The organism is Priestia sp. J2 (assembly GCF_020790095.1).
In the GTDB taxonomy this organism is placed as follows: Bacteria; Bacillota; Bacilli; order Bacillales; family Bacillaceae_H; genus Priestia; species Priestia zanthoxyli.
This window is the reverse complement of sequence record NZ_CP086208.1, coordinates 35,001-92,500: the sequence shown is the minus strand read 5'-3', so window position 1 is coordinate 92,500 and position 57,500 is coordinate 35,001. Positions and strand designations below refer to the sequence as shown.

Genomic DNA, 57,500 nt, shown 5'->3' with positions numbered 1-57,500 from the left:
TGGTTTCGGGTCTACAACCACATACTAAACGCCCTATTCAGACTCGCTTTCGCTACGGCTCCGCCTTATCAGCTTAACCTTGCATGGGATCGTAACTCGCCGGTTCATTCTACAAAAGGCACGCCATCACCCGTTAACGGGCTCTGACTACTTGTAGGCACACGGTTTCAGGATCTCTTTCACTCCCCTTCCGGGGTGCTTTTCACCTTTCCCTCACGGTACTGGTTCACTATCGGTCACTAGGTAGTATTTAGCCTTGGGAGATGGTCCTCCCAGCTTCCGACGGAATTTCACGTGTTCCGCCGTACTCAGGATCCACTCAAGAGGGAACGAAGTTTCAACTACAGGGTTGTTACCTTCTTCGACGGACCTTTCCAGGTCGCTTCATTTACTTCGTTCCTTTGTAACTCCGTATAGAGTGTCCTACAACCCCAAGAGGCAAGCCTCTTGGTTTGGGCTAATTCCGTTTCGCTCGCCGCTACTCAGGAAATCGCATTTGCTTTCTCTTCCTCCGGGTACTTAGATGTTTCAGTTCCCCGGGTCTGCCTTCAATATCCTATGTATTCAGATAAAGATACTGTTCCATTACGAACAGTGGGTTTCCCCATTCGGAAATCTCCGGATCAAAGCTCACTTACAGCTCCCCGAAGCATATCGGTGTTAGTCCCGTCCTTCATCGGCTCCTAGTGCCAAGGCATTCACCGTGCGCCCTTTCTAACTTAACCATTAGCGAATAAATGGTACAACATAAAGTTGTGTTATTTATTGGTTTGATTAAAGAAAAGTTTCACTTTTCCTCAGCAATTACTGTTATCTAGTTTTCAAAGAACAATCGCAACCAAAATTCTTCTTATCTAATAAGAAGAAAGTAGTGTGCTTTCTATAATTGAGAGATTGAACTCTCAAAACTGAACAAAGTGTCAAAACGTACGTCATGTAAAAATCCTTAGAAAGGAGGTGATCCAGCCGCACCTTCCGATACGGCTACCTTGTTACGACTTCACCCCAATCATCTGTCCCACCTTAGGCGGCTAGCTCCTTACGGTTACTCCACCGACTTCGGGTGTTACAAACTCTCGTGGTGTGACGGGCGGTGTGTACAAGGCCCGGGAACGTATTCACCGCGGCATGCTGATCCGCGATTACTAGCGATTCCAGCTTCATGTAGGCGAGTTGCAGCCTACAATCCGAACTGAGAATGGTTTTATGGGATTGGCTTGACCTCGCGGTCTTGCAGCCCTTTGTACCATCCATTGTAGCACGTGTGTAGCCCAGGTCATAAGGGGCATGATGATTTGACGTCATCCCCACCTTCCTCCGGTTTGTCACCGGCAGTCACCTTAGAGTGCCCAACTAAATGCTGGCAACTAAGATCAAGGGTTGCGCTCGTTGCGGGACTTAACCCAACATCTCACGACACGAGCTGACGACAACCATGCACCACCTGTCACTCTGTCCCCCGAAGGGGAACGCTCTATCTCTAGAGTTGTCAGAGGATGTCAAGACCTGGTAAGGTTCTTCGCGTTGCTTCGAATTAAACCACATGCTCCACCGCTTGTGCGGGCCCCCGTCAATTCCTTTGAGTTTCAGTCTTGCGACCGTACTCCCCAGGCGGAGTGCTTAATGCGTTAGCTGCAGCACTAAAGGGCGGAAACCCTCTAACACTTAGCACTCATCGTTTACGGCGTGGACTACCAGGGTATCTAATCCTGTTTGCTCCCCACGCTTTCGCGCCTCAGCGTCAGTTACAGACCAAAAAGCCGCCTTCGCCACTGGTGTTCCTCCACATCTCTACGCATTTCACCGCTACACGTGGAATTCCGCTTTTCTCTTCTGCACTCAAGTTCCCCAGTTTCCAATGACCCTCCACGGTTGAGCCGTGGGCTTTCACATCAGACTTAAGAAACCGCCTGCGCGCGCTTTACGCCCAATAATTCCGGATAACGCTTGCCACCTACGTATTACCGCGGCTGCTGGCACGTAGTTAGCCGTGGCTTTCTGGTTAGGTACCGTCAAGGTACGAGCAGTTACTCTCGTACTTGTTCTTCCCTAACAACAGAGTTTTACGACCCGAAAGCCTTCATCACTCACGCGGCGTTGCTCCGTCAGACTTTCGTCCATTGCGGAAGATTCCCTACTGCTGCCTCCCGTAGGAGTCTGGGCCGTGTCTCAGTCCCAGTGTGGCCGATCACCCTCTCAGGTCGGCTATGCATCGTTGCCTTGGTGAGCCGTTACCTCACCAACTAGCTAATGCACCGCGGGCCCATCTGTAAGTGATAGCCGAAACCATCTTTCAATCATCTCCCATGAAGGAGAAGATCCTATCCGGTATTAGCTTCGGTTTCCCGAAGTTATCCCAGTCTTACAGGCAGGTTGCCCACGTGTTACTCACCCGTCCGCCGCTAACGTCATAGAAGCAAGCTTCTAATCAGTTCGCTCGACTTGCATGTATTAGGCACGCCGCCAGCGTTCATCCTGAGCCAGGATCAAACTCTCCGAAGAAATGTTTGACTTGCTCAATTTAAAAAATAAAAATTAACGTTGACGTTTGTCGCTTTGTTCAGTTTTCAAAGTTCAACCGCCGCTCTTAAGCGACTTTACTATCTTATCAGGTTATCAACGTAATGTCAACAACTTTTTTTATTTCTTTTTGTTGTTTTCGCTTATCTGCGTTAGCAACAGATATAAATATACCAAATCGTTTTCATAAAAACAAGAGGTAAATTAAAAGTTTAAATTTTCTAATATTAATACCTAAAAAAAGATGGCCGTAGCCATCTCTTTTTTTAGCGTTGACGCATATGTGGGAATAATAGTACATCACGGATTGACGGTGCATTTGTTAGTAACATAACAAGGCGGTCAATACCGATTCCTAGACCACCTGTAGGTGGCATACCGTATTCTAATGCCTCAATGAAGTCATCATCCATCTCATGTGCTTCATCGTTTCCTTGTTCTTTCTCTTTCAACTGAGCTTCAAAGCGCTCACGTTGGTCAATTGGATCATTTAGCTCTGTAAATGCGTTCGCGTGTTCACGCGCAACGATAAACAGCTCAAAACGGTCAGTAAAACGCGGATCTTCCGCATTTTTCTTAGCAAGTGGAGAGATTTCTACAGGATGTCCGTAAATGAACGTCGGTTGAATTAACTGCTCTTCTACTTTTTGTTCAAAGAATTCATTTACAATATGTCCATATTGCATATGTTCAGTGATTTCTACCCCGTGTTCTTTTGCTAAAGCACGAGCTTCTTCAACAGATGTTTCTCCCCAGAAGTCTACGCCCGTATATTGTTTAATAGCATCGACCATATGAAGTCTTGTCCATTCTGGCGTTAGGTCTACCTCTTGATCACCATACTGAATCTTTGTTGTGCCAAGTACTTCTTGCGCAATGTGTGCAATTAAGTTCTCTGTTAAAGCCATGATATCTTTGTAGTCCGCATACGCTTCGTACAATTCAATCATTGTAAATTCAGGATTGTGACGTGTAGATACACCTTCATTACGGAATACACGGCCAATTTCATATACTTTTTCTAATCCACCTACGATTAAACGTTTTAAATGAAGTTCAATCGCAATACGCATATAAAGTTCCATATCAAGCGCATTGTGGTGTGTCACAAACGGACGAGCTGCTGCTCCACCTGCGATTGAATGCATCATCGGTGTTTCAACTTCTAAGTATCCATGATTATCTAAGTAACGGCGCATCGATTGAATAATGCGGCTTCTTGAGATAAATGTTTGTTTACTTTCTGGGTTTGTAATTAAATCTAAGTAACGTTGACGGTAGCGCTGTTCAATATCTTTTAAACCATGATATTTATCTGGAAGTGGACGAAGCGCTTTTGTTAGTAACGTGAAATCTTTTACTTTAATAGAAAGTTCGCCAACTTTTGTTTTGAATAAAACACCTTCAACCCCTACCAAGTCACCGATATCTACGCTGCTGAAGATTTCGTACTGTTCTTCGCCAATTGCATCTTTACGTACATAAAGCTGAATTTGTCCTGTTAAATCTTGAACGTGAGCGAAACCTGCTTTTCCTTTTCCACGCTTTGTCATAATACGACCAGCTAGTGACACAGGCACTTCATTTTCTTCTAACTGTTCTTTTGTTAACTCGTCATACTCACTAATTAATTGCTGTGATGTATGTGTACGTTCAAAACGTTGACCAAACGGATCAATACCCTGATCTCGTAGGTTGCTCATTTTTTCGCGACGAACGAGAAATTGATCATTTAATTCTTCATGACTCATCGTTTACTCATCTCCATCGTATAATTAAGTTTTCCGAAACAGAAAAAAGGCCAGCATGTTTACTGGCAACTACTACGTTTCTTTAAAATTATTATAGGTTCAGTCGTTTCTCTATGTCAAATCGCTTTATTCTTGCTTCGCTTCTCTTTTTCTTCGATTTCTCTAACAAGCTACCGAATAAACCAACAACCTGCGAACCCAAACCTTAAAGTTTTCACTGTGAACTCTACTTTACGCCAATATAAAAATGAATCAACTAATAAGATTCATTTTTACTTATGTAAATCATTCCTATTATTTTCGAACATATCTAGTATATCAGTTGTTTGCTCTCGAAATAATTTTACATCTTTTAAATCCGATAACCGTTTTGTGATGGTTTCAACTTTTTCTTCTGCTACAGGGAGAATAAGAGATGAAGCTAGTTCGTTCAGAGGAACCATCACAAACGCCCGTTCAAACATTCGGGGATGAGGGACGTTCAGCCTATCCGTATGAATGATTTCATTACTATAAAGTAAGATATCCAAATCAAGGGTTCTAGGTCCCCATACAATCTCTCTTTTTCGACCTGCCGCTTGTTCAATAGCTTGCAAACAATCTAAAAGTTGCTCTGACGAATACGTTGTTTGTATTTTTACTACCATGTTTAAAAAGCTTGCTTGATTCGTATACCCGACCGGGGCCGTTTCATAAACAGATGAAACAGCCACTACCTTAACCTCAGAATGTTTCATCAAGCCAGTAACTCCCGACTTCAAATGTTCCATTCGATTTTCAATATTTGATCCTAATGCAATATATGCTTCTGTTGTCATTCAACGGCTCCTTTTAATTTCAATAGCTACCGATTGATAATAACCGGGAATTGGCGGATCAGGCTTATATACCTTTACTGTACAAGCCTGCACGAGTTCGTAATTAGCAAGCAATTCAGATGCAATCGTTTCGGCCACCGTTTCAACTAACTTGAACGTGCGCTTCTCTACAACTTCCTGGCATGTTTGGTATAAATCTGCATAGCTCACCGAGTATTCTAAATTGTCCGTAGTACCAGCTTGTTTTAAATCTAGTTCTACAGTTAAATCCACGTGAAAACGCTGCCCTAATTTATTTTCTTCTGGAAATACACCATGATATCCATAGAAACGCATATCATTCACATAAATTTTATCCATCTTTAGCCTCTCCTTTCGCTTTTATACATGTAGCTCGCGTCGACTCATTAGCGACATCGTGTAAGAGCGATACTCTTTTTGCAACTGAGCTGTTAACGTATGGTCTCCTACTGAAAACTTCTTATCCTTTATACTTCGAAGAGGTACGATTTCTTGAATGGAATTTGTAACGAAAGCTTCATCACTCTCCAAAAGCTGTTCCGCCGTAAATAAACCTTCTACAACTTCTATGTTTTTCTTTTTTAAAAGCGTAAAGATAAACTGTCTCGTAATTCCATTTAAGATACCTGTTTCAAGAGACGGTGTATATACACAATCATCTTTTACAAAAAATAAATTGGACACAATACCTTCGGCTAAGAACCCTTCTTTTGTTAAAAAAATACCCTCTTTATTTAAGTCTGAACCAACTTCTCGCTTAGCCAGTACATTGTTTAAATAATGATGAGACTTCAACCTCACGGTTCCTTCGGGCGTATTTCGCTTTGTCTCAAGAATAAGCCCCTCTTTTACAAGGGGGCTCGATGGATGAGGCATTGATTTCATGTATACAATTGTAGATGGATTGTCATATTCTTCCACTTGCAGTCCAATTCCGCCATTTCCTGCTGAAACATTTAATCGAACATACGCATTTCTCTCATTGTTTTTCATTAACAGACTATTAATAATTGCCAACACGTCCTGTGTGGAGTAGTCCCATACAATATTTAATTCACGTAAGCTGCTACGCAGTCGATCCAGATGGTCTTCCACTAAAAATGGATGACCATCATAAACTCGTAGCGTTTCAAATAGCCCTAGACCATACATATATCCGTGATCAAACGGAGAAATAGTGGCTTCAGACGCAGGCTTTACTTCACCATTTACGTATATATACATATCATTACACTCGCTTTTTTTCGTAAGTTTCAATAAAATTCTTCAGCATTTCTTTACCGTAAGAAGTCATGATAGATTCAGGGTGGAACTGTACCCCTTCAATAGGTAATGATTTATGGCGAATCGCCATAATTTCATCTTCTGCTGTCCACGCTGAAATCTCAAAGCAATCCGGCAGTGAACTTTTTTCTACAATCAAAGAATGATATCGAGTTGCCGTGAACGGATTATCAAGATCTTTAAAGATAGTACGGCCATCATGATGCATTTCAGATGTTTTACCGTGCATTAATTTATCCGCACGAATCACATTCCCTCCAAAAGCTTGCCCAATCGACTGATGCCCTAAGCATACGCCGAATATTGGAATCTTACCTGCAAAATACTCGATGGCTTCTAAACTGATTCCCGCTTCGTTAGGACTACAAGGTCCCGGGGAGATCATCAAGAAATCTGGATTTAGCACTTCAATTTCAGAAAGTGTAATTTCATCATTTCTTTTTACAAGAAGCTCATGCCCTAGCTCACCTAAATACTGTACTAAATTAAACGTAAAAGAATCATAATTATCAATCATTAATATCATCTTTACTCACCCTCACTCAGCTCATTTTCGCTCTGCTCTTTTGCTTTCCATAGTGCAATTGCTTTTTTCAGTGATTCTTTGTATTCGTGTTTCGGATTTGAATCAATTACAACACCCGCACCAGCCTGCACATAAGCTTGGCCGTCTTGAATAATCATAGTGCGAATCGCAATATTTAATTCCATATCTCCATTAAACCCAATCCAACCAATCGATCCTGTATAAATTCCTCGCCTTACAGGTTCAAGTTCTTCAATGATTTCCATTGTACGAACTTTAGGCGCTCCAGTAATCGTTCCTCCAGGAAAAACCGCATCTACAATATCTACAAAATCTTTATTGCGCGCGAGCTTGCCTTTTACATTAGACACAATATGCATCACATGTGAATACTTTTCAATAACCATAAACTCGTCAACATGAACGGTACCATAGTCGCTTACTCTACCAAGGTCATTACGCTCCAAATCAACAAGCATCACATGCTCTGCACGCTCTTTTTCGTTATGAATAAGCTCATCCGCTAACTGTTGGTCTTCTTGATCATCCTTACCGCGAGAGCGCGTTCCCGCAATTGGTCTCGTACTGATTTCGTCACCGGCTTTTTTCACTAATAGTTCTGGTGAACAGCTCACAATGTGAAATTCTTCTGTCTGCATATAAGACATATAAGGAGACGGGTTGATTTTTCGTACCTGTTCGTAGATATGCATAGGATGAGTTTGAAGCTGTTGAGACTGTCGAACAGATAAGTTCACTTGAAACACATCGCCTTGCCCGATGTACTCATGTACGCGAGTTGTGGCATCTGAAAAAGCAGCTTCAGACATTGAAACCTCACTCTTTTCGGCAACACGATGAATACGCTCATATGAGAGCCCTTCAGCACTTGCCTCCATCCAGTCCTTTTTGTATTGATCAATACGCTTATGTGCCTGCTCTTTACAATCTGCTTCATCGTTAACGATAATCCAGAGCTTTTCCTTTTCTTGATCATATACAAATACGTCATCGAAAATAAGGAAATAAACGTCCGGCGTTTTCAATGAATCTTCAGCAAGATCAGGTATGGTTTCTACATAGCGGATATAATCATAGCTAATAAAGCCAATTGCTCCACCTTGAAAAGGAGGAAGATCTGGATTCACCTCTGCTTCAAACTTCTTCATCCAGTCTCGCATAAGATGAAGCGGATTACCTTTTTGAACAGTAGCTTGGCCATCCGTTTTGATATGAAGCTCGTTTTGTTCGCCTCGCAAAATGGCTACAGGTTTTAATCCCATCATTTGAAACTTTCCGCCTCGACCGCTTTCAAGCAGGATATGATTCGGTTCCTCTTTTGACAACTCTTGATATTTTTTGAACCATTGGTTTTTAGAGATAGAAATAGATTCGCCCCAAGTCATTCTTTGCTGCATTTGTTCACTCTCCTAAAAATAAATCACCTGCTTTCATTTTACATGATTCTCAGATGAAAAAAAACAGCTTCATATAGAAGCTGTTCTTTTATGGTTTTTATGCTTGTGTTTGTTCCTCGAATTGGAACAATGGAGTACTTAAGTAACGCTCACCGTTACTTGGAATAATCGCTAACACTTTTTTACCTTTTCCTAGCTGTTTTGCAGCTTTTAACGCAGCATAAATCGCAGCCCCAGAAGAGATACCTACTAGTACGCCTTCTGTTTTTGCTACTTTACGTGCATATTCAAAAGCTTGGTCGTTTTGAACAGCGACAACTTCGTCATATACTTCCGTGTTAAGCGTATCCGGAACAAAGTTTGCACCGATTCCTTGAATTTTATGAGGTCCTGGTTGACCACCACTTAAGATCGGAGAATCAGCTGGCTCTACCGCATAAATTTTGATGTTTGGATACTTTTCTTTTAATACTTCGCCAGCACCTGTAATAGTACCGCCAGTACCAATACCTGCCACAAATCCATCTAGCTGATCGCCAAACTGCTCGATGATCTCTTTAGCCGTTGTTTGACGGTGCACTTCTGGGTTAGCTTCATTTTGGAACTGCTGAGGAATAAAGTAGCCGTGCTCTTTTGCAAGCTCAGTTGCTTTATTAACCGCACCTTTCATTCCTTCTGGACCTGGTGTTAACACTAACTCTGCACCGTACGCACGAAGCAGATTACGACGCTCAATACTCATCGTTTCAGGCATTGTTAAAATAGCACGGTATCCTTTTGCTGCAGCTACCATTGCTAAGCCAATTCCTGTGTTACCGCTTGTTGGTTCAATGATGGTGTCTCCAGGCTTTAATACACCTTTTGCTTCAGCATCTTCGATCATTGCTAATGCGATACGATCTTTTACGCTGCTTCCTGGGTTCATAAATTCTAATTTTAAATATACATCCGCCATATCTTCTTCAACTAGACGGTTTAGTTTTACGATTGGTGTTTGACCAATTAACTCTGTAATTGAATTTGCAATACGTGCCATATGACCACTCCTAATACCAACTAATTTTATTGATTTTGTATACAATTTATCAGATGTTTTCTAAATTGTCAATCATTTTGTCTTTCCATTTACCTATTTTTGTTATATTTTTAGATCAATATATACATAAATAGGACTTAACACTTATAAAAAAAGGCGTTCATTTATAAAATGACGCCTTTAAAGAATCTTTTATTTCATTTAAATTGCTTGTTCTTTCATTTCTTCTAGCTGCTTTTTATCAAAACGATAGGTTTCATTACAAAAATGACACTGTGCTTCAGCTTGGCCGTCTTCCTCAATCATCGATTGAATCTCTTCTTTTCCTAAGCTGATAATGGCATTAGCAATTCTTTCTTCTGAGCACTGACATTTGAACTCTACAGGCATTGTCTCTAGAAACTTTACGTTTTCTTTTCCAAGAACTTCTTCTAAGATTTCCTCAGGAGAAAGACCTTTTTGGATCAGTTTTGAAATGGGTTCAATCGTTTGTAAACGTTGTTCAATAGCTGTAATCGTTTGATCATCTGTTCCTGGCATAAGCTGAATGATAAATCCACCCGCAGCTAAGATTGTGTTATCAGGGTTAACAAGTACACCTACACCTACTGAAGATGGAACTTGCTCAGATGTCACGAAATAATACGTGAAATCCTCTCCTAATTCTCCCGATACGATAGGTACTTGTCCATTAAATTGATCACGCATCCCGATATCTTTTACAACACTCAGCGTACCATCTGTACCTACAGCACGTGCTACATCTAATTTTCCATGCTGATTTAAATCGAAGTGCGTTTGCGGGTTCGTTACATATCCACGCACTTCACCCTTGGCATTGCTGTCTACTAAGATAACACCAATTGGGCCGCGGCCTTCAATTTTAATTGTTAGCTTTTGCTCACCTTTTAGCATAGCCCCCATCATAACTCCCGCAGTCATTGAACGTCCCAATGCTGCAGAGGCTGTAGGCCATGTATAGTGACGGCGCTGCGCTTCTCCAACTGTATCCGTTGTTTTTACCGCATAAGCGCGAACTTGACTATTGTAAGCTAGTGCTTTTACTAAATAGTCGCCCATAATATACACCTCTTACTCCATATTTTTTGTATAGATTATTTGTAATCCTTTTAAAGTCAAAAATGGATCCACAATATCAATAATATCCGACTCTTTAGCAATCAATGTTGCGAGTCCTCCAGTAGCAATAACTTTAGGATTTACTGTTGCTTGCTCTTTCATTCTTGCTACAATTCCTTCTACTTGTCCAACGTATCCATATAAAATACCTGCTTGCATCGCAGATACTGTATTTTTCCCAACAATGCTATTTGGTCGCGCAATTTCAATACGCGGAAGCTTAGATGCTCTTGAATAAAGAGCTTCTGTCGAAATATTAATACCAGGGGCAATTGCACCACCCATATATTGCTTATTTTCATCAATGTAGCAATATGTGGTTGCGGTACCAAAATCAACGATAATTAAAGGGCTTCCGTACAGCTGAATTCCAGCAACAGCATTGACAATACGGTCTGCTCCCACTTCACGTGGATTTTCATATTTAATATTTAAACCCGTCTTAATTCCAGGACCAACAACAAGCGGCTTTAAATGAAAATACTTTTGACACATTCTCTCCAATGCAAACATAATAGGAGGAACAACAGAGGAAATAATAATACCATGAATATCTTTAAAAGATAAACTAACGTGCTCAAGCAAGGCTTTGATTGTCATGCCATACTCGTCTTCTGTTTTATTACGGCTTGTTTCTACACGCCAATGGTACTTTAATTCATCTCCATCGTATACACCTAATACCGTATTGGTATTTCCAACATCTAATACAAAAATCATTTCAATCACCACTTTATTTAAATTCAGTATTCACACTGAAACCATCATACCATAACTGGTAAATAGACGTGTATATTCTAGATAAAATAGGAATATAATGACACAATTCTCTAGTGGATATCCTACTTATCCACTATATATATGAAAAACTTTTTGCCAAACCTAACTTCTACCAAATAAAAAAGATCAGTGGAGATTGTCTCCACTGATCTTTTTTGATCTTATGCTTTTGGCTCTTCATCGTCTGTCTTTGTTTGGATGTTTACTTTAACATCTTCATCTGTTACGTGACTAGAACGGTCTGGAAGAGTTCCATGATCTACTAAGTGGTTGATCTGCTCAGCGTCTAACGTTTCTACTTCTAACAATGTTTGAGCTACAAGCTCTAACTTGTCACGGTTTTCCGTTAAGATCTGCTTCGCACGCTCATAGCTTTCTTTAATGAAACGTTGGATTTCATTATCAATTTCATGAGCAATCGCATCACTGTAGTTTTGTTCACTGTGTAAATCACGACCTAAGAATACTTGGCCTTGTTGTGATTGACCGAATTGCATTGGTCCTAACTTTTCACTCATACCGTATTCTGTTACCATTTTACGAGCGATGCTTGTTGCACGCTGGAAGTCATTGTGAGCACCTGTACTCACTTCGCCGAAAATAATTTCCTCAGCTACGCGACCACCAAGCAATCCAACAATTTTATCCAGCAGCTCTGGCTTCGTCATAAAGTAGCGATCTTCTTTTGGTAACATAACAGCATATCCACCAGCTTGCCCACGTGGAACAATGGTTACTTTATGTACCATATCAGCTTCGTCTAATACGACACCGATAATTGTATGTCCTGCTTCATGATAAGCAACAATATTGCGTTCTTTTTTAGAAATAACTCGACTTTTCTTAGCTGGACCTGCAATTACGCGGTCTGTTGCTTCGTCAATATCGACCATTTCAATTTTCTTTTTGTCCTGTCTAGCAGCTACTAAGGCAGCTTCGTTTAACAAGTTTTCTAAATCTGCACCTGAGAAACCTGGCGTACGCATAGCAATTGCTTTTAAGTTTACTGATTCATCTAAAGGCTTATTGCGAGCATGTACTTTAAGCACTGCTTCACGGCCATTTACATCTGGACGATCTACCGTAATTTGACGGTCGAAGCGGCCTGGACGTAATAACGCTGGATCTAAAATATCCGGGCGGTTTGTTGCTGCAATAATAATGATACCTTCGTTAGCACCAAAACCATCCATCTCAACAAGCAACTGGTTCAATGTTTGTTCACGCTCATCGTGTCCACCACCAAGACCTGCGCCACGTTGACGACCTACAGCATCGATTTCATCAATAAAGATAATACATGGAGCATTCTTCTTCGCATTTTCGAATAAATCACGAACACGAGAAGCACCGACCCCAACAAACATTTCAACAAAGTCCGAACCACTGATAGAGAAGAAAGGAACGCCTGCTTCACCAGCAACAGCTCTTGCTAATAATGTTTTACCAGTACCAGGAGGTCCCACAAGTAAGACACCCTTCGGAATTCTTGCACCTAGCTCTGCGAATTTACGAGGATCTTTTAAGAACTCAACAACTTCCACAAGTTCTTGCTTTTCTTCGTCTGCACCAGCTACGTCTTTAAATTTAACCTTTTTCTTTTCTTCGCTGTAAAGCTTAGCCTTACTCTTACCGAAGTTCATAACACGACTTCCGCCGCCCTGAGCTTGGTTCAGTAAGAAGAAGAATAGGATGAAAATAATAACAAACGGAATGATTGACGTAAAGAACGTTACCCAGCCGCTTGTTTCATCAGCAGGTTTAAAATCAACTTCTACTTGATTATTTTCTGAAGCAGCGTCAATACGATCAAGTGCTTTGTCACCATCTACGATGTAAGTTTGGAACGTTTGATCCTTTTTATAAGAATCTAACTTTCCTTGCACAACATACACGCCTCTTTCAGGCTTCATAGAGAGTGATTTCACATCACCTTTGTCTAAGTGTTGAACAAATGTATCGTATCTCATTGGTTCTGCTTTTTGATTAGAGCCACTAAAGAAGCTTACCACGCCAATAATGACTAAAAATATAAGTAAATAAAAGATGGTATTACGGAAGATCCGATTCATTTCTTACCTCCTCCCACGATAAACAAATACTGTATTCAATACTAACATAGAACATTTATCCTATCCAATAAATTGCACTTGGATATGTGCTTCTTAATTGCTGTATACTTGCGGTTTAAGAACCCCAATATACGGCAGGTTACGATATTTTTCTTGATAATCCAATCCATACCCTACTACGAACGCATCAGGTACTTCAAATCCAACGTAATCTGCTTTAATAGCTGCTTTACGACCTGTTGGTTTGTCTAAGAGTGTGACAATCTTAATTGACTTAGCTTTACGGTACTTGAATAACTCTACAAGATAGCTAAGTGTTAAGCCGCTGTCGATAATATCCTCTAAGATAAGAATGTCTCGACCTTCAACTGATGTATCTAAATCTTTTAGGATTTTTACTTCACCAGAAGAAACCATCGCATTGCCATAACTTGATACATCCATAAAATCCATTTCTAAATATGTATCAACACGCTTAATTAGATCAGACATAAAAGGCATAGCGCCTTTTAGTACACCGATTACCAAAGGAAAACGGTCAGCGTATTCCTCAGATAATAGCTTACCCAATTCTTTTACTTTCTGTTGTATTTCTTCTTCTGAAATCAAAATTTCTTGAATATCCTGCTTCATTCCTTACTTGCCTCCTAGAAGTTTTCGCTACTTATAGTATAAAATAACATATCTGGACTTATGTGTATGCAGTTCATAAGCAGATTTTTTCAAACCAGGTAGCCACAAAATAGTTCCTTGGCTATCTTCCACTACCGGCCAATGATCTCTGAAGTGTAAAGGGATTTTTTCATCGATAAAAATATCCTTTACTTTTTTATGTCCCTTCATGCCCTTTACTCGCATTTTATCGCCATTTTTTCGTGTCCTTACCTTTAATGATTGTAAATCGTGAGCTTCATCTAAAAGAAAAACATCGTTTCCTTTTATATCTTCGACTTTATTATGTATTTCACAAATAAGCTGGTGACCATTTGGAAGCTCAACGACCCCTGGAATCGGAACAATAAATTCATATGGCTCGATGTTCCCCTCATTAAAGGTGAAAAGACAGTCGTTGTAAGATCGGATAATGCGTAAACCATTTGGAAAGTCAAGCGTCCCAGACGGTTTTTCACTTTCACAAAATCCTACTAACGTGTCAACATGCGCTGAGGAAAGGGTTGGAGGAATTTCTTTATAGAGATAGTTTAATATTAGTTGAATACCACGCCTTTGTAAAGGCTTGCGTATCCTTAGAAAACAATCTCTATCAATGAGAATTTCATTTTGCAATTTCTTTCTCATTACTTTATTCATCACATCGGTCGTTAATTCCTCTAAGTATGCTTGATCTTCATGCAAGTTCTCGCTAAATTGTTGAAATTTTTCATGTACAGCGACGTTTTCTTGCTTTAAAAATGGCAAAACGTAATGACGAAACCGATTTCTCGTGTACGAGTCTTTCTCATTACTCGGATCAATTCGAGGTGTAAGCCCATGTAGCTTACAGTAGCGATTGATTTCTTCTTTCGTTACGGCTAGGAAAGGCCTAATAATAAATCCATGCCCATATGGCCGCTTGGGCTGCATCCCTGCGTATCCATTCATCGTACTACCTCGAACCATTCGCATTAACATCGTTTCAATCTGATCATCTCCGTGATGTCCTAATGCAAGAAGGTTTGCTTTGTGCTTCTTCATAACATGAGTAAAAAATGCATAGCGGCATTCTCTGGCAGCTACTTGAGAAGATAGCTTTCTTTCCTTCTGATAGGCAGTAACATCAATCTGCTTCGCCTCACATTTAATATTCAATTGTTTGCAGTAGTTCTGCACATATTCCATGTCTTGCTGTGACTCTTGGCCCCGGAACATATGATCAACATGAGCAGCAATAATCGTAAGAGATTTTTGCTCTTTCAGACTCCATAAGAAATGCAGCAGCGCTAAAGAATCAGGACCACCAGAAATACCTACAACCACCGTAGAGCCTGCGGATAATAACTGATGTTTTGTCATAAAATTGTTCACTTGCTTTTCCATAGGAATGACTCATCCTTATAATGTACACGCAATAATGTATCATTAATTTACTTTATACGAATGACTATAAGGAAAGTTTCACAATTTCTCCAAACTTTATAGCACTTGAATAAATAGATACAAAATATAAATCAACATTACAGACGTACAAAGTAGTAGCGTCTCTAACACGTGAGAACGCTTCTTCTTTACTTTAACACGAGGGGCAGACGGTTGACGAACGTTTTGAGGCTTTGTTCCTCTACTTTTTGCCCCTCTTCTTTTTTCGACCGATAACACCTCTGTTTTCATTTCTTTAGCTGACTTATACTTTCCCGTAACCGCTTGATACAAAACGTCTCCGAAAGGTTCCAACTGCTTTGTTGTTAATATAAATTGTTTTAATTGTTCAGCCGGTTTGTCTGTTTTATTAATTCGCTTGCCATAAGCCGCGTGAATCAAAACCATAGATACGGCAAACAAATCATAGGTCGGTTCTGCTTTTCGGGAGCCAAGCCCCCAGTGCGCTCGATCATAAAAGTCGGTAAATTCTTTTATTGACCGCCCTTGCAGAGTTGTTCCTCCCACGTCGATCCATCGAACTTTTACGGGGTTAGATGTTACGACCAGGTTTTCGGGTTTTAAATCGCCAAATACCCACCCTTCTTCATGAAGGTTTTCTAAGTCTGTTAAGAGCTGACTTGCAAACACTTGCAACCATTCTGTCCCTCTTGTTGAGATAAAAGAAAGGAGAGGCTGCCCTTTCACATACTCCATTACATAGAAAGAAAGAGCGTGAGAACCATAGCTCCAATCATCTACATCAAGTAAACGCGGTCCTAGCACTTTGTCTTTGACTTGAGACAACTTTTTTAATACATTCACTTCTGCTGTAACGGACATGTTGGAAAAGCTTATTTTTAACGCCGCTAGCGTTCCGTTTACTAATTGGACTAAGTAGACAACTCCAGTTGCTCCCACGCCTAATTTCTCAAGAATTTTATAATGGACGTGATGCCATTTCCCTTGAATTTCTGTTCCCGGAGATAGGTTACATACCTGATTCTTCAATGTATTGTTCATTATTTTTTAACAACCCTCTCAATGAGCGCTTTTTGGTGAAATAATGAGTAGCCTCTTTGATAGCCGGTCCAGTAGGCGTAATACCTCCTGCTGTTAGTTTTGGGAAAATCGTTGAAAGCGACTCTAATCTTGGATTCCAGTCCATTAGCTTCTCTACATCTTTCTTTTTCCCAGGAAATAAAAAGATTGAAAATTGATTGTGCCCCATGCGAGCATTCAAGCTTAACGATAAATCTAACAGCGACTCCTTTACAGTAGGGAGCTTATTTTTCATACTTCCGCTCATGTCAACTAAAATAAGAATCTCTAAGTCAACCGTTTCCCCAAGTTCATCAACCACTTCCATGATTTCTCCTCGCTTCTCAGGAGATAACTCTTCTAATCTTGAATTAGAGGAACCTAGAATTTGCTGAAGTTCTTTATTTACAACGCCTTGAAGTGTTTGCGTCATTGCCTGCCTTGTAACCATTTGAACAGTTTGAGACAGCTGTTTTACGTAAACAATTTGACTCACGCCACCGCCTGACATGGCAATGCCTTCTATTTCATTCGTGCTTTGCTCATCAATTGTATCCTCTTCCATCACACCAATAACGTTTACACTAATTCCTTGTTCTTTAGCTAGTGCAGCCATTGCTACCGGATCTTCACCTGTATTTGAACCACCGTCCGTAATGACCAACATCTGTTTCAATGTACCTTTTTTCATAAAAAAATCCCCTCCTCATTATCAGTATTAACATGATAGACGAGGAGGAGATAAAATATACTTCTATCTAACTATTGTGCTTTTTTACGATAAGCGTAAGAAGGAATCGATGACCATTTCGGGGTATTGTGCTGAAGTTTTGCCACAACTACCGTCATATCATCTTCAATTAAACCTGATTTTGTTCGAATAACTTCTTCCATAATTAAGTCTGCAATTTCTTGTGGATCGTTTGTTTGAAGCTCGCCAATTTTTCGCTTCATCCACATTTCGTAGTTCTCAACGTGTTTCGGTCCTTCAAATACACCGTCACTCATCATAATTAACAAGTCTTCCGCCTTCATTTGTTCATTCACAACATCCACTTCAAATTCTTCAATAATGCCCATTGGCAAATTGCTTGCCTGTATTTTAATAACCTTATCTCCGCGTTTGATGAAGCTTGGCGTAGAACCGATTTTCAAGAAGTTTACATTGGCATCTTGTAAATCAATCATCGCTAAATCTAAGGTCGAAAAGATCTCATCGTTTGTACGCAGGGATAAAATAGAGTTAATCGATTTAATTGCAATTGTCTCTTCTATTCCTGTTTGTAAAATTTGTTTTAACAGCTGAAGCGTTTCGCTGCTTTCATAGTGGGCACGCTCTCCATTTCCCATGCCATCACTAATAGCTAGTGCATATTTACCGGCGTTTAGCTCAATCATGGAATAGCTGTCACCGGATACAAACCCTCCGCCTTTAGCAGCATGTGCTACGCCTGTATCAACAACGTATGCTTTTGTACAGCCAAACGAAACGTGGCAATAGCCTTGAGGATATTTAGCACATTCTTCGTTCTTTACTACAATACTTTCACCTAAAATATCCGTAAGCATTGGCGCAATAATTTTCTCGCATTCTCCTCTTCCGTGACAATATGGCACCCACATTTCAATATCTACATTTCCAGGTTCTAAGCTATAAATTTCAATTTGATTGATTTCCATCCCAAAGTTACGAAGAGCTTCTAAAATCTGTTCTTCTTGTACATTTAAATTTTCGCGCTCTCGCTTAATTTCTTTTGCAAAATTCCCCATGACTTCAGAGACACCGTGAAGCTGTTCTGCTACAATCCTTCTACTTTCTTGAATTTGTGCTTTTAAGTGCTGATTGGCTTTAAAATACGTAAGTTCATGCTCAATCACATCGATGACTTTTTTCGATTTCACGCAATGTTTGTCCATTTCTCGAATTAGCCTTGGATTTTGTTCAAGAGTGCCATTATCAACTTCAAGCATAATTTCCTTCATATATTCATAGGTTGTATCAAACTGCTGTGCCCAGCATTGTTCTTTTTTAAAACAAAATTGGCACGTCCTTTCGGTAACGCTGCTTAAGAAATAATCAACTTCTTTATCAGCGCTTGGCTTTTCATCGTAAAATCCATTTTGCGTAAAGCTTTTGGAAAGTGCTTGAAAAACATTTGAAAACTGTTCTACGCGATTTGCTGTTACATCTCGGATCTTACGCACGTACTGCTGTTGTTCAAGCATATTTTCAGATGTCCCTGGTACTAGTTTACTTAAGTTTTTCAAAACAAAAGATGGGGTTAATAAAAATAGGACAACGGCCGTCAGTGATTCATACAAATTAGTCGTCAATCCTTGATCTGCCTGAGCATATAGGCCAATTAGCAATGAACCAACAACCAGCCCTAGAGCTGCCCCTAGCTTTTTACCGTCTTTTAAAAGTCCTCCAAGCAAGCCAGAAAAAGCGAGTAAACTCATTTCGTACAAACTAGAAACATTCGCGAAACTTAAAATTAAACCGGTTACGACCCCGACCGTAGCTCCTATCGTAGGGCCAGATACAAACGCAAAAACTAGTACTAAGTAACGAGATAATATATGTTCAGCCGAAAGGCCGTAAATCATCCACCCTATTGTCCCTGTCATAACAGATGCCAACAAAATAATAAGAGAAATCACTTCTTCTGTTTTTAATGATTGTTTTCGCTTTCGATATGAAATTAAAGGCACGCTTTGTAGGAAAATCATTGTTAAGATAAAGCTCAACCCTGCTTCTACTGCCACAAATGTAAAATCATACATGGTGAATTCCTTGGTAAACACATAAAAAATAGTTAGTTTTGTAAGTAACATCGCGCTAAATACAGTGAACGGCAGTTTCTTTAACGGATCCATTGTCAGTATGCCGCTAAATCGATGAATTAGTAAGAAAACAAATAGTGTAGCAAATACGGTACCTCCATTTTGAATAGAAACACTAAATGCCCCTGCCAATACGGCTAAACTTGCTAACGGTGCTTTTTCTTTCTTTATAGCCATTACGGCTGCAAAGAATGGCAAAGCAAATGGCATGATTTTCATTAAAATTAACGCTCGTCCTAATAAGAAACCTACGACTAGCAGCAATAATCCCCATTGAAATAACACCTTTTCCGTTTTCATACCCGCCTTTGTAAATACACGGGACATTTCTAATCTAGTTCGGTTAAATACCGCCTCTGTTGTTGGACTTGCAAAATCTCTTTCCGTCTTTTGCATTCTCCCACCACCCGCTAATTATACTTATTCGTTATTATATCGCGGCGAAAGGTGAAATTTTGTCAAACGGACTAGCAAAATACCTATAATCGTTCGACTATTTTCTAGTATTATATTGAAAACTATACAAAAAGATGTACAATCTTGCATGGAGATTTAAAAAATATGAGAGATACTGTTCGCCCCAGAGAAAGCCTATGCTCATCATTCTTTTTTAAAAGCAAATAAAAGTCTATAAAAATAACAAAAAAGTTATTGACAATAACCCTGCTTTTTTATATTATTATAAATGTCTTTTAGAGAACGTATAATGGCGGTGTAGCTCAGCTGGCTAGAGCGTACGGTTCATACCCGTGAGGTCGGGGGTTCGATCCCCTCCGCCGCTACTCGAATAACGGCCCGTTGGTCAAGCGGTTAAGACACCGCCCTTTCACGGCGGTAACACGGGTTCGAATCCCGTACGGGTCATCAAAAAGCATGTACAACAAGTACATGCTTTTTTTCTACTCTTTTTTACATATAAAAAAAGCACCTTTTAGATAAAAGGTACTTTCCAAAAACTCGCTATCTATTTGATATAAGCAGCAAGTTAACCGCGTTTTGCACCGCGTCCACCGCGTTTTGATTCGGTATGGCGTTTTAGGGAAGATAAACGTTCTTCACTGTCTTTTAAGAAACGATTCATTTTTTGTTCGAATGTTTCTTTTGTACGGAAATCATTACCGCCACCACGATTGTTATTACGTTGTGGGCGTGAATCACGTGGACGGTCTGAGCGTGGCGCTCTTGCAGGACGCTCTGGTCTTTCTGGACGTTCTGGTTTGTCTACCGCTTTCTTAATTGAAAGACCAATTTTACCATCTTTCTCAACGTTAATTACTTTGACTTCAACTTCGTCGCCCACTTTTAAATGGTCGTTAATGTCCTTTACGTAATTATCAGCTACTTCACTGATATGAACCAAGCCTGTTGAACCTCCTGGTAACTCAACAAAAGCTCCAAAGTTCGTAATACCTGTTACCTTTCCCTGTAACTTGCTGCCTACTTCGATTGACATAAAAAAAATGCTCCTCCTTAAATGATAAAAGAAATCAATTTATTATATTATACAAAAAGCAAAAATACACTGTCAACGAACCATACGTTTAGTCTTTTTTTACATTAAAGATAATTTCCCCGTCTTCTGATAAAAAATAATCTCTCCGGGCAATCTTTTTAATATAATCATCGTCATTCAACTTGACGATTTCACCTTTTAACTGTTTTTGCTTGCTTTGTAATTTTGTCAGCTGCTGTTCTAATTTTACCTTCTCAGCTTTTTTGTTCTCAATAGCTGAGGTTTGCGTAATTAAAGCTGATACCATCAATCCACCAATGATTAAGGCCAACACTCCGAAAACAGTCAAACGCCTAATTAAACCGATACGCTTTCGATCTGTATTTTGTTTAATTTGTTCTTGTTTATGGCTATAATCAGTATTTAACTTCGCGACCTTTTTTTTTCGTACCGCACTCATTGAATTAGTCGTCCCCCTTGTTTTTTAAAGTGTTCACCCATGCAACGACTCTCATTATCATATTCTTTGCACGATTGTAAATTCCTTCTATATACCGAAAACCCATATGTAAAAATCGTTTTACAGGTTTAGGCATCATTCTCCAAAATACGAAAAGAACCCACCTAGTCGGTAAGTAAATAAGCTTTAGACAGAATACGAGCAGCTTATGAACAGCTCGGTAGATCCCTAAAGCGACTACAAGTAGAATATGAATAAAGAAGCGGATAGGCTTGACCAAAAAAATATTACTAAGCGTTAAAACACCTCGATATAAACTTAATACGCTCGAGACAGTAAATGTTAATACTTTTAAATACAGTGATTGAAATAAGCTTTGATACGCGGCAAAGCCGCAAAACAAAGCAAGAAACGCATACAAACGCAGTTCTCCTTCATTCACTAAAAACAACACATAAAAAATGAGAAGAGCTTGCACCATCCAAAACAATACGTCATTTACAAATACGAACCATGGGCGTGATTTAGAGCGATTAACAAAGTAACGATAAGTATCGAGAGAAGCACCTAAACCGCTTCCCATCGATACCATCGCAAGCATTGTATAGAGCTGAATGTTTAAACTCATCGAAACAACTTACTAAAGAATCCTTTAGCCTTCTCCGATTGGTTCTCATCTAAGTAAACTATATCAAAGATTTTTCCTTTTATCGATACAATTCCTTGATCAACGTCTAAATTTTTCATTTGCAGATTTTGCCCTCTAACTGACAAGAAACCCATCACTGTTTCAAGTAAAAATTCCTCATTGTCAAAGCTCTCTACCTGCTTCACACCCGTGATATCTAAGAGACGCCGACCCTTCATCACTAAATCATGATTTGGAGTATGGTCTTTGTTTGAATTGCTTGTTTCATAAAATTGGCTCATATCTTCATCCCCACCTCATTCATTAAGAGCATTCGCTCTTGTTATCTGTTGTTTAAAACATATGAATGAGAAAGGTGATTTAGAACAAGCCTTCATCAGTTATACTTCAGATGAAATACGCTCTTCTTTGACAATTGAGTACAAATTAGCTGCTTCTTCTTTTTTAGCTGCTTCTTGAAGAGCCTCTATTTTAACGGTAATTTTCTTCGTGCCAAATGTGATGGCTAATTCATCTCCTACTTTCACATTTGTGCTTGCTTTTGCAACGATACCATTAATCGTAATACGGCCCTTGTCTGATACTTCTTTTGCCAATGTACGGCGCTTAATTAAACGTGATACTTTTAAAAATTTATCTAACCTCATAATTCCCTCACCTTTCTGTTTTACAAACCTGTTTTTTTGGCTTCTTCCCAAAATTCATCTAACTCTTTTAACGAAAAAGATTCAAATGGTTTTTCAGAAGCTCTCACTTTTTCTTCAATATATTGAAATCGATTTAAAAATTTTGTATTCGTTTTAGCTAATGCAGCTTCAGAGTCGATTTTATAAAATCTTGCAATATTCACTAAAGCAAATAAAATATCTCCAAATTCATCGCTCATTTTTTCTTTATCAGCATGCTGTACTTCATCTTGGAATTCAGCAAGTTCTTCCTGTACTTTTTCCCACATAGGTTCAACTTCTGACCAATCGAAACCAACTTTTGCAGCTTGTTTTTGGTATCCGTGCGCTTTCATTAAAGAAGGCATAGCCCCAGGTACAGAAGCTAACAGAGAAGAAGGCTCCTCTCCTTTTTCTTCTTTTTTGATTTCATCCCAATTTTTTAAGACCTCATCTGCATCATTCACGCTCACTTCCCCAAATACATGCGGATGGCGTCTTACCATTTTCTCTGAAACACTGCGAATGACGTCATCAATTGAAAACATTCCTTCATCTTCACCGATTTGTGCATGAAGCAATACCTGCAGCAATACATCACCGAGCTCTTCAATCATATTATCGTCATCTTGACGGTCAATTGCATCTAATAACTCATAAGACTCTTCTAGCAAATAGCGCTTGAGCGATTCATGCGTTTGTTTTTGATCCCAAGGACATCCGTTTGGCCCTCTGAGCGTGGCAATAATCCTTCTGAATGAGTCAAATTGATGGTATAAAACCGTTTCGTCCGCTACTGGAGGGACATAAATAGTCGTTAAGTTATTGAGCGACATTTCTCTATCTAATTCATACAGCTTGACCGGCTGGATTTTTTCTTCACTGCTTCCCGCTGCCGTTACAATGTAAACGAGGTAATCATCAGGAACGTGTTCCATCAGCGTTAGTTTTACCTCTGAAGCAACGAACTGATCGTACACTTGAGCAATTAGAACATGACCCGTTAACTCTATTTCGCTTCGCTTTAAGTCTGTTCCGTCTAGCAGCTGAAATCCTTCAATAGGATCGATCTTTAGTGCGCCAAAAATTGGATCTAAGAAGCTTTGTCCCCCTTTAATTTCAACAGGAATGCTGCGTTCTTTTCCTTTTTGTAAAAGTAATTGAACCGTACGTTCTGCCACTAAAGGATGCCCGGGAACGGCATACACCACTTCTTCTACTGAAGCTTTATCGATTAAATCATTTGATATATGTTCATATACCTCTTCAAATCCATCATAAGATTCGTATACGTCATCATAGGATACGTACGTCAAGCCTTCACTTTCTAATTCTTTGATTACAGGATGTTCTTTTGTGCGCATATAAATATGCTTTTCCTGCTGCAGCAAGCGATAGATGCCTACGGGTAGCTGCTCTAAATCGCCTGCTCCTAAACCAATAACTGTTACTTTACCTGTCATTGCTTCACCTTCTTATTTATTTTTTAATACGTATTTAGCTAAAACACTTCCCATTGGAAGTAAACGTAATTCCTCTTCGGTAAAAATATGTTGTTTCATAATGATAAACAAATAAAACAAACCGCCTATTAAAACACCAGATCCTGTTTCAACCACTTGTTTGCTTGTATCTAAACCATTAGACCATACAAAGTGATGTAAACAAAATAAATAGCTTTGCAAAAGAATGACCATTGCTATGCCCGTTATAAAAATACCTCCACTCGCCTTTTTCGGAACGAGCGATACAGCTAGCTTTTTATACAGACAAAATAGATTGATTGCTGCAACAATAGCGAATCCAGCTGAGGAAGCAATGGCTGCTCCTATGGTTTGAAAATCTGGTATTAGCCAAAGATTCAATATCAGTTTAACCGTCATGCCAGCGATGACGGCTATTACAGGTGCGAAAACAGCTCCCATCCCCTGAAGCACAGCTCCAGCAGTTGCTGCTACGGTTGTAAATATAACTAACAAGCTCAAAATTTGTAAAACGTCCGTTCCGTCGGAGTTACTATATAAAAGCATATTAATGGGTTTCATCAGCGCAATCAAGCCAAAGGCTGCTCCAACTCCGACTACAAGCGATAGTCGGAGAGACAGCTGAACTTTTTCAAGCACAAATGACAAGTTCTTTTTCGCAATGGCTGAAGAAATAACGGGTACAAGTGAAAGTGAAAAAGCTGTACCTACTACTGTACCTAATTGAATCAACGGAAGTCCACGGTCATAAATACCTTTTGAAACTTTTGCTGCCTGTTCAGCCATGCCATGCGCCGTCAGACCGGAATATAATGTAAAGGAATCAATAAGCTGAATAAACAGCAGACCCATAGCGCTGATACAAATTAATAAACCTTGAATAATAAGGATTTTCACTACTTTTTTGATGTCTGCTTTTTTTATGCGTTGAAATACTCCCTTAGAATTTGTCTTTGTTCTAAAAACAAATAAACATAAAATAATAAGAGATGTTATACCGCCTGTTATGGAACCAAAAATAGCTCCTGCTCCTGCAGTATAAGGACCATACCCATGGTGGATAAAGAAAATAGATAGGCACAAAATAGTCCCTACTCGAACAATTTGTTCTGCGATTTGAGACAACGCAGTAGGAAACATATTATATAATCCTTGATAATAACCACGAATGACAGCAATAAACGGAATAAGTAAAAACGAAAATGAAATAATTTGAATGAGAAGCGTTAACTGACAATCTCCCATCCACTCGGCAATCGTTTCTGCAAAGATATATTGGAGGGAAAACATTATGCAGCCTACTACAAACAAAAAAGCAAATGAAACTTGAAGTATTCCTCGGATTTCCTTTCTCCGATTTGTTGCCACATAATCGGCTACTAACTTTGAAATAATTACAGGGAAACCGTATGTACCTAGCTGTAGCGCAATTCCATATAGCGGATAAACTTGCTGATAGATATAAAACCCTATATCTCCCGCAATATGGTGATATGGAATACGGTAAGTAGCACTTAAGATTTTCGTAAATAAACCTGCGAGCGTTAAAATAATCGCGCCGTTAAAAATAGAATAGAGCTTTGATTGTTTCTGCATTCCTACACCTTTCACCTGCAGCTTGTAATTATGTGAACAACGCTTTTTATGAGCCGCTAACTGTAGAAGAATAGCGCTTTGTTCTTATAAAACATCCTGCACTTTCCAATAAATAAAATACCGTACCATTATATCATGTTCTCTTTATTTCTAAGGTAAGACAGCATGAAAAAAGGTAGCAGAAACTGCTACCTTTTCAGTAAATAATGTAAAATAAAGATAATTACGCTTACTGCTCCATTTGACGAGATAAGAAGCTAGCTGCTGTTTCGGCTGCTTTATGCTCTACTTCACCAAGAGACTTCTCTTTTGAGAAGATGACAACAGCTCCAATCGGATCTCCATTTGCAATAATCGGACCGATTGTGTAAGAAGAAATATTTTCTTCGTATCCATCGACAAATTCAAGGTTTTTCCCATCAGTTACTAAAGAAGAACTGCGGCTTTCCATAACAGATTCTACTAAAGAACTAATGTTTTTATTTAAGTATTCTTTTTTAGAGCTTCCTGCTACCGCAATAAATACATCGCGGTCACAAATAAGTACAGGATGACCTAAGCTATCGTATAGCGCTTCGCCATACTCTTTTGCAAAATCTCCTAATTCACTAATTGGCGAATATTTCTTTAAAATAACTTCTCCATCGCGATCGACGAAAATCTCTAGCGGGTCTCCCTCTCGGATGCGAAGTGTTCTTCTAATTTCTTTTGGAATCACAACGCGACCCAAATCATCAATACGACGAACAATACCTGTTGCTTTCATTCATTGAAGCCTCTCTTTCATATGATGATTAAAATAGTTGGTGAATATCACTGATGGCTATATGATAAAAGGTTCACCTTTGTTGAGGTTAGTATTCTTCACTCTACAACTTCTATTCACCAACCATCTCTTTTTTTGTTAAAAAGTGTGCTTTTATTAAAAAAATGTCCAAAAAACCGCCAAAACATGGGGATTTGGACATTTTTATTTCGGCTATATAAAAAGAAGGCTCAAAAATGAGCCTTCTTTTTAATTCGTAACTTGTTCTTTTTTAACAGTGGCTACTCCTTTTACTAACTGATACACAATATTGAGCCATTCTTTTTGAGCAAGTCCTTTTACGTTAACCACTAATTTTACTTTCTTGCCTTCCATACCTAAGCTGACCATTCTGCCAAATTGATCACCTAGCATGAATAATTTTTGGCCGTCTATCGTTGAGCTCGCTTCTTCAGAAAGCAGAATAGAAATTTCTTGTTTTGACTGAAGAATAGATTCTACTAGGTTCTGCGTTGCATATACTTTTGTTTCAGCTACTTTAAACAAATACTCAACCTCAGCCGGATACTCCCCAAAACGATCAATCATTTCATCTTGCAATTCTTGAATATCCTCTAGTGCTTCAATTCCTCTAAAGCGCTTATACATCTCAATTTTCAAGCGGCCGTCTGTAATGTACTGATCAGGGATATACGCGTCTAAGTCCAGATTCATTTCCACATTAAATTTCACACTTTCTCCGTCAGACCCGCGTCTTTCCTCTATCGCTTCTTTAAGCATTTGTGAATAGAGATCGAAACCGACAGAATCGATAAATCCATGCTGCTGAGCACCCAGTAGGTTTCCGGCGCCACGTATTGAAAGATCACGCATAGCAATTTTAAAACCAGAACCTAATTCAGTAAATTCCTTAATAGCTTGCAGACGCTTTTCAGCTACTTCTGTCAGTACTTTGTCTTTATGATACGTAAAGTACGCATATGCCACGCGATTTGAACGACCTACGCGTCCTCTTAATTGATACAGTTGTGATAATCCCATCTTATCAGCATTGTTAACAATGAGCGTATTTACATTTGGAATATCTACTCCTGTTTCGATAATAGTTGTACTCACAATCACGTCATATTCGCCTTCTAAAAAGCTTAAGATAACCGCTTCGAGTTCTGTTTCATTCATTTTTCCGTGGGCATACGTTACCCTAGCATCAGGCACGAGCATCGAAATTTCTTCTGCTTTTCGTTCAATATCTTCTACGCGATTATATAAAAAGTAAACTTGGCCATCACGCGCTAACTCACGCTCAATCGCTTCACGAACTAGAACTGGATTATACTCCACTACATATGTTTGAACCGGAAAACGATTTTCAGGCGGCGTTTCAATAACAGACAAATCCCTTACACCCAACATAGACATATGTAATGTTCGTGGAATAGGTGTTGCTGTAAGTGTAAGGACATCAACGTTTGCTTTCATTTGCTTGATTTTTTCCTTGTGCGTTACACCAAAACGTTGCTCTTCATCGATAACTAACAACCCTAAATCCTTATAAATCACATCTTTAGATAGTAAACGATGTGTACCAATCACTACATCTACGGTCCCATTTTTTAGCCCTTTAATTGTTTCCTGCTGCTGTTTACGGCTGCGAAAGCGGCTCAATAGCCCAATATTAATTGGGTAGTCTTGAAAACGCTCACGGATGGTTTCATAATGCTGCTGAGCTAAAATAGTGGTTGGTACTAAAATAGCCACTTGTTTTCCATCTGTCACAGCTTTAAACGCAGCACGAATGGCTACTTCTGTTTTTCCGTATCCAACGTCTCCACAAAGCAGACGATCCATTGGTCTTTCATGTTCCATATCCTTTTTAATTTCTTGTACAGAACGAAGCTGATCTTCGGTTTCTTGATAAGGGAAAGCTGTTTCAAATTCTCTCTGTAAATCGCCATCCGGGGAAAATGCATAACCTTTACTTGCTTCGCGCTCTGCATACAGTTTAATTAAGTCATCAGCGATGTCTTGAACAGAAGACTCAACTTTTCGTTTCACTTTCTTCCAGTCATTTCCGCCAAGTTTATATACTTTCGGCTCTTTCCCTTCAGAGCCTACATATTTTTGTACTTGATCAATCTGTTCAACAGGAACGTACAGCTTGTCAGAGCCTTCATATTTGATATGGATATAATCTTTATGATTACCGTTAATCTCTAACGTTTCCATTCCTAAATAACGGCCAATACCGTGGTTCACGTGAACGACATAGTCACCTACGTTTAACTCTGAATAGCTTTTAATACGCTCTGCATTGGAAAGCTTTTGACGACGCTTTGATTTCTTGATCCGTTTTTTAAACAATTCTTCCTCGGTTAAAACTGCTAATTTTTGCATCGGCAGTTCAAAGCCCATTTGTAAATCGCCTTCAATAATTTGAACAAGACCTGGCACAAGCTGACCATTTCCATCTAAAATAGATGAATCAATATCATAATCTGCTAGCACCCCTTCGAGTTTTTTCACGCGCTCTTTATCTGCTCCTAAGAGGACTACCGTATAATTAGCATTTTTCCAACGTTCAATTTCACTTTTTAATAAGTTCATTTGGCCGTAAAACTGCTGCATCTGCTTACATGAAATATTAATAATATTTTGCGGACTCGTATACGATACGTGCTTCAAAAATAACGATAAGTATAAAAACTGATGTTTTGCTCGCTGAATAAGAGATGGGAGCTTATGAGATAATTGAACATCTCGAACAATTTGCCCCTGTCCTAATAATTCTGTTATCCATTCAGCTTCCTCTGTTTCAAGCTGATCAGACGTCTCTTGAATTCGAGTTGTTTCATCAAAGATGACAAGGCCACCTTCTGGTAAATAATCTAGTAAACTAGCAGGCGATTCGTAAAAGAATGATAAATACTTGAACATATTTTCAAGAAGTTGACCTTGACGCAGCTGTTCGATTTCACCTTTAATATTTTCTGTTAAGGTAGCTTTTAGCGCTGCGTTTTTCACTTGCTGCAGCGTCGAAGCCAGCTGTGCTTCTAGTTCTTCAATTCCTTGGGCCACTTCATTTTGGCTCACAATGATTTCCGTAGCAGGGCCGATTGAAATTTCTTTTAACTGCTCTTGAGAGCGTTGATCCTCAATTGTAAAAGTACGAATGGAATCAATCTCTGTATCAAATAGTTCAATTCGGACAGGTAACTCTTCTGTTAACGGATAGATGTCAATTATTCCTCCGCGCACACTAAACTCACCCGGAGCTGAAACCATCGATGCCCGCTCATAGCCCAACTCAACTAACCTTTTTAAATAATGATCAACGTCGATGTCAATTCCCATTTGAAACGGCAGCTGCGTTTGCTCCCATCTTGCTTTAGGAGGTAGCAGCTTTCGAATCCCTGCAAGCGGCGTTACAACTACTCCACCTGTATGTTGACTCCAATAATTGAGTACTTCAATTCGCTGAGCCTTTAATTCTGGACTTGCAATCCCCACTTCTGTAGCAACTAAATCGTTAACAGGGTATAAGAAAACGTCTTTTTCCGGTAAAAGGTGCAAAAGGTCTTCATACACTTTTTGGGCTTGATATAAATTATGAGTCACTACTAATAAGGGGTATTTTTTATCCTCATTTAAGAGTGCCATTAATACAGATCGAGCTGAACCGGAAATTCCCGTTACTAACTGTTCTTTCAAACCTTCTTCTAAACTGCTGACAACAGCTCCAATTTCTTTATTTTCTTCAAATTGCTGTCTAATCCCTCGCAAAGGAATTCCCTCCTCCCATGATATGTCTAAACTAAACAGAAAAACGCTTTGGTTTGAGACCAAAGCTTTTTATTGTATAAATGTTTCGTACTGATGATAGTCTGGATTTCGTTCTAGCGCTTCTTGACAGTCTTCACAAATAATTTTAACCACGATGTCTCCACTATTATGGTAGTGAATAAAGTCTTTTCGTTCATCTGCGGTCAGGTGATTAAAACCGAGTGCTTCTGTATTGTGAGCTGTCTTTTCTATCATACCGACTTTTGCGCCACAATGTCTACAGAAATAATGAATAGACATACAAATCCTCCCAAATCTTTTAGTGTTAGTATGGACGATTGAGAGAAATTTTATTCTGCTTAATTATAGCGATTCATTACTTCTAAGAACGTTTGACCTAAAAAGTCTTCACTCGCGTGCACAGACGTTTTCATCGCTTCTTCCATATGAACCATTTCATCTTCTGTAAAGCGCCCTAGTACATAGTCAACTACTTTCATACCGTTTTTCGGACGATCAATCCCAATACGAATTCGGTTAAACTCTTGGGTTTTTAAATGCTGAATAATTGATTTTATTCCGTTATGGCCGCCTGGACTTCCTTTTGTACGCAATCTTACTTTTCCGCACGGTAAATCTAAGTCATCGTAAATAACAAGCAAGTCTTCGACGTCTATATCAAAATAGTCCATTAACGGGCGAATACTTTCTCCTGATAAATTCATATATGTTAGAGGCTTTAATAATATGACTTTTTCTCCTCTTATTATACCTGTTCCATATATTCCGTTAAACTTTGTTTTATCTAATGAAATCATAAACTGTTCGGCAATTTTATCAATTGCCATAAATCCTATGTTATGACGAGTACGGTCATATTCTTTTCCAGGATTCCCTAAACCAACGATTAATTTCAAAATAGATACTCCTTTCCACTCTATGTAAGTTGTACATAATAGGTAAATGTCTTTAATGTTTTACATTACTATATAGTATCACTTTTATTATAATCAATTCACACAAAAAGACGTAACCTTTTGGTTACGTCTTTTTATATTATTCTTCGCTATCTTTTTCTTTTGTTGCTTCAACGTCGCCTTCAGCATCCTGAACTTCGCCGCTATCCGGCTCTTCTTCCTGTTGAGGAGGTAGTACAGAAGCAACTGTATCTTCTGCATCATGCGTAATTTCTAGCTTTTTATCTACCTTAATATCCCCTACTGTAATTGTATCGTTAATTCCCAAATCTGATACATCTACATCAATAGATGATGGGATATCTTGCGGCAAGCCTTTTAATGAAATTTCATATAGAGACTGCTGTAATACGCCGCCTTCTTTTGTTCCTTTTGCTTCTCCTACTAGAGATAAAGAAACTTCAGTATCAATTTCTTTCTTCATGTCGACCACTTGGAAATCGGCGTGGACAATTTCGTTTTTTAATGGATCGGTTTGAATATCATGTAACATTACGGAATATTTTTGCTTGTCCACTTGTAATGTTAACACTCCATTGCGTCCTGCTTCACGAATAGTCTTAATAAAATCAGCACTGTTTAAGTAAATAGGCGTGGATTCTGTTTTATTTCCGTAAACAACCGCTGGGAAGTTTCCTTCGTCGCGAATTTTTCTATTTGTAGAATTTTTGAAATCCGTTCTTTTATTTGCTTGAATTGAAATACTCATTTTATTCACCTTCCAGTATGTTTTCTACTTAAAATGTACCCTTTTTAGAAGGCTGCTAAACATAAAACTCGTTTCAATCAGCAATATATCTTTGCTCATCCCGTCCAAATCCCTTTAAAACCAAGGATTAGCCCATTTAATTTTTTTCAAAAAAACCTCTTTCCAAATGGAAAGAGGTTCTGTTTATCAATCAAATAACGTACTAACTGATTGCTCTTCGTGAACACGAATAATCGCTTCACCAATTAACGGAGCTACCGAAAGTTCTGTTACTTTACCAATTTTCTTATCTTCTGTTAAAGCAATAGAGTTTGTTACAGCTAGCTCTTTGATTGTAGAATTTTGAATACGCTCAATCGCAGGGCCTGAAAGAACTGGGTGTGTACAACAAGCATATACTTCTTTTGCACCTGCTTCAATTAATGCACTTGCACCAATTGTAATTGTACCAGCTGTATCAATCATGTCATCAATCAAGATTGCTGTTTTCCCTTCCACTTGTCCAACAATGTTCATAACTTCTGCTACGTTTGGACGTGGGCGACGTTTGTCAATGATAGCGATCGGCGCTTTTAGACGTTCCGCTAAACGGCGAGCACGCGTTACGCCACCGTGGTCCGGAGATACAACAACAACGTCATCAAGGTTTTTACTCTTGAAGTATTCACCTAAAATTGGAACACCTACTAAATGGTCAATTGGAATATCGAAGAAACCTTGAATTTGAGGAGCATGTAAATCTAATGTGATAATACGAGTAGCTCCCGCTTTTTCAATGATATTTGCTGCTAATTTGGCAGTGATTGGTTCACGTGCACGAGCTTTACGATCCTGACGAGCATAGCCATAGTAAGGCATAACGATGTTAATTGTTTTAGCTGATGCACGTTTTAATGCATCAATCATAATTAATAATTCCATTAAGTGTTCGTTAACTGGAGCACTTGTTGATTGAATGATAAATACATCACAACCACGGATACTTTCTTCAATGTTAATTTGAATTTCACCGTCACTGAAACGATCAACCGAACATTTACCTAATTCCACACCAATTACTTTTGCGATCTCTTCAGCTAAAGCCTTGTTTGAATTTAGCGTAAATAACTTTAAATTTTCATCAGCATATACATTTGACATTTTATTGTGAAACCTCCGTCAGGATTTTTTATTAATATCAAGCTTTTCAGCATAGTTTTCTTTATTTACTTGTTTCGCACGAGCAATTGATAATGCTTTTCCTGGCACATTATCCGTTACGGTTGAACCAGCTGCAACATAGGCGCCTTCACCAATTGTTACAGGTGCAATTAAGTTTGAGTTACATCCTACGAATGCCCCATCTTCAATCTTTGTTAAAAATTTATTTTTCCCATCGTAGTTAACTGTAATAGATCCGCACCCTAAGTTTACACCTTTTCCGACCTCTGCGTCTCCAATATAACTTAAATGAGAAGCTTTGCTACCTTTGCCAAAAGATGCTTTTTTAATTTCTACAAAGTTTCCTACGCGCACTTCATCTCCAATTAATGATTGAGGACGAATATGTGCAAATGGGCCAATTGTGACTTCGTGACCAATTTCACTATCGTGAGCAACAGAATGGCGAATAGAAGTATTATTACCTATTTTGCAGTCTTTAATTTCACTGTTAGGTCCTACTTCACAGTTCTCTCCAATTACAACTGTTCCTTGAATAACCGTACCAGGATAAATAACCGTATCTCTGCCAATGACAGCATCTGCTGAAATGTACGTGTTAGAAGGATCCACAATCGTCACTCCATTTAACATATGCTGCTTGTTGATACGCTTTTTCATTGTTTCTTCTGCTTGAGACAGAGCAAATCGATCATTAACGCCCAATGTTTCAGCAAAATCGGATGTTTGATATGCAGAAATAATTTGACCTTCATTTTTTAGAATTTCGATAACATCAGGTAAATAGTACTCTCCCTGTACATTATCATTTGAAACTTTTGAAAGTGTCTCAAATAATTTCTCATTATCAAAACAGTACGTACCAGTATTAATTTCCTGTACAAGACGCTCTTGTTCTGTGGCATCTTTATGCTCAACAATCTTTTCAACAGAGCCTTGTTCATTTCGAATGATGCGTCCATATCCTGTTGGATCTTCTGCATGAGCCGTTAAAATAGTTGCCATTGCATTTGTTGCTTCATGATGCTTTAATAAAGATTCAATTGTTTCAGCTGTAATAAGCGGAGTATCTCCACATACAACAATTGTCGTACCTTTTTCATGTGCAAGTAAAGATTCTGCTTGCATTACTGCATGAGCTGTTCCTAACTGCTCTTCTTGTAAAGCAAATAAGCTTTTATCTCCAACATGTGATTTCACTTTTTCGGCACCGTGACCTACAACTGTAATTAAATTTGTTAAATCTAAGCGTGATAACTGATCAATTACGTGTTGCACCATCGGTTTGCCACACACAGGGTGTAACACTTTATATAAAGATGACTTCATACGTGTACCCTGACCAGCTGCCAATATGACTGCATATCTTTTTGACATAACAGGCCTCCAATTTTACCTTTTTATCCATTAAGAATATTATATCAAAAATGACAGCATTTCAAGGAATCATTTATAAGTCATGAATTTTATTTTTTGGTAATGCTAAAGTTTTACAAAGGTGTGAAATTATATAAGCGGTAATCAAAAAGAAAAGAGCCTACTTTTCAGTAGACTCTTAATGTATCATATGTTTACGAAGCACCCGCTTCTTCGAATTCAACTTCTACCTCACCTAAACGATGATATTCTGCTAAAACAGCATCTTGAATCTTTCCGCGAGTATTTGAATTGATTGGATGTGCAATATCACGGAACTCACCATCCGGTGTACGTTTACTTGGCATGGCTACAAATAAGCCATTATTACCATCAATCACACGAATATCATGAACAACAAATTCACCATCTAATGTGATTGAAGCAATCGCTCTCATACGTCCTTCAGTGTTCACGCGGCGTAATCTTACGTCAGTTACTTCCATCTTGTTCACCACCTTTTTCTATGCGAAGCTTTACATACTTAATTCCACAGAATTTTGTGTTTTCCTGCTATTCAGAAAAAATTTTTAGAAAATTTTCGCAAAAAAAGTGAACAATTGGAAGTTACTTGCTTTTTGTTAGAAATTTGTTAATTTAATTACCCTTTAACAAGCGCAATAACTTCAATTTCAACAAGTACATCTTTAGGTAGTCTCGCTACTTCTACACATGAACGTGCCGGCTTATGGTCGCCGAAGTAGTCACCATAGACTTCATTTAATGCTGCGAAGTCGTTCATATCTTTAATGAACACGGTTGCCTTTACAACTGTATTTAGAGAAGCTCCTGCTTCTTCAAGAACTGCTTTTAGATTTTCAAATACTTGAGTAGCTTGTACTTGAACATCGCCTTCGACCAACGTACCATCTGGACGAAGTGGAATTTGACCTGAACTGTAAAACAAGTTATTCACAACAATTCCCTGTGAATATGGACCAATAGCTTGCGGTGCATTTTTTGTTTGAACCTGTAACATATGTTCCTCTCCCTTACTTGATCAAATATATTTTAAGTAATTGCCTTCCTGTACACGAATTTGTTTATCTTTAATATTTACATCTGTTAATTGTACAAGAGACACATACTCATCCACTAAACGTTCTTCAATATCTTCTGATTCTACTAAAACTCCAATACCAGCAACAGTTGCATCAAACTCTTCAAGCAAACTAACCATTCCATTTACCGTACCGCCGGCTTTCATGAAGTCATCAATGATGAGTACATTTGACCCCACCGCTAAACTTCTCTTAGCTAACAGCATCGTTTGAATGCGCTTAGATGAACCTGACACGTAGTTAATACTAACGGTCGATCCTTCAGTTACTTTACTGTCTCTGCGCACAATAACAACGGGCACGTCTAAATACTGAGCAACCGCATACGCAATAGGAATACCTTTTGTTGCTACAGTCATCACCACATCGATTTTGCGGTTAGCAAAAAGCGATGCATACAAGCGACCGATTTTATTCACAACGCGGGGGTTCCCTAAAATATCAGTTAAATATAAATATCCACCTGGCAATAAACGCTCAGGTTTTTCAATCAACCCACATAATTCTTGAACAAGCTGACCGGCTTCTTCATTCGTCATCTTTGGAATGAATTTAACTCCGCCGGCAGCCCCTGGTAGCGTAACCAAAGTTCCGATACCCTGCTGTTCAAAAGTTTGTTTAATAATCGCCATATCTTCGCTAATAGATGATTTTGCGGAATCATATTTATCTGCAAAATACGTAAGAGGGATAAGGCGCTGAGGGTTTTGAATGAAATAGTTGGTCATATCAATTAATCGTCCACTACGTCGAAACTTCATAACATCCTCCTGAAAATCCGAATATTGTAATGTAAATATAACATTAACATACGGATTTATTCAAGCGTTATTCGTTCACCTAGTAACCTAACTGCATAAACTTTATCACAAAAGCCACGTAATCCATTATAAATGCGATGCATACGTGAATCATGCTGTACAAGTCCAAATACAGTTGGCCCACTGCCGCTCATGAGTACAGCATCGGCGCCAAAACGCTTTATTTGTTCTTTAATGAGAGCTACTTCCGGATGCATTTTCAGCGTTACTGCTTCCAATACATTTCCGACAAGGCTACACATTTGATCATAATTTCCTGATTGTATGGCGTGAACCATCTCATCTACTTTAGGATGATCCATTTCCTCAATTTTTAAGTTTCGATATACATCTGCTGTAGAAACACCTATTTCAGGCTTAGCCAAAATCACCCAGCAGCTTGGAGGTGCCTCAATATGCTCTACAATCTCTCCGCGCCCTGTAGCAAGAGCTGTCCCTCCGTACACGCAAAAAGATACGTCAGAGCCAATCTCAGCCCCTATTTCTGCAAGTGTGTCTAATGATAACCCTAATTCCCATAACGTATTTAAACCGCGTAATGTAGCAGCCGCGTCACTGCTGCCTCCAGCTAATCCAGCAGCTACTGGAATATGTTTATCAATTAATATATTTACACCTTTTGAAATGTTATAACGTCGCTTCAAAATCTGCGCTGCCTGATAAGCAAGATTTCGCTGGTCATCTGGAACAAAGCGATTATGAGAATAAATAACAATTCGTCCATCTTCACGATCAGAAAGTTCAATTCTGTCCGCTAAATCAATTGTTGTCATAATCATCTTAACTTCATGGTAACCATCTGGGCGTTTATGTAACACATCAAGTGACAAATTTATTTTAGCCGGTGCTTTCACCATTAATTTCAACTTACTTCACCTACTTCATCTTATCGAGTTTAACGCTATTTTATCATAAAATGAACAAGATATAGCTGTTCATTTAAACATCTTTGTTTAATCCTCTGTTTTATCTTTCATTTTGGGACAAAAAAACCGAAGCGGTTATACACTTCGGTTTTCCTCATTTCACTTTAAATAATCGCATAAGCATTGATTTTCACTATTGCCTTAGCTGCTGCTGTGCAAGCTCCACTGCTCGCTTCACCATATTGCCTGCGTCTTTTGCCCGAATAGCGCCCCAACCTTCTGCTTGTACAGTATCGTAAAAACCAAGTTCTTTAGCCAGTTCTTCTTTCAGCTTCGATGACATAATCCCTCTACGCCTTGACATTGTACATGGCTCCTTTACGTATAAAATGAAATTTCAACCTGAATCTCCTCGCTCTTTATACATGAAAATGCGAGGACGATATGTATAGTATGTATAAAAAATAATGTATATATAATTTGAAAAAAAGACCAATAAAAAAGCAGTAAACCAATGTCCACTGCTCATCACCACTTGCTATATTGCCTATGTCATTCTTAGAAAAATTTTAGTTGCACTGTTTCCGTTAACACATCTGCGTAACTATACGAAACGCGCTCCAAAGAGTTTTCCTCTTGATCTAATTCAACGATAAAAACAGATGGGTACGTTTCTGTTAATACACCTGAACGTTCTACTGTTTTTCTACGACCACCGTTTGCTTTTAAAGTTAATCGTTGGCCTAGGTGCAAATCCAGCGCTTGCTTAATATCAGACAAAGTTTTCGCCATATTGGTCCACCTCACTATGTATAGTGTAACACATGTTAGAAAAATAGTCAAAAACATAAAATTATAACAATCTATCTCTAATTGTGTCAATAAATAATTTTCAACATGAATCTACATTTCGCTGTTAGTATGCTCGTTTTTTAACGAAATATGTATATCTTTAGCAAATATTGAAAATGATTTTGTGAAATTCAGCGTATACTTTGGCTTCATACGAAAAAACAACTGGTTGCACATCATGCGTGTACATGCTGTAACCAGTTGTTTTTATTTCTACTCATCGCTTTCATAAGGCATGCCCGTGCGAAGCAGCCCTTTTGTTTCTACTCCTCCTAAACCTTTAGCACCCGTTAATGTATTACGTAAGACGTCCCATACATTAATACGATCCGTGAAAGGAGTAAAACTTAGTTTTGCTACTACATACACGGGGTCAAGCGCATGAATATTTACACGCGAAGGTGAACTAGCAAAGTTTGCTCCAGCTTGAATCAATAATTCAAAATGCGATTGACAGGCACCTGCAAAAATCACCAGCTGATCTAAATTACCAACTCTTTTTCTTGCTTCTTGGACTGTTCGAATATAGTGCTTGGAATGTCTATAAGCAAGAAGATCATCCTTATTTCCTTTTCCTTTGGAATAAGCATCATGCCCTGTCAGCACCAGAATATCAGGCCTTACATCCTCAATTAACTTTCCAACTTTCTCCGGCATCTCTGACTCTACGCAATGAACACCATAAACAGGAACACCAATTTTTTCGTAAACTAATAAACATTTACGTAAATAATTAGGGTCTCCGTCTACGTGCAGGACCTTTCCAGGAATTTGAAACAAGCGATGTGAATGGCTGTATCCATTAGTCATGCTATATTCAGTTTTCTCTCGAACGAGCCGATAATCCTGTTGAATAAGCTCCAAGGATCTTTCTAAAAGTTCTTCTTCTTGTTTTTTTCTTTGATCCTGTTCTTTAGCATCCACAACCTCTAAATCTGTACAAGGAGCGTCGGCAATCAACCGAACGTCTTCTCCTATTAAAGTCGCATATTTCCCCGCTTCGCTGTCATTAATAGCTATAACACGAAAAAGCAAATCTCTTTGATAAGAAGGTCGTGTAACTATATCACCAATTTTGATGTTCATATGCTTCACTCCGTCTTTGCTACTTCAAAAATAAATTCTCTTCATAGCCTATGACTTCATGATAAAAATGTGATGATTTAGCGAAATGATTTTAAAAGTTGGTCACTTAACGCTCCGAATTCTTGAATAGACAGCGTTTCGCCTCTTCTTTTCGGATCAATTTCAGCAGTTGCAAGTGCTTGCTCAATGTCCGCTTTTTTCTGTTTCCCATTTGGCAAGTTGTTCACTAGATTGTTTAAAATAGTTTTTCGGCGCTGTCCAAAACTTGCTCGTACAACTTGGAAGAAGAATGCTTCATCTTGTACTTCTACCGCTGGCTTCGGTCTTCTCAGCAGCCGAATAACAGCTGAATCTACATTAGGCTGCGGATTAAATACTGTTTTAGGCACAATCATAACCGTCTCAGCCTCTGTATAGTATTGAATCGCAATAGAAAGTGAACCGTACTCCTTTGTTCCCGGTTTAGCTGCTATACGGTCGGCAACTTCTTTTTGAAGCATAACAACGATTCCCCGTACCGGAATTTGCTCTTCTAATAATTTCATCAAAATGGGTGTCGTCACGTAATACGGTAAATTCGCAACGACCATTAAATCTTCTATGTTTTCGAATTCTTGTTCGAGCGTCTCTTTTAAATCCGCTTTTAACACATCTTGATGAATAACTTTTGCATTTGGGTAAGGAGAAAGAGTGTCGGCTAAAATCGGAAGCAGACGCTGGTCGATTTCAAATGCCAGTACTTTTTTTGCGCGCTTTGCTAGCTGTTCAGTTAACGCTCCGATACCGGGTCCAATTTCAATTGCTCCCGTTTCTTCTGTTATTTCTGCATGATCAACAATGCGATGTAAAATGTTCGTATCAATTAAAAAATTTTGTCCCAAACTCTTTTTAAATGTAAAACCGTATTTCTTTAAAATTTCCTTGGTTCGATTAGGCGTTGCAATATCTTTTAACACGATTCCTTTTCCTCCTTATTTATCTGCTCAACAGCTTTGATAAACTCCTCTTTTGAAATTTGGAACATCTGTAATCGTTTATGAAGCTGCTTTCCATTGGCATAGCCTATTTTTAATAACTTTCCTATTCTTTCACGTCGAGACTTGGCTTTACTATCTCCTACCAAACGAGCTACGATTAAATCCTCTTGAGAAATCTCCATATCTGCTTCTACCCACTCTTGCTTTACATCTTTTAGTGCTTTTTGAATAGACGCAATAGAAGCATGTTCAACTCCAATACCTTTGCCGTTTTTAGGGCGAGCCTCTTCTTTATCTAAAAATGCATGTTTACATCCTGGAACACGTTCTGAAACAATATTTCGAATTCGCTGTCCTGGATAATCTGGATCTGTAAAAATAATTACGCCTCTTGTTTTTTGAGCTAATTTTACTTTTTCAATGGTTTCTTCATTTACAGCTGATCCATTTGTCTCGATAGTATCCGCATCCACTGCACGTTTAATCGCTACGGTATCGTCCCGACCTTCTACTACAATAATTTCTTTAATCTTCATTTCTTCCTCCAAAACATTCAGTTTTGTTCATTTGCTTTTCAGTAAAAATGAAATGCTCGTTACTCACATCATTTTTCTTCTATGAAATCAACGTTTTATCTTATTATCAACTAAATTAAAAAGCATCTATCTGTTATTTTAACTGAAAAAGGCAGAGGATAACATTCTCCTCTGCGCCTATCTTTACTTTAACACGAAAATGATTGTTATATGAGAAAAAGTTTTAATCATTAATGCCAAATAGCTTTTTAGCGTTAGCTGTTGTAATATCAGCCAACTCTTCATACGTTATGCCTTTTAACTCTGCAATTTGCTCCGCTACGTATGACACATAACCAGGTTCATTGCGCTTGCCGCGGAATGGATGAGGAGTTAGATAAGGACAGTCTGTTTCAATTAATAGTTTATCTAAAGGAAGTTCTGCAGCAACTTCTTTTGGTTTTTTTGCATTTTTAAAAGTAACAGGTCCACCAAAAGAAATATACATATTCATATCCATACACTGCTTCGCTACTTCAATACTGCCCGTGAAGCAATGCATAATCCCGCCTACTTCCTCTACGTGCTCTTCTTTTAAAATGGTTACCACGTCTTCGGTGGCATCACGATTATGAATAATGATAGGTAAATTCACTTTGCGCGCTAAGCGAATTTGACGGCGAAATACGTCCTTTTGAACCTCTTTAGGTGATTTATCCCAATGATAGTCTAATCCCATCTCTCCTAAAGCCACAACTTTCGGATGCTGAGCTAACTCTTCAATCCAAGCTAAATGCTCATCCGTCATATCAATTGCATCTACTGGATGCCAGCCTACACTAGCATAGATAAAGTCGTACGTTTCAGCTATTTGAATAGCTTTTTTAATGGTAGGTTCATCAAATCCAACAACCACCATGTTTTGAACACCTTTTTCTAACGCGCGATTAATTACTTCTTGCAAATCGTCTTCATACTGTTCTGCGTTTAAATGAACATGTGTATCAAATAACATCTAATCGATCCTTTCCATGAATAAAAGGGGGTCCTCGCATGTTACACGTGAAACACCCCTTTTAACTATACTTATTTTATCTTCGTGCCGTTTGCTAAGTTTTGATCTACGCTTGCTAGTGAAAGACCATTCTCATCTTCACCGGCTAAAATCATTCCTTGTGATAGTTCGCCGCGCAATTTTACAGGTTTTAAGTTGGTTACACAAATTACTTTGCGACCTACTAATTCTTCAGGCTTATAAAACTTGGCAATACCTGATACAACTTGGCGTTTTTCATAGCCAAGATCAAGCTGCAGCTTTAATAGTTTATCTGCCTTCTTAACTGGTTCTACTTGCGTAACTTGCGCTACACGAAGCTCTACTTTCATGAAATCATCAATCGTAATCTCTTCAGAAGGCTCTTCCTTCACAACAGGTTTTTCTTCCTTCGGAGCACTTCCTTGCATCTGCTCTTTAATAAACGCTACCTCTTCTTCTCGATCTAGACGAGGGAACATTGGCTCACCTTTTTCTACTTTTGTGCCTTCTTTAAGCATATTAAAGCGCGTCGTGCTTTCCCACGTTTTTAACACATCTTCTTTTACACCGATCTGAGCAAAAATTTTCTCAGGTGTACGTGTTAAGAACGGCTGTAGTAATACCGCAATGTGACGAATTGATTCAGCTAGATGTGTCATAACGGAAGCAAGTTCTGCACGCTTATTCTCATCTTTTGCTAACGCCCAAGGCTGCGTTTCATCAATGTATTTATTCGTGCGGCTTACATATTGCCAGATAGAAGCAAGAGCCACTGAAAACTCCATATCCTCCATCGCTTCTTCATATTTATTCACTGTATCTTTTTGAGCTTGTACGATAAGTGCATCAAACTCGGTTACATTTCCTTCATAAGTCGGAATAACACCATCAAAATACTTATTAATCATCGCCACTGTACGGTTAACTAGGTTGCCAAGGTCATTTGCTAAGTCAAAGTTAATACGTTCAACAAACGCTTCTGGTGTGAATACACCGTCTGAACCGAATGGAACTTCACGAAGCAAGTAGTAACGAAGGGCATCTAACCCATAGCGGTCAATCAATGTCACTGGGTCTACTACATTCCCTTTTGACTTCGACATCTTTCCATCTTTCATTAATAACCAGCCGTGAGCAAATACTTTCTTAGGAAGTGGCAAATCAAGTGCCATCAACATGATTGGCCAATAAATGGTATGGAAACGTACGATTTCTTTTCCTACTAAATGTACGTTAGCCGGCCAGTATTTTCGATAGTTTTCATCATTTTCAGTATCATACCCAAGAGAGGTGATATAGTTAGAAAGCGCATCAATCCATACGTAAATAACGTGTTTTGGGTTACCTGGAACTTTTACCCCCCAATCAAACGTCGTACGAGAAACAGCTAAGTCTTCAAGACCCGGCTTAATAAAATTATTGATCATTTCGTTTTTACGAGACTCCGGTTGAATAAATGAAGGGTTCTCTTCATAAAAAGCTAGTAAACGATCTACGTATTTCCCCATTTTAAAGAAATAGGACTCTTCTCGAACGAGCTCTACAGGGTGTCCGCTATCCGGGCTTTTCCCACCTACAACTTTTCCATTTTCAACGATTGGATCTACTAGTTGATGCTCTGTATAGTACGTCTCATCGGGAACTGAATACCAACCTTCATACTCATCAAGATAAATATCACCCTGTTCTAAAAGGCGCGCGAAAATCTTTTCCACGATTTCTTTATGTCTTGGTTCTGTTGTACGGATAAAATCGTCATACGAAATATCCATCTTATCCCACAGCTCTTTGATTCCAGAGACAATATCATCTACGTATTGCTGAGGTGTCACGTTTTTCTCTTCTGCTTTTCGCTGAATTTTTTGACCATGTTCATCCGTACCTGTTAAATAACGTACGTCAAACCCTCTCAAACGTTTATAACGAGCCATTGCATCTCCCGCTACCGTCGTGTATGCGTGCCCTATATGTAATTTACCACTCGGATAATAAATCGGCGTAGTAATGTAAAATGTATTATTTCCATCTGCCATGTTCATAACCTCCAACATTCCATTTCAACATTTTGATTTATATGGATGTAATCATATAAACCCTGTCTTCTTATTCTACTATCTATCATACTATTTTACATGATAATTTCAAAACATTCTCTTCCTATATACACGGGAATATGACGGATTCACTTCATTTTTAAATAATCGTTATTTTCCCAAAAAATAATCCTGTTAATTGTATCAGCTTCGCCCTATTTTTATAAAAAATATACCCCCATTCAAAAAGTCACTTTGATAAAAACGACAAATAGGTCTAATTTTGTCGTTTTATGTCGAATTATATTTACCCTATCTTCAAAATAGTTAATATCAAGCTATTTAGGCGATTAATCTTTTTTCCAATGAAACCCCTTGTCATTCCTTGACTGACGGTCACAATTAGCTTCTAAACGAGTCGGGGAAAAAATTTTTTCCCAGCTACATTTTTTTACATATAAAATGATTGACTAGTTTTGGAAACGCTGGTATTATGAAAGTACGTTGAAATTGTCGAATAATGACGAAAGTAATAACATAGAAAAATGATCATTGAGAGGAGAACGATTAACATGAAATCTACAGGTATTGTTCGTAAAGTTGATGAATTAGGACGCGTAGTAATTCCAATTGAATTACGTCGTACATTAGGAATTGCAGAGAAAGATGCTCTAGAAATCTATGTAGATGAAGAGCGCATCATCTTAAAAAAATATAAACCAAACATGACTTGCCAAGTAACAGGTGAAGTATCTGATGATAACATTCAACTTGCTAGCGGCAAATTAATTCTAAGCCGTGAAGGTGCAGAACAAATCATGAAAGAACTTCAAGATTCTTTACAAGCTTCTAAATAAAACGAAAAGCTGTCTATGATAGACAGCTTTTTTTAATGTACGTGATATTCACTATAAATGTCTCGTTTTGATACATCTCGGTCTTTTGCCACTTGCTTAATCGCTTCTTTGTTTGAAAGTCCTTCTTCTACATAGTGATCAACGTGCTCGATAATGGTGAGCTGTTCCCACCATAGATTACTTTCATCTGGCGCTTCTTCATTTGTCCCTTCAAGAATTAAGCAGAATTCCCCTCTAATATCTGTGGCATTTGTCCATTCAATTGCTTCTAATACGCTTCCTCTTAAAAATTCTTCATAGCGTTTGGTTAACTCTCTACATAACACAATAGATCGGTTCCCTAAAATTTCTTCTATACTCTTTAGCGTTTCTTTTAATCGATGAGGGGCTTCATAAAATATCATGCTTTCTTTAATATACTGAAGCTCTTGAAGCTGTTCTTTACGCTGTTTTTTATTTCTGTTTAAAAATCCATAGAAATAAAACTGCCCTGTAGGTAGACCAGAAGCAATTAAAGCTGTTAATGCTGCGTTAGGCCCCGGCAGCGGAACAACCGTATATCCTTCTTTAACGGCAGCTACCACTAACTCATAACCAGGATCTGAAATACAGGGCATACCCGCGTCGCTTACTAAAGCAATATTTTTTTCACTGTCCAAGTCGCTTAACAGCTGTTCACTTTTTGTATGTTTATTATGTTCATGATAACTTGTAATAGGCGTATCGATTTCAAAGTGGTTACATAGTTTTTTCGTTTGTCTCGTATCTTCTGCGGCAATATAATCAACTTCTTTTAAAATTCGAATCGCACGAAATGTCATATCCTCTAAGTTTCCAATAGGAGTGGGAACTAAATATAAAACGCCTCGTTCATTCGATACATCATAACTTTTTTGTGATTTCATTCTGCTTTTCTTGCTCCCTTCGAATGTAAGCCTGTTTTTGCATTCTGCTTAACTGTTTGAACCAATACTCTTTTTGCATAGCTTCTGTTTTAGAAGTAAACACCTCATGCCAAATTAATGAAACAGGCCTTCTTGCTCTCGTATATTTTGCCCCTTTCCCTTCATTATGGACAGAAATACGTTTTTGCAAATTATTCGTGTAACCAGCGTAATACGTACAGTCCTTGCATTCAACTACATAAAAATAATGATTATTCTGTTCCATATAAAATCCTTTTTAATTCGTCCGTGTATTCATCATTATCTTGGTAGACCACCAGCGGAGGAAGAATCTTTAAATCTGGACTTCCATCCTTCGTACCTTCAATTAAAAGTGTATTTGCTTCTTTCCCATCTTTAGGATAGACAAACTGAAGTCTCTTTGGCTCTAAACGGTATTGCCTCATTAACGTAACGATATCTAATAGTCTCCCTGGACGGTGAACCAATGCTACTTTTCCGCCTTGCTTAACTAGTTGACTACTGGCTCTAATCACATCTTCCAACGAACAATGAATTTCGTGGCGAGCGATTGCAAAGTGTTCGTTTTCATTTATTTCTTCTTTATTGGATGTGGTGAAATAAGGAGGATTACATGTTACAACATCATATTTTCCATAACCCAGTTCTTGAGGTGCATTTTTTAAATCACCATGTATCATTTTAATCTGCCCATCCAGCTGATTATACGCAATACTTCTTTGTGCCATACTATGTAGCCGCTCTTGAATTTCTACACCAATGATTTTTCCCTTTGTTCGTTTAGATAAAAACAGTGGGATTACACCGTTTCCTGAACATAAATCAACCAAGTTGCCTTTACGAATTGGGACATAAGCAAAGTGAGATAAAAGCACAGCATCCAATGAAAAGGAAAAGACAGATGGACTTTGAATAATGCGCATTTCCTCATCGGCTAATAGATAATCTAAACGTTCATCTCCATATAACTCAACCATAATCGTTCTTCTCCTTGTACATCTATTATTTACATCTTTTACTCATAAAAAGAACCTCTCCAAAAGGGAGAGGTGTTGTTACTTTTTATTTAAAAATGACAAGCAAAACAAACAGTCTCCATCTTTACGCACACTTCCATAATGAATGTTACAAATATGAAAACCCTCTTGGTAAAGGCGAGCCAAATTGTCATATCCTTCTCCGATATCAATTTGTTTTTGCTCTTTTGTTTGAGCGCTTGCTTTTGAATGTCTATTTTTCAGCTTCGTTTCGAAGTTTGTCTGGTCAAGGCGACGGCGCAAATGATCATTTTCTATTTGCAGATGATGATTTTCTTCAATTAGCTCAGCAAGATGCTCTTTCAACTCACCTAACTGCTTATATAAATGACCAATTTGTTCCTCCATGTTTGTCACCGAATCAAAAATCTCTTTTTTATCCACCTTTGCCCACCTCGTTAATCTGTGGCTTGAAACGAAACAGCACCTTCATTATTGATCTCATCCAGAGTATACTCTAAAATTTGTTCGTGATCTGACAGTTCCACTTGAATAATTCTTTCCAAAATATTCAAACCTACTACACGTCCTGAACCATCTGAAGTTTTAATTGTTGAGCCTATATCAGGAAGCTGTTCTTTTGCCGTTTCATACTCATCATTTTCATATTTTAAACAACACATCAAACGTCCGCATAAACCAGAAATTTTCGTTGGATTAAGCGATAGGTTTTGGTCTTTGGCCATCTTAATAGAAACCGGCTCAAAATCACCTAAAAACGTTGAGCAACATAGCATACGTCCACAAGGACCTATCCCACCCAACAGTTTTGCCTCGTCTCGTACACCAATTTGACGAAGCTCAATTCGCGTACGGAAAATAGCAGCTAAATCTTTAACTAGCTCTCTAAAATCAATACGGCCGTCTGCTGTAAAATAAAAAATGACTTTATTACGATCAAACGTATATTCTACATCTACTAACTTCATATCTAAATCGTGTGATTGAATTTTTTGCACGCATACGTCATACGCTTCTCTAGCAGCTTGTTTATTTTCATCCACAATCAGCCTGTCTTTTTGTTCAGCAATGCGGATTACTTTTTTCAAAGGAAGCACGACATCATGTTCACTTACTTGCTTTTTGTTAATAACCACTCTGCCAAATTCAACACCACGAACTGTTTCTACAATAACAAACTCACCATCTGGAATTGTAAGTTCTCCAGGGTCAAAATAATATATTTTTCCCGCTTTTTTAAAGCGAACGCCTACTACATCATACAAGCTTTTATCCCTCCTGCAAATCCAACACCAGCTGTTCCATTAATAACTGTAGATTCATATTTGAATTTAATTTATTTTTGGCCTTCAAGATAACCTCTAAGCGATAAATCGCTTTTTCCTGCGTTGTCTGAAGAGCTTGCTGTTTTAATTCTTCTATTTTATGACGATAGACGATTTTAGACTCTTGTCCAACTTGCAGCGTCAACAAATCACGGTAAAGAAGCATCAATAAAGTTAAACCAATATGAGCTTGTTCTTTTTCTTTAAAATGTGTTACCCACTTTTCATGAATAAAAAGAAGAGCTTGTTGAGGTCTCGTTGTTAACACTTCATATAATTGTATCACTAACTTTATTGCAAGTCCAAACCATTCATCTTTACTTAATTCAATTGCTTCATCAATGCTGTTTGTTAAATTAGACAAGATGGACGCATCTACTGCGGAAAGGCCATTTTCTACTAGTTTTTCAGCTAACTGTTCTGGTGTAAGAGATCGAAATGATATTACTTGGCAACGTGAGATAATCGTATCTAATAAGCGCTGTATATTTTCTGTTAATAAAATTGCATAAGTTCCGTTGCCAGGCTCTTCTAAAAATTTCAGTAAACTATTTGCTGCGCTTACTGTCATTTTATCAACATGATTCACAATATATAACTTTTTATTAGATTCAACACCGGTTTTTGTGAATTCTGATTGCAAGAATTGAATTTGCTCTTTTTTAATCGATAAACCAGCTGGCTCAATCAAGTGAATATCTGGATGATTACCTGAATCAATTCGCCGGCAGTTACTGCACTCATGGCATGGCCTATGATTAACTGGATTTTGGCAAAACAGTGCTTTAGCAAACAAAAAACTAATTTGTTTTTTACCTGTTCCTTTGCTTCCTTCAAATAAATAAGCATGAGCAACTCGCTCTTTAAGTAAGCTGTTTTGCAAAATCTTTAATACGTTCGGCTGAAGAGCTTCAAGCTGTTCCCATGTATTTCCCATTCAATCATCACTTTCTATTTAAAATCTTCTCTCTTAAAATTGATGAAATTGATCTACTGGTAGTACGAATACTGTAGCTCCGCCCACTTCAACTTCAACAGGATACGGAATGTATGAATCTGCATTACCACCCATCGGTGCCACAGGAGAAATCATCTGTCTGCGGTTTTCACATTGGCCCTTAATAATATCAAGTACTTCATCTACTTTATGATCATCTGTACCAATCATAATTGTTGTATTCCCTGATTTTAAAAATCCGCCCGTACTTGATAATTTGGTTGAACGAAATCCTCTTTCTACAAGTGCATTTAAAAGCTTTGAGCTATCTGAATCTTGAATAACGGCCATTACTAATTTCATGAATAACACCTCATTTTACTTTATTGTTAAGAATAGTATAGCAAGAATAACAATCATCTGTATTTATTTTAAAATCAATTGTATCTGTTTATAAGCTTCTTCACAGACCTTTTCAATGGATTGATTTGCATCAATTCGGCGAATACGCTCTGGAAATTGACTCAAAAGAGATAGATATCCATCTCGTACTTTGTAATGAAAGTCTAAGGATTCTAAATCTAATCGATTAATCTCATCTTTTCGACCTTTATTAATTCTTTCTAATCCTACCTCAGGCTCAATATCAAAATATAAAGTGGCCTGTGGCATCGTTTGCTCAATAGCAAATTGATTGATAGCAAAAATATCTTCTACACCTATCCCCCGCGCATTTCCTTGATAAGCAAGTGAGCTATCAATAAAACGGTCACATAATACTATATTCCCTTTATTTAGCTCAGGAATCACTTTTTCTACAAGATGTTGTCTCCTAGCCGCAGCGTAAAGAAGTGCTTCTGTTCTGGCATCCATTTCCGTGTTAGATGGATTTAAGATGATTTCACGAATTTGTTCAGCAATTCGTATGCCTCCAGGCTCTCTTGTTAATACAATGTTATAGCCATCTTGTATTAATTTTTGTTGAACCATATGGATGATGGTCGTCTTACCAGCACCCTCTGGCCCTTCGAATGTAATAAACGTTCCTGACATGTATAAATTCCTTTCTCTATTTAAATACTTCTATCTTTCCTTCTTCCATACAAGAGCCGCCTTGAATATGACCATTTAACCTTTGAATATGCAAAATATAGTCAATATGATTGCTCGTAATCGTTTCTCCCTCCATTAAAATAGGAATTCCAGGAGGATATGGAATAATAGATTGTGCGCTTACACACCCAATCGCTTCTTCAAACGAACACATATGCTTTGTCCTTAATTTTCTTTCTTCCATAGACAGGAGAACCGTTGCCCTTGAAAAACGAAATGGTTTGATTAGTGGTTTTTCATACGACTTACGCTGTATATTTGCTACTGCTTGTCTAACCCGCTTAATTGTATCATTAAAGTCCCAACTGCTGCTTAACGGTAGAACAAACAATACATAGTTAACGTCAGCTAGTTCTGTATAAATATCTTGTTTTTCCAGTTCCTTTTGCAAATCATATCCTGTTGCCGCCGAACAAGTCAATGTCATTTTCAAAAGGTCGGTAGCAGTTTGATCTGTTTCCACATTAATAGTTGAAAGTGTATCAATCTTATTAATCTTTTCAACAAACGAATGAATATTGTCAGTCATTCTATCGATATCATGCTGTGTAAACTGCTGCAGATAATACCGTGCCAAATCGAGAGAAGCCATAATAGGGTATGAAGGACTGCTTGACTGAAGTACTTGTAGGTAATGGCGCACCGCTTGCTTATTCACTAATGTTCCCTGCATATGTAAATAAGAACCCATTGTCATAGCTGGTAGCGTTTTATGTGCTGACTGAACGACAAGGTCAGCTCCATACGTAACAGCTGACGACGGAAAAGGATTGCCTAAAATAAAATGGGCTCCATGAGCTTCATCAATAACTATAGGAATATTGTAGCTATGAATAAAGTCAATGGTCTCCTTTAAATCTCGTGCCACCCCGTAGTAAGTAGGATTTGTTAATACAAATGCTTTTATATCCTCAGAACGCTCTAAAGCCGCTTTAATTGTTTTAATGGATACACCTGTACTAAGATGTGTTTTTGAATCTATTTCAGGAGCTAAAAAAATAGGTGATGCCTTTGATAAAGTAATAGCATTAAAAATAGATTTATGAGAATCTCTTTGAACAGCAATTTTATCTCCTTCTTGACAAAGAGATAAAATTGCTGAGAGGTTGCCTACAGTAGAACCATTAACTAAAAAAAAGCTTTCATCTACTCCATACAACTTTGCCGTTAACTCTTGTGCTTCTTTAATAACAGATTCTGCTTCATGTAAATCATCTAATCCGCTAATTTCCGTTAGATCGTATTGCAAAAAATCTGCGTAAGAAGACTGAATATGTGAAGGTAGAATTTGACCATTTTTATGGCCGGGCACGTGGTAAGAGAGTGACCTCTTTTCGCTATGCCTTACTAAACGGTTATATAAAGGTAAATATGTATCCATACATCCATTCCTTACTTTTTGTAAATATAACATTGTTAACTTGATAAAAGAATATGTAAGCATTTTTCCTATCAAAATTCATTTTTCTTTCATTATAACAAACTTAGATGATTTTTTTGAGCCATATAAAGAAGCCCTTATAAAAAAGGGCTTTTAGTAAGAAAACGCTCCTGATATTCTCTTTAATTGATTTACTAACAATTGATAACGAAAATGAGATGAATCCACCTCTACAATCTCTACCTCGCAGTGTTGGCATATAAAGCTGGAAAACACCTCAATACCCTTTGTATGCTGTTCATGACAAACGGAACATGTTTTAATTTGTTTTTCCATTACTCTCCACCTCCACTAAATAAGTATCGACAAGATGTAACTTCTTTATGCAGTTCATTTACCCCATTTTATGTAGATAGCTTATACTTTGTGAATAATAAAAAAAGACTAGCTAAAATAGCTAGTCTTTTTTCAAGTGCCTGGCAACGTCCTACTCTCACAGGGACAAAGTCCCAACTACCATTGGCGCTAAAGAGCTTAACTTCCGTGTTCGGTATGGGAACGGGTGTGACCTCTTCGCTATCGCCACCAGACAAGAGATTGTTCTCTCAAAACTAGGTAACAGTTTGCTGAGTAAAGCTTACGCTTTTAAAAGTTTGGTTAAGTCCTCGATCGATTAGTATCAGTCAGCTACACATGTCGCCACGCTTCCACCTCTGACCTATCAACCTGATCATCTTTCAGGGATCTTACTAGCTTGCGCTATGGGAAATCTCATCTTGAGGGGGGCTTCATGCTTAGATGCTTTCAGCACTTATCCCGTCCACACATAGCTACCCAGCGATGCCTTTGGCAAGACAACTGGTACACCAGCGGTGTGTCCATCCCGGTCCTCTCGTACTAAGGACAGCTCCTCTCAAATTTCCTACGCCCACGACGGATAGGGACCGAACTGTCTCACGACGTTCTGAACCCAGCTCGCGTACCGCTTTAATGGGCGAACAGCCCAACCCTTGGGACCGACTACAGCCCCAGGATGCGATGAGCCGACATCGAGGTGCCAAACCTCCCCGTCGATGTGGACTCTTGGGGGAGATAAGCCTGTTATCCCCGGGGTAGCTTTTATCCGTTGAGCGATGGCCCTTCCATGCGGAACCACCGGATCACTAAGCCCGACTTTCGTCCCTGCTCGACTTGTAGGTCTCGCAGTCAAGCTCCCTTGTGCCTTTACACTCTACGAATGATTTCCAACCATTCTGAGGGAACCTTTGGGCGCCTCCGTTACATTTTAGGAGGCGACCGCCCCAGTCAAACTGCCCACCTGACACTGTCTCCCGGCCCGATCAGGGCCGCGGGTTAGAATTTCAATACAGCCAGGGTAGTATCCCACCGACGCCTCCACCGAAGCTAGCGCTCCGGCTTCTCAGGCTCCTACCTATCCTGTACAAGCTGTACCAAAATTCAATATCAGGCTACAGTAAAGCTCCACGGGGTCTTTCCGTCCTGTCGCGGGTAACCTGCATCTTCACAGGTACTATAATTTCACCGAGTCTCTCGTTGAGACAGTGCCCAGATCGTTACGCCTTTCGTGCGGGTCGGAACTTACCCGACAAGGAATTTCGCTACCTTAGGACCGTTATAGTTACGGCCGCCGTTTACTGGGGCTTCGATTCAGAGCTTCTCCCAAAGGATAACCCCTCCTCTTAACCTTCCAGCACCGGGCAGGCGTCAGCCCCTATACTTCGCCTTGCGGCTTCGCAGAGACCTGTGTTTTTGCTAAACAGTCGCCTGGGCCTATTCACTGCGGCTCTCTCGGGCTATACACCCTACCAGAGCACCCCTTCTCCCGAAGTTACGGGGTCATTTTGCCGAGTTCCTTAACGAGAGTTCTCTCGATCACCTTAGGATTCTCTCCTCGCCTACCTGTGTCGGTTTGCGGTACGGGCACCTCCCGCCTCGCTAGAGGCTTTTCTTGGCAGTGTGGAATCAGGAACTTCGGTACTATAATTCCCTCGTCATCACAGCTCAGCCTTTATGATGAGCGGATTTGCCTACTCATCAGCCTAACTGCTTGAACGCGCATATCCAGCAGCGCGCTTACCCTATCCTACTGCGTCCCCCCATTACTCAAACGGCGGGGAGGTGGTACAGGAATATCAACCTGTTGGCCATCGCCTACGCTTTTCAGCCTCGGCTTAGGTCCCGACTAACCCTGAGCGGACGAGCCTTCCTCAGGAAACCTTAGGCATTCGGTGGACAAGATTCTCACTTGTCTTTCGCTACTCATACCGGCATTCTCACTTCTAAGCGCTCCACCAGTCCTTACGGTCTGACTTCACAGCACTTAGAACGCTCTCCTACCACTGACATCAAAGATGTCAATCCACAGCTTCGGTGATACGTTTAGCCCCGGTACATTTTCGGCGCAGAGTCACTCGACCAGTGAGCTATTACGCACTCTTTAAATGGTGGCTGCTTCTAAGCCAACATCCTGGTTGTCTAAGCAACTCCACATCCTTTTCCACTTAACGTATACTTGGGGACCTTAGCTGGTGGTCTGGGCTGTTTCCCTTTTGACTACGGATCTTATCACTCGCAGTCTGACTCCCATGGATAAGTCTTTGGCATTCGGAGTTTGACTGAATTCGGTAACCCGTTGGGGGCCCCTAGTCCAATCAGTGCTCTACCTCCAAGACTCTCACAACATGAGGCTAGCCCTAAAGCTATTTCGGAGAGAACCAGCTATCTCCAGGTTCGATTGGAATTTCTCCGCTACCCACACCTCATCCCCGCACTTTTCAACGTGCGTGGGTTCGGGCCTCCATTCAGTGTTACCTGAACTTCACCCTGGACATGGGTAGATCACCTGGTTTCGGGTCTACAACCACATACTAAACGCCCTATTCAGACTCGCTTTCGCTACGGCTCCGCCTTATCAGCTTAACCTTGCATGGGATCGTAACTCGCCGGTTCATTCTACAAAAGGCACGCCATCACCCGTTAACGGGCTCTGACTACTTGTAGGCACACGGTTTCAGGATCTCTTTCACTCCCCTTCCGGGGTGCTTTTCACCTTTCCCTCACGGTACTGGTTCACTATCGGTCACTAGGTAGTATTTAGCCTTGGGAGATGGTCCTCCCAGCTTCCGACGGAATTTCACGTGTTCCGCCGTACTCAGGATCCACTCAAGAGGGAACGAAGTTTCAACTACAGGGTTGTTACCTTCTTCGACGGACCTTTCCAGGTCGCTTCATTTACTTCGTTCCTTTGTAACTCCGTATAGAGTGTCCTACAACCCCAAGAGGCAAGCCTCTTGGTTTGGGCTAATTCCGTTTCGCTCGCCGCTACTCAGGAAATCGCATTTGCTTTCTCTTCCTCCGGGTACTTAGATGTTTCAGTTCCCCGGGTCTGCCTTCAATATCCTATGTATTCAGATAAAGATACTGTTCCATTACGAACAGTGGGTTTCCCCATTCGGAAATCTCCGGATCAAAGCTCACTTACAGCTCCCCGAAGCATATCGGTGTTAGTCCCGTCCTTCATCGGCTCCTAGTGCCAAGGCATTCACCGTGCGCCCTTTCTAACTTAACCATTAGCGAATAAATGGTACAACATAAAGTTGTGTTATTTATTGGTTTGATTAAAGAAAAGTTTCACTTTTCCTCAGCAATTACTGTTATCTAGTTTTCAAAGAACAATCGCAACCAAAATTCTTCTTATCTAATAAGAAGAAAGTAGTGTGCTTTCTATAATTGAGAGATTGAACTCTCAAAACTGAACAAAGTGTCAAAACGTACGTCATGTAAAAATCCTTAGAAAGGAGGTGATCCAGCCGCACCTTCCGATACGGCTACCTTGTTACGACTTCACCCCAATCATCTGTCCCACCTTAGGCGGCTAGCTCCTTACGGTTACTCCACCGACTTCGGGTGTTACAAACTCTCGTGGTGTGACGGGCGGTGTGTACAAGGCCCGGGAACGTATTCACCGCGGCATGCTGATCCGCGATTACTAGCGATTCCAGCTTCATGTAGGCGAGTTGCAGCCTACAATCCGAACTGAGAATGGTTTTATGGGATTGGCTTGACCTCGCGGTCTTGCAGCCCTTTGTACCATCCATTGTAGCACGTGTGTAGCCCAGGTCATAAGGGGCATGATGATTTGACGTCATCCCCACCTTCCTCCGGTTTGTCACCGGCAGTCACCTTAGAGTGCCCAACTAAATGCTGGCAACTAAGATCAAGGGTTGCGCTCGTTGCGGGACTTAACCCAACATCTCACGACACGAGCTGACGACAACCATGCACCACCTGTCACTCTGTCCCCCGAAGGGGAACGCTCTATCTCTAGAGTTGTCAGAGGATGTCAAGACCTGGTAAGGTTCTTCGCGTTGCTTCGAATTAAACCACATGCTCCACCGCTTGTGCGGGCCCCCGTCAATTCCTTTGAGTTTCAGTCTTGCGACCGTACTCCCCAGGCGGAGTGCTTAATGCGTTAGCTGCAGCACTAAAGGGCGGAAACCCTCTAACACTTAGCACTCATCGTTTACGGCGTGGACTACCAGGGTATCTAATCCTGTTTGCTCCCCACGCTTTCGCGCCTCAGCGTCAGTTACAGACCAAAAAGCCGCCTTCGCCACTGGTGTTCCTCCACATCTCTACGCATTTCACCGCTACACGTGGAATTCCGCTTTTCTCTTCTGCACTCAAGTTCCCCAGTTTCCAATGACCCTCCACGGTTGAGCCGTGGGCTTTCACATCAGACTTAAGAAACCGCCTGCGCGCGCTTTACGCCCAATAATTCCGGATAACGCTTGCCACCTACGTATTACCGCGGCTGCTGGCACGTAGTTAGCCGTGGCTTTCTGGTTAGGTACCGTCAAGGTACGAGCAGTTACTCTCGTACTTGTTCTTCCCTAACAACAGAGTTTTACGACCCGAAAGCCTTCATCACTCACGCGGCGTTGCTCCGTCAGACTTTCGTCCATTGCGGAAGATTCCCTACTGCTGCCTCCCGTAGGAGTCTGGGCCGTGTCTCAGTCCCAGTGTGGCCGATCACCCTCTCAGGTCGGCTATGCATCGTTGCCTTGGTGAGCCGTTACCTCACCAACTAGCTAATGCACCGCGGGCCCATCTGTAAGTGATAGCCGAAACCATCTTTCAATCATCTCCCATGAAGGAGAAGATCGTATCCGGTATTAGCTTCGGTTTCCCGAAGTTATCCCAGTCTTACAGGCAGGTTGCCCACGTGTTACTCACCCGTCCGCCGCTAACGTCATAGAAGCAAGCTTCTAATTAGTTCGCTCGACTTGCATGTATTAGGCACGCCGCCAGCGTTCATCCTGAGCCAGGATCAAACTCTCCGAAGAAATGTTTGACTTGCTCAATTTAAAAAATAAAAATTAACGTTGACGTTTGTCGCTTTGTTCAGTTTTCAAAGTTCAAAATTCCGATTGGTGGAGCCTAGCGGGATCGAACCGCTGACCTCCTGCGTGCAAGGCAGGCGCTCTCCCAGCTGAGCTAAGGCCCCATAAATGGTCGGGAAGACAGGATTCGAACCTGCGACCCCTTGGTCCCAAACCAAGTGCTCTACCAAGCTGAGCTACTTCCCGTTTATGGCGCGCCCGAGAGGAGTCGAACCCCTAACCTTTTGATCCGTAGTCAAACGCTCTATCCAATTGAGCTACGGGCGCTTATTAAAATGGTGCCGAGGGCCGGACTTGAACCGGCACGGTAGTCACCTACCGCAGGATTTTAAGTCCTGTGTGTCTGCCAATTCCACCACCCCGGCAGGACTTATATATGTGGAGCGGAAGACGAGGTTCGAACTCGCGACCCCCACCTTGGCAAGGTGGTGTTCTACCACTGAACTACTTCCGCACATATATGAAATTAAGTAAAGATGCGGGTGAAGGGACTTGAACCCCCACGTCGTAAGACACTAGATCCTAAGTCTAGCGCGTCTGCCAATTCCGCCACACCCGCGTGTGAATATAAATGGTGAGCCATGAAGGACTCGAACCTTCGACCCTCTGATTAAAAGTCAGATGCTCTACCAACTGAGCTAATGGCTCGAAAAACTGGTGCCGGCAAGAGGACTTGAACCCCCAACCTACTGATTACAAGTCAGTTGCTCTACCAGTTGAGCTACACCGGCAAATGGTGGAGGATGACGGGATCGAACCGCCGACCCCCTGCTTGTAAGGCAGGTGCTCTCCCAGCTGAGCTAATCCTCCGATATAAAAGCCTGGCAACGTCCTACTCTCACAGGGACAA

Annotated in this window: 51 protein-coding genes, 11 tRNA genes and 6 rRNA genes (2 of these 68 cut by a window edge); 3 read left to right on the top strand and 65 right to left on the bottom strand. The window is 39.7% G+C overall.

Features of this window, described 5'->3' with window-relative positions; translation table 11 throughout:
• The 17 genes from LJY09_RS00505 to spoIIE form a co-directional block, all read right to left on the bottom strand.
• A 23S ribosomal RNA gene (locus LJY09_RS00505) occupies nt 1-725 on the bottom strand; it reaches 2,211 nt to the left of the window's first position.
• Between the two features lie 225 nt (nt 726-950).
• Nucleotides 951-2,502: ribosomal RNA gene (locus LJY09_RS00500) — 16S ribosomal RNA — on the bottom strand.
• Together the 16S and 23S rRNA genes form the textbook arrangement of a ribosomal RNA operon.
• Nucleotides 2,503-2,786: 284 nt before the next feature.
• Nucleotides 2,787-4,271 (bottom strand): lysine--tRNA ligase, encoded by a 1,485-nt coding sequence (gene lysS, locus LJY09_RS00495; RefSeq protein WP_013054894.1) that lies wholly within the window; start codon nt 4,269-4,271, stop codon nt 2,787-2,789.
• A gap of 272 nt (nt 4,272-4,543) precedes the next feature.
• Nucleotides 4,544-5,089 (bottom strand): 2-amino-4-hydroxy-6-hydroxymethyldihydropteridine diphosphokinase, encoded by a 546-nt coding sequence (gene folK / locus LJY09_RS00490; RefSeq protein WP_028412655.1) that lies wholly within the window; start codon nt 5,087-5,089, stop codon nt 4,544-4,546.
• A complete protein-coding gene (gene folB, locus LJY09_RS00485; protein ID WP_028412654.1) occupies nt 5,090-5,449 on the bottom strand; it encodes a dihydroneopterin aldolase in 360 nt (119 codons plus the stop codon).
• 21 nt (nt 5,450-5,470) lie between these two features.
• Nucleotides 5,471-6,334: an aminodeoxychorismate lyase gene (gene pabC / locus LJY09_RS00480; RefSeq protein WP_028412653.1), complete on the bottom strand. Its 864-nt coding sequence runs from the start codon at nt 6,332-6,334 to the stop codon at nt 5,471-5,473.
• Between the two features lie 4 nt (nt 6,335-6,338).
• On the bottom strand, nt 6,339-6,920 hold the full coding sequence (gene pabA, locus LJY09_RS00475) for an aminodeoxychorismate/anthranilate synthase component II (protein ID WP_028412652.1): 582 nt from the start codon (nt 6,918-6,920) through the stop codon (nt 6,339-6,341).
• A gap of 2 nt (nt 6,921-6,922) precedes the next feature.
• Nucleotides 6,923-8,338, bottom strand: a complete 1,416-nt coding sequence (pabB, locus tag LJY09_RS00470; protein WP_028412651.1) for an aminodeoxychorismate synthase component I — start codon at nt 8,336-8,338, stop codon at nt 6,923-6,925.
• 97 nt (nt 8,339-8,435) lie between these two features.
• Nucleotides 8,436-9,374 carry a cysteine synthase A gene (gene cysK, locus LJY09_RS00465; RefSeq protein ID WP_013054888.1) on the bottom strand — a complete coding sequence of 313 codons (939 nt, stop codon included), beginning with the start codon at nt 9,372-9,374 and terminating at the stop codon, nt 8,436-8,438.
• Between the two features lie 201 nt (nt 9,375-9,575).
• The gene (gene hslO, locus LJY09_RS00460) at nt 9,576-10,454 is read right to left on the bottom strand and encodes an Hsp33 family molecular chaperone HslO (RefSeq protein WP_028412650.1); all 879 of its coding nucleotides are present in this window, start codon (nt 10,452-10,454) and stop codon (nt 9,576-9,578) included.
• A 12-nt stretch (nt 10,455-10,466) separates the two neighbouring features.
• Nucleotides 10,467-11,234 carry a type III pantothenate kinase gene (locus tag LJY09_RS00455; protein ID WP_013054886.1) on the bottom strand — a complete coding sequence of 256 codons (768 nt, stop codon included), beginning with the start codon at nt 11,232-11,234 and terminating at the stop codon, nt 10,467-10,469.
• Nucleotides 11,235-11,455: 221 nt separating this feature from the next.
• Nucleotides 11,456-13,366, bottom strand: coding sequence for an ATP-dependent zinc metalloprotease FtsH (gene ftsH, locus LJY09_RS00450; RefSeq protein WP_013054885.1), 1,911 nt, complete (start codon nt 13,364-13,366; stop codon nt 11,456-11,458).
• 93 nt (nt 13,367-13,459) lie between these two features.
• Nucleotides 13,460-13,999: a hypoxanthine phosphoribosyltransferase gene (gene hpt, locus LJY09_RS00445; protein ID WP_028412649.1), complete on the bottom strand. Its 540-nt coding sequence runs from the start codon at nt 13,997-13,999 to the stop codon at nt 13,460-13,462.
• Nucleotides 14,000-14,026: 27 nt separating this feature from the next.
• Nucleotides 14,027-15,403 (bottom strand): tRNA lysidine(34) synthetase TilS, encoded by a 1,377-nt coding sequence (gene tilS, locus LJY09_RS00440; RefSeq protein WP_028412648.1) that lies wholly within the window; start codon nt 15,401-15,403, stop codon nt 14,027-14,029.
• 96 nt (nt 15,404-15,499) lie between these two features.
• Nucleotides 15,500-16,465, bottom strand: a complete 966-nt coding sequence (locus LJY09_RS00435) for a protein kinase domain-containing protein (RefSeq protein ID WP_034263697.1) — start codon at nt 16,463-16,465, stop codon at nt 15,500-15,502.
• Complete coding sequence (locus LJY09_RS00430; protein WP_013054881.1) at nt 16,434-17,174, bottom strand: VWA domain-containing protein; 741 nt, start codon at nt 17,172-17,174, stop codon at nt 16,434-16,436. The genes LJY09_RS00435 and LJY09_RS00430 overlap by 32 nt, the downstream gene beginning before the upstream one ends.
• 71 nt (nt 17,175-17,245) lie before the next feature.
• Nucleotides 17,246-19,723: a stage II sporulation protein E gene (gene spoIIE, locus LJY09_RS00425; protein ID WP_013054880.1), complete on the bottom strand. Its 2,478-nt coding sequence runs from the start codon at nt 19,721-19,723 to the stop codon at nt 17,246-17,248.
• Nucleotides 19,724-20,035: 312 nt separating this feature from the next.
• Between spoIIE and LJY09_RS00420 the strand changes: the two genes are divergently transcribed.
• Nucleotides 20,036-20,109, top strand: a tRNA-Met gene (locus tag LJY09_RS00420).
• 10 nt (nt 20,110-20,119) lie between these two features.
• Nucleotides 20,120-20,191 (top strand) — tRNA-Glu (locus LJY09_RS00415).
• A 121-nt stretch (nt 20,192-20,312) separates the two neighbouring features.
• Here the strand turns inward: LJY09_RS00415 and LJY09_RS00410 are convergent.
• From LJY09_RS00410 to metG, 25 genes are all read right to left on the bottom strand, one after another.
• Nucleotides 20,313-20,780: a S1 domain-containing RNA-binding protein gene (locus tag LJY09_RS00410; RefSeq protein ID WP_013054879.1), complete on the bottom strand. Its 468-nt coding sequence runs from the start codon at nt 20,778-20,780 to the stop codon at nt 20,313-20,315.
• Nucleotides 20,781-20,868: 88 nt separating this feature from the next.
• Complete coding sequence (locus tag LJY09_RS00405) at nt 20,869-21,240, bottom strand: FtsB family cell division protein (protein ID WP_013054878.1); 372 nt, start codon at nt 21,238-21,240, stop codon at nt 20,869-20,871.
• 4 nt (nt 21,241-21,244) lie between these two features.
• Nucleotides 21,245-21,868 (bottom strand): spore cortex biosynthesis protein YabQ, encoded by a 624-nt coding sequence (yabQ, locus tag LJY09_RS00400; RefSeq protein ID WP_028412646.1) that lies wholly within the window; start codon nt 21,866-21,868, stop codon nt 21,245-21,247.
• Nucleotides 21,865-22,170, bottom strand: coding sequence for a sporulation protein YabP (gene yabP / locus LJY09_RS00395; protein ID WP_013054876.1), 306 nt, complete (start codon nt 22,168-22,170; stop codon nt 21,865-21,867). The genes yabQ and yabP overlap by 4 nt, the downstream gene beginning before the upstream one ends.
• A gap of 99 nt (nt 22,171-22,269) precedes the next feature.
• Nucleotides 22,270-22,536 (bottom strand): RNA-binding S4 domain-containing protein, encoded by a 267-nt coding sequence (locus tag LJY09_RS00390; RefSeq protein ID WP_013054875.1) that lies wholly within the window; start codon nt 22,534-22,536, stop codon nt 22,270-22,272.
• Nucleotides 22,537-22,556: 20 nt separating this feature from the next.
• Nucleotides 22,557-24,017, bottom strand: a complete 1,461-nt coding sequence (mazG, locus tag LJY09_RS00385) for a bifunctional methyltransferase/pyrophosphohydrolase YabN (RefSeq protein ID WP_028412645.1) — start codon at nt 24,015-24,017, stop codon at nt 22,557-22,559.
• Nucleotides 24,018-24,029: 12 nt separating this feature from the next.
• Nucleotides 24,030-25,634, bottom strand: a complete 1,605-nt coding sequence (locus LJY09_RS00380; protein ID WP_228307466.1) for a putative polysaccharide biosynthesis protein — start codon at nt 25,632-25,634, stop codon at nt 24,030-24,032.
• Between the two features lie 229 nt (nt 25,635-25,863).
• Complete coding sequence (gene spoVT, locus LJY09_RS00375) at nt 25,864-26,400, bottom strand: stage V sporulation protein T (protein WP_028412643.1); 537 nt, start codon at nt 26,398-26,400, stop codon at nt 25,864-25,866.
• Between the two features lie 249 nt (nt 26,401-26,649).
• Entirely contained in the window at nt 26,650-30,180 is a 3,531-nt protein-coding gene (gene mfd / locus LJY09_RS00370; protein ID WP_028412642.1) for a transcription-repair coupling factor, read from the bottom strand.
• Nucleotides 30,181-30,249: 69 nt separating this feature from the next.
• Nucleotides 30,250-30,480 carry an anti-sigma-F factor Fin gene (locus LJY09_RS00365; protein WP_013054869.1) on the bottom strand — a complete coding sequence of 77 codons (231 nt, stop codon included), beginning with the start codon at nt 30,478-30,480 and terminating at the stop codon, nt 30,250-30,252.
• A gap of 59 nt (nt 30,481-30,539) precedes the next feature.
• On the bottom strand, nt 30,540-31,097 hold the full coding sequence (gene pth / locus LJY09_RS00360) for an aminoacyl-tRNA hydrolase (RefSeq protein ID WP_028412641.1): 558 nt from the start codon (nt 31,095-31,097) through the stop codon (nt 30,540-30,542).
• Between the two features lie 139 nt (nt 31,098-31,236).
• The gene (locus tag LJY09_RS00355) at nt 31,237-31,866 is read right to left on the bottom strand and encodes a 50S ribosomal protein L25/general stress protein Ctc (RefSeq protein ID WP_028412640.1); all 630 of its coding nucleotides are present in this window, start codon (nt 31,864-31,866) and stop codon (nt 31,237-31,239) included.
• Between the two features lie 186 nt (nt 31,867-32,052).
• A complete protein-coding gene (locus LJY09_RS00350) occupies nt 32,053-33,006 on the bottom strand; it encodes a ribose-phosphate diphosphokinase (protein ID WP_014462059.1) in 954 nt (317 codons plus the stop codon).
• Nucleotides 33,007-33,024: 18 nt separating this feature from the next.
• Nucleotides 33,025-34,404: a bifunctional UDP-N-acetylglucosamine diphosphorylase/glucosamine-1-phosphate N-acetyltransferase GlmU gene (glmU, locus tag LJY09_RS00345; protein ID WP_028412639.1), complete on the bottom strand. Its 1,380-nt coding sequence runs from the start codon at nt 34,402-34,404 to the stop codon at nt 33,025-33,027.
• Between the two features lie 194 nt (nt 34,405-34,598).
• Nucleotides 34,599-34,889, bottom strand: coding sequence for a septation regulator SpoVG (spoVG, locus tag LJY09_RS00340; RefSeq protein ID WP_013054864.1), 291 nt, complete (start codon nt 34,887-34,889; stop codon nt 34,599-34,601).
• A gap of 155 nt (nt 34,890-35,044) precedes the next feature.
• Entirely contained in the window at nt 35,045-35,422 is a 378-nt protein-coding gene (locus LJY09_RS00335) for a RidA family protein (protein ID WP_013054863.1), read from the bottom strand.
• Between the two features lie 21 nt (nt 35,423-35,443).
• Nucleotides 35,444-36,265: a pur operon repressor gene (gene purR, locus LJY09_RS00330; RefSeq protein WP_013054862.1), complete on the bottom strand. Its 822-nt coding sequence runs from the start codon at nt 36,263-36,265 to the stop codon at nt 35,444-35,446.
• Between the two features lie 56 nt (nt 36,266-36,321).
• On the bottom strand, nt 36,322-37,191 hold the full coding sequence (gene ispE, locus LJY09_RS00325) for a 4-(cytidine 5'-diphospho)-2-C-methyl-D-erythritol kinase (protein ID WP_013054861.1): 870 nt from the start codon (nt 37,189-37,191) through the stop codon (nt 36,322-36,324).
• A gap of 193 nt (nt 37,192-37,384) precedes the next feature.
• Nucleotides 37,385-37,555, bottom strand: coding sequence for a small, acid-soluble spore protein, alpha/beta type (locus LJY09_RS00320; protein WP_016762700.1), 171 nt, complete (start codon nt 37,553-37,555; stop codon nt 37,385-37,387).
• 194 nt (nt 37,556-37,749) lie between these two features.
• Nucleotides 37,750-37,983 carry a biofilm formation stimulator Veg gene (gene veg, locus LJY09_RS00315; RefSeq protein WP_013054859.1) on the bottom strand — a complete coding sequence of 78 codons (234 nt, stop codon included), beginning with the start codon at nt 37,981-37,983 and terminating at the stop codon, nt 37,750-37,752.
• A gap of 273 nt (nt 37,984-38,256) precedes the next feature.
• Nucleotides 38,257-39,129, bottom strand: coding sequence for a sporulation peptidase YabG (yabG, locus tag LJY09_RS00310; protein WP_028412638.1), 873 nt, complete (start codon nt 39,127-39,129; stop codon nt 38,257-38,259).
• 77 nt (nt 39,130-39,206) lie between these two features.
• Nucleotides 39,207-40,085, bottom strand: a complete 879-nt coding sequence (rsmA, locus tag LJY09_RS00305) for a 16S rRNA (adenine(1518)-N(6)/adenine(1519)-N(6))-dimethyltransferase RsmA (protein ID WP_028412637.1) — start codon at nt 40,083-40,085, stop codon at nt 39,207-39,209.
• Complete coding sequence (gene rnmV / locus LJY09_RS00300) at nt 40,079-40,642, bottom strand: ribonuclease M5 (RefSeq protein ID WP_028412636.1); 564 nt, start codon at nt 40,640-40,642, stop codon at nt 40,079-40,081. Before rnmV ends, rsmA begins: the two co-directional genes overlap by 7 nt.
• Before the next feature lie 223 nt (nt 40,643-40,865).
• Entirely contained in the window at nt 40,866-41,636 is a 771-nt protein-coding gene (locus LJY09_RS00295; protein WP_028412635.1) for a TatD family hydrolase, read from the bottom strand.
• A gap of 71 nt (nt 41,637-41,707) precedes the next feature.
• The gene (metG, locus tag LJY09_RS00290; protein WP_028412634.1) at nt 41,708-43,690 is read right to left on the bottom strand and encodes a methionine--tRNA ligase; all 1,983 of its coding nucleotides are present in this window, start codon (nt 43,688-43,690) and stop codon (nt 41,708-41,710) included.
• 566 nt (nt 43,691-44,256) lie between these two features.
• Between metG and LJY09_RS00285 the strand changes: the two genes are divergently transcribed.
• Entirely contained in the window at nt 44,257-44,547 is a 291-nt protein-coding gene (locus LJY09_RS00285) for a transition state genes transcriptional regulator AbrB (RefSeq protein ID WP_170836841.1), read from the top strand.
• Nucleotides 44,548-44,579: 32 nt separating this feature from the next.
• Here LJY09_RS00285 and rsmI read toward each other — a convergent pair whose 3' ends face one another.
• The 23 genes from rsmI to rrf (LJY09_RS00170) all read right to left on the bottom strand — a co-directional run.
• A complete protein-coding gene (gene rsmI, locus LJY09_RS00280) occupies nt 44,580-45,452 on the bottom strand; it encodes a 16S rRNA (cytidine(1402)-2'-O)-methyltransferase (protein ID WP_016762698.1) in 873 nt (290 codons plus the stop codon).
• Nucleotides 45,430-45,717: a GIY-YIG nuclease family protein gene (locus tag LJY09_RS00275; RefSeq protein ID WP_098113851.1), complete on the bottom strand. Its 288-nt coding sequence runs from the start codon at nt 45,715-45,717 to the stop codon at nt 45,430-45,432. The genes rsmI and LJY09_RS00275 overlap by 23 nt, the downstream gene beginning before the upstream one ends.
• Nucleotides 45,704-46,450, bottom strand: a complete 747-nt coding sequence (locus tag LJY09_RS00270; RefSeq protein WP_028412633.1) for a tRNA1(Val) (adenine(37)-N6)-methyltransferase — start codon at nt 46,448-46,450, stop codon at nt 45,704-45,706. The genes LJY09_RS00275 and LJY09_RS00270 overlap by 14 nt, the downstream gene beginning before the upstream one ends.
• A 78-nt stretch (nt 46,451-46,528) precedes the next feature.
• Complete coding sequence (gene yabA, locus LJY09_RS00265; RefSeq protein WP_013054848.1) at nt 46,529-46,894, bottom strand: DNA replication initiation control protein YabA; 366 nt, start codon at nt 46,892-46,894, stop codon at nt 46,529-46,531.
• 14 nt (nt 46,895-46,908) lie between these two features.
• Entirely contained in the window at nt 46,909-47,736 is an 828-nt protein-coding gene (locus LJY09_RS00260; RefSeq protein WP_013054847.1) for a PSP1 domain-containing protein, read from the bottom strand.
• 4 nt (nt 47,737-47,740) lie between these two features.
• Nucleotides 47,741-48,733 (bottom strand): DNA polymerase III subunit delta', encoded by a 993-nt coding sequence (holB, locus tag LJY09_RS00255; RefSeq protein WP_013054846.1) that lies wholly within the window; start codon nt 48,731-48,733, stop codon nt 47,741-47,743.
• 33 nt (nt 48,734-48,766) lie between these two features.
• On the bottom strand, nt 48,767-49,096 hold the full coding sequence (locus LJY09_RS00250; protein ID WP_013054845.1) for a cyclic-di-AMP receptor: 330 nt from the start codon (nt 49,094-49,096) through the stop codon (nt 48,767-48,769).
• A gap of 63 nt (nt 49,097-49,159) precedes the next feature.
• Nucleotides 49,160-49,786 (bottom strand): dTMP kinase, encoded by a 627-nt coding sequence (gene tmk, locus LJY09_RS00245; RefSeq protein WP_028412632.1) that lies wholly within the window; start codon nt 49,784-49,786, stop codon nt 49,160-49,162.
• A gap of 16 nt (nt 49,787-49,802) precedes the next feature.
• Nucleotides 49,803-51,227, bottom strand: a complete 1,425-nt coding sequence (locus LJY09_RS00240; RefSeq protein ID WP_028412631.1) for an aminotransferase class I/II-fold pyridoxal phosphate-dependent enzyme — start codon at nt 51,225-51,227, stop codon at nt 49,803-49,805.
• 153 nt (nt 51,228-51,380) lie between these two features.
• Nucleotides 51,381-51,563 carry a sigma factor G inhibitor Gin gene (locus LJY09_RS00235; RefSeq protein ID WP_013081329.1) on the bottom strand — a complete coding sequence of 61 codons (183 nt, stop codon included), beginning with the start codon at nt 51,561-51,563 and terminating at the stop codon, nt 51,381-51,383.
• Between the two features lie 138 nt (nt 51,564-51,701).
• Nucleotides 51,702-51,817, bottom strand: a 5S ribosomal RNA gene (gene rrf / locus LJY09_RS00230).
• Nucleotides 51,818-51,880: 63 nt separating this feature from the next.
• Nucleotides 51,881-54,816, bottom strand: a 23S ribosomal RNA gene (locus LJY09_RS00225).
• Between the two features lie 225 nt (nt 54,817-55,041).
• A 16S ribosomal RNA gene (locus LJY09_RS00220) occupies nt 55,042-56,593 on the bottom strand.
• An 85-nt stretch (nt 56,594-56,678) separates the two neighbouring features.
• Nucleotides 56,679-56,754, bottom strand: a tRNA-Ala gene (locus tag LJY09_RS00215).
• Nucleotides 56,755-56,759: 5 nt separating this feature from the next.
• Nucleotides 56,760-56,836: transfer RNA gene (locus tag LJY09_RS00210), tRNA-Pro, on the bottom strand.
• 4 nt (nt 56,837-56,840) lie between these two features.
• Nucleotides 56,841-56,917: transfer RNA gene (locus tag LJY09_RS00205), tRNA-Arg, on the bottom strand.
• 9 nt (nt 56,918-56,926) lie between these two features.
• A tRNA-Leu gene (locus LJY09_RS00200) sits at nt 56,927-57,015 on the bottom strand.
• A gap of 14 nt (nt 57,016-57,029) precedes the next feature.
• A tRNA-Gly gene (locus tag LJY09_RS00195) sits at nt 57,030-57,104 on the bottom strand.
• Between the two features lie 23 nt (nt 57,105-57,127).
• Nucleotides 57,128-57,209 (bottom strand) — tRNA-Leu (locus tag LJY09_RS00190).
• A 13-nt stretch (nt 57,210-57,222) separates the two neighbouring features.
• A tRNA-Lys gene (locus LJY09_RS00185) sits at nt 57,223-57,298 on the bottom strand.
• Nucleotides 57,299-57,305: 7 nt separating this feature from the next.
• A tRNA-Thr gene (locus LJY09_RS00180) sits at nt 57,306-57,381 on the bottom strand.
• 3 nt (nt 57,382-57,384) lie between these two features.
• Nucleotides 57,385-57,460, bottom strand: a tRNA-Val gene (locus LJY09_RS00175).
• Nucleotides 57,461-57,469: 9 nt separating this feature from the next.
• Nucleotides 57,470-57,500 (bottom strand): 5S ribosomal RNA (gene rrf / locus LJY09_RS00170); it runs 85 nt beyond the window's last position.

Coding starts and splice junctions, on each gene's coding strand:
- lysS (WP_013054894.1), bottom strand. CDS start 4,271: ATGAGTCATGAAGAATTAAATGATCAATTTCTCGTTCGTCGCGAAAAA.
- folK (WP_028412655.1), bottom strand. CDS start 5,089: ATGACAACAGAAGCATATATTGCATTAGGATCAAATATTGAAAATCGA.
- folB (WP_028412654.1), bottom strand. CDS start 5,449: ATGGATAAAATTTATGTGAATGATATGCGTTTCTATGGATATCATGGT.
- pabC (WP_028412653.1), bottom strand. CDS start 6,334: ATGTATATATACGTAAATGGTGAAGTAAAGCCTGCGTCTGAAGCCACT.
- pabA (WP_028412652.1), bottom strand. CDS start 6,920: ATGATATTAATGATTGATAATTATGATTCTTTTACGTTTAATTTAGTA.
- pabB (WP_028412651.1), bottom strand. CDS start 8,338: ATGCAGCAAAGAATGACTTGGGGCGAATCTATTTCTATCTCTAAAAAC.
- cysK (WP_013054888.1), bottom strand. CDS start 9,374: ATGGCACGTATTGCAAATTCAATTACAGAGTTAATTGGTCAAACACCA.
- hslO (WP_028412650.1), bottom strand. CDS start 10,454: ATGGGCGACTATTTAGTAAAAGCACTAGCTTACAATAGTCAAGTTCGC.
- LJY09_RS00455 (WP_013054886.1), bottom strand. CDS start 11,234: ATGATTTTTGTATTAGATGTTGGAAATACCAATACGGTATTAGGTGTA.
- ftsH (WP_013054885.1), bottom strand. CDS start 13,366: ATGAATCGGATCTTCCGTAATACCATCTTTTATTTACTTATATTTTTA.
- hpt (WP_028412649.1), bottom strand. CDS start 13,999: ATGAAGCAGGATATTCAAGAAATTTTGATTTCAGAAGAAGAAATACAA.
- tilS (WP_028412648.1), bottom strand. CDS start 15,403: ATGGAAAAGCAAGTGAACAATTTTATGACAAAACATCAGTTATTATCC.
- LJY09_RS00435 (WP_034263697.1), bottom strand. CDS start 16,465: ATGAACAATACATTGAAGAATCAGGTATGTAACCTATCTCCGGGAACA.
- LJY09_RS00430 (WP_013054881.1), bottom strand. CDS start 17,174: ATGAAAAAAGGTACATTGAAACAGATGTTGGTCATTACGGACGGTGGT.
- spoIIE (WP_013054880.1), bottom strand. CDS start 19,723: ATGCAAAAGACGGAAAGAGATTTTGCAAGTCCAACAACAGAGGCGGTA.
- LJY09_RS00410 (WP_013054879.1), bottom strand. CDS start 20,780: ATGTCAATCGAAGTAGGCAGCAAGTTACAGGGAAAGGTAACAGGTATT.
- LJY09_RS00405 (WP_013054878.1), bottom strand. CDS start 21,240: ATGAGTGCGGTACGAAAAAAAAAGGTCGCGAAGTTAAATACTGATTAT.
- yabQ (WP_028412646.1), bottom strand. CDS start 21,868: ATGAGTTTAAACATTCAGCTCTATACAATGCTTGCGATGGTATCGATG.
- yabP (WP_013054876.1), bottom strand. CDS start 22,170: ATGAGCCAATTTTATGAAACAAGCAATTCAAACAAAGACCATACTCCA.
- LJY09_RS00390 (WP_013054875.1), bottom strand. CDS start 22,536: ATGAGGTTAGATAAATTTTTAAAAGTATCACGTTTAATTAAGCGCCGT.
- mazG (WP_028412645.1), bottom strand. CDS start 24,017: ATGACAGGTAAAGTAACAGTTATTGGTTTAGGAGCAGGCGATTTAGAG.
- LJY09_RS00380 (WP_228307466.1), bottom strand. CDS start 25,634: ATGCAGAAACAATCAAAGCTCTATTCTATTTTTAACGGCGCGATTATT.
- spoVT (WP_028412643.1), bottom strand. CDS start 26,400: ATGAAAGCAACAGGTATTGTTCGTCGTATTGATGATTTGGGTCGCGTT.
- LJY09_RS00365 (WP_013054869.1), bottom strand. CDS start 30,480: ATGTCTATTCATTATTTCTGTAGACATTGTGGCGCAAAAGTCGGTATG.
- LJY09_RS00355 (WP_028412640.1), bottom strand. CDS start 31,866: ATGAGTATTTCAATTCAAGCAAATAAAAGAACGGATTTCAAAAATTCT.
- LJY09_RS00350 (WP_014462059.1), bottom strand. CDS start 33,006: ATGTCAAATGTATATGCTGATGAAAATTTAAAGTTATTTACGCTAAAT.
- glmU (WP_028412639.1), bottom strand. CDS start 34,404: ATGTCAAAAAGATATGCAGTCATATTGGCAGCTGGTCAGGGTACACGT.
- spoVG (WP_013054864.1), bottom strand. CDS start 34,889: ATGGAAGTAACTGACGTAAGATTACGCCGCGTGAACACTGAAGGACGT.
- LJY09_RS00335 (WP_013054863.1), bottom strand. CDS start 35,422: ATGTTACAGGTTCAAACAAAAAATGCACCGCAAGCTATTGGTCCATAT.
- purR (WP_013054862.1), bottom strand. CDS start 36,265: ATGAAGTTTCGACGTAGTGGACGATTAATTGATATGACCAACTATTTC.
- LJY09_RS00320 (WP_016762700.1), bottom strand. CDS start 37,555: ATGTCAAGGCGTAGAGGGATTATGTCATCGAAGCTGAAAGAAGAACTG.
- veg (WP_013054859.1), bottom strand. CDS start 37,983: ATGGCGAAAACTTTGTCTGATATTAAGCAAGCGCTGGATTTGCACCTA.
- yabG (WP_028412638.1), bottom strand. CDS start 39,129: ATGAACATCAAAATTGGTGATATAGTTACACGACCTTCTTATCAAAGA.
- rnmV (WP_028412636.1), bottom strand. CDS start 40,642: ATGAAGATTAAAGAAATTATTGTAGTAGAAGGTCGGGACGATACCGTA.
- LJY09_RS00295 (WP_028412635.1), bottom strand. CDS start 41,636: ATGTTATTTGATACACATGTTCATTTAAACGCAGAACAGTATGAAGAC.
- metG (WP_028412634.1), bottom strand. CDS start 43,690: ATGGCAGATGGAAATAATACATTTTACATTACTACGCCGATTTATTAT.
- rsmI (WP_016762698.1), bottom strand. CDS start 45,452: ATGAAATCACAAAAAAGTTATGATGTATCGAATGAACGAGGCGTTTTA.
- LJY09_RS00275 (WP_098113851.1), bottom strand. CDS start 45,717: ATGGAACAGAATAATCATTATTTTTATGTAGTTGAATGCAAGGACTGT.
- LJY09_RS00270 (WP_028412633.1), bottom strand. CDS start 46,450: ATGGTTGAGTTATATGGAGATGAACGTTTAGATTATCTATTAGCCGAT.
- holB (WP_013054846.1), bottom strand. CDS start 48,733: ATGGGAAATACATGGGAACAGCTTGAAGCTCTTCAGCCGAACGTATTA.
- LJY09_RS00250 (WP_013054845.1), bottom strand. CDS start 49,096: ATGAAATTAGTAATGGCCGTTATTCAAGATTCAGATAGCTCAAAGCTT.
- tmk (WP_028412632.1), bottom strand. CDS start 49,786: ATGTCAGGAACGTTTATTACATTCGAAGGGCCAGAGGGTGCTGGTAAG.
- LJY09_RS00240 (WP_028412631.1), bottom strand. CDS start 51,227: ATGGATACATATTTACCTTTATATAACCGTTTAGTAAGGCATAGCGAA.
- LJY09_RS00235 (WP_013081329.1), bottom strand. CDS start 51,563: ATGGAAAAACAAATTAAAACATGTTCCGTTTGTCATGAACAGCATACA.